Annotated in this window: 51 protein-coding genes and 1 other RNA gene (1 of these 52 running past the window's edge); 25 read left to right on the top strand and 27 right to left on the bottom strand. The window is 65.7% G+C overall.

Features of this window, described 5'->3' with window-relative positions; all coding sequences use genetic code 11:
- The 5 genes from JW897_RS00260 to rfbC all read left to right on the top strand — a co-directional run.
- On the top strand, positions 1-1154 hold the 3' portion of the coding sequence (locus tag JW897_RS00260; RefSeq protein WP_205464808.1) for a capsule biosynthesis protein. It extends 79 nt beyond the left edge of the window; 1154 of the gene's 1233 nt are visible here — the last part of the coding sequence; the start codon falls outside the window, past its left edge; it ends in the stop codon at positions 1152-1154.
- 245 nt (positions 1155-1399) lie between these two features.
- Positions 1400-2461 (top strand): dTDP-glucose 4,6-dehydratase, encoded by a 1062-nt coding sequence (gene rfbB, locus JW897_RS00255; protein ID WP_205464807.1) that lies wholly within the window; start codon positions 1400-1402, stop codon positions 2459-2461.
- Entirely contained in the window at positions 2454-3380 is a 927-nt protein-coding gene (rfbD, locus tag JW897_RS00250; protein ID WP_205464806.1) for a dTDP-4-dehydrorhamnose reductase, read from the top strand. Before rfbB ends, rfbD begins: the two co-directional genes overlap by 8 nt.
- Positions 3377-4264 (top strand): glucose-1-phosphate thymidylyltransferase RfbA, encoded by an 888-nt coding sequence (rfbA, locus tag JW897_RS00245; RefSeq protein WP_205464805.1) that lies wholly within the window; start codon positions 3377-3379, stop codon positions 4262-4264. Before rfbD ends, rfbA begins: the two co-directional genes overlap by 4 nt.
- 16 nt (positions 4265-4280) lie before the next feature.
- Positions 4281-4826 (top strand): dTDP-4-dehydrorhamnose 3,5-epimerase, encoded by a 546-nt coding sequence (gene rfbC / locus JW897_RS00240; protein ID WP_205464804.1) that lies wholly within the window; start codon positions 4281-4283, stop codon positions 4824-4826.
- A 69-nt stretch (positions 4827-4895) separates the two neighbouring features.
- Here the strand turns inward: rfbC and purD are convergent, their stop codons facing one another.
- The 6 genes from purD to rnpB all read right to left on the bottom strand — a co-directional run bounded on the left by purD (position 4896) and on the right by rnpB (position 10404).
- Complete coding sequence (gene purD / locus JW897_RS00235) at positions 4896-6173, bottom strand: phosphoribosylamine--glycine ligase (RefSeq protein WP_205464803.1); 1278 nt, start codon at positions 6171-6173, stop codon at positions 4896-4898.
- 53 nt (positions 6174-6226) lie between these two features.
- Positions 6227-6787 (bottom strand): lipid IV(A) palmitoyltransferase PagP, encoded by a 561-nt coding sequence (pagP, locus tag JW897_RS00230; protein ID WP_039754322.1) that lies wholly within the window; start codon positions 6785-6787, stop codon positions 6227-6229.
- A gap of 64 nt (positions 6788-6851) precedes the next feature.
- A complete protein-coding gene (gene purH / locus JW897_RS00225) occupies positions 6852-8429 on the bottom strand; it encodes a bifunctional phosphoribosylaminoimidazolecarboxamide formyltransferase/IMP cyclohydrolase (protein WP_205464802.1) in 1578 nt (525 codons plus the stop codon).
- Positions 8430-8502: 73 nt separating this feature from the next.
- A complete protein-coding gene (fis, locus tag JW897_RS00220; protein ID WP_019100932.1) occupies positions 8503-8739 on the bottom strand; it encodes a DNA-binding transcriptional regulator Fis in 237 nt (78 codons plus the stop codon).
- Between the two features lie 30 nt (positions 8740-8769).
- Positions 8770-9813 carry a tRNA dihydrouridine synthase DusB gene (dusB, locus tag JW897_RS00215; protein WP_048412934.1) on the bottom strand — a complete coding sequence of 348 codons (1044 nt, stop codon included), beginning with the start codon at positions 9811-9813 and terminating at the stop codon, positions 8770-8772.
- A gap of 127 nt (positions 9814-9940) precedes the next feature.
- Positions 9941-10404, bottom strand: an RNA gene (gene rnpB, locus JW897_RS00210) — RNase P RNA component class A.
- A gap of 106 nt (positions 10405-10510) precedes the next feature.
- On the opposite strand from rnpB, the gene JW897_RS00205 reads away from it, so the two are divergent.
- Positions 10511-13690, top strand: a complete 3180-nt coding sequence (locus JW897_RS00205) for a bifunctional diguanylate cyclase/phosphodiesterase (RefSeq protein ID WP_205464801.1) — start codon at positions 10511-10513, stop codon at positions 13688-13690.
- Positions 13691-13720: 30 nt separating this feature from the next.
- Here JW897_RS00205 and JW897_RS00200 read toward each other — a convergent pair whose 3' ends face one another.
- Entirely contained in the window at positions 13721-15013 is a 1293-nt protein-coding gene (locus JW897_RS00200) for an MFS transporter (protein ID WP_205464800.1), read from the bottom strand.
- Positions 15010-16203, bottom strand: a complete 1194-nt coding sequence (locus tag JW897_RS00195; protein ID WP_048412678.1) for a M20 aminoacylase family protein — start codon at positions 16201-16203, stop codon at positions 15010-15012. Before JW897_RS00195 ends, JW897_RS00200 begins: the two co-directional genes overlap by 4 nt.
- A gap of 155 nt (positions 16204-16358) precedes the next feature.
- Here JW897_RS00195 and JW897_RS00190 point away from each other — a divergent pair, with 155 nt between their 5' ends.
- Complete coding sequence (locus JW897_RS00190; protein WP_205464799.1) at positions 16359-17306, top strand: LysR substrate-binding domain-containing protein; 948 nt, start codon at positions 16359-16361, stop codon at positions 17304-17306.
- Positions 17307-17468: 162 nt separating this feature from the next.
- On the opposite strand, the gene JW897_RS00185 is transcribed toward JW897_RS00190, so the two are convergent.
- From JW897_RS00185 to JW897_RS00140, 10 genes are all read right to left on the bottom strand, one after another.
- The gene (locus tag JW897_RS00185; protein WP_205464798.1) at positions 17469-21281 is read right to left on the bottom strand and encodes a translocation/assembly module TamB domain-containing protein; all 3813 of its coding nucleotides are present in this window, start codon (positions 21279-21281) and stop codon (positions 17469-17471) included.
- 13 nt (positions 21282-21294) lie between these two features.
- Positions 21295-23037, bottom strand: a complete 1743-nt coding sequence (locus JW897_RS00180; protein WP_205464797.1) for an autotransporter assembly complex protein TamA — start codon at positions 23035-23037, stop codon at positions 21295-21297.
- A gap of 315 nt (positions 23038-23352) precedes the next feature.
- A complete protein-coding gene (lpdA, locus tag JW897_RS00175) occupies positions 23353-25149 on the bottom strand; it encodes a dihydrolipoyl dehydrogenase (RefSeq protein WP_205464796.1) in 1797 nt (598 codons plus the stop codon).
- A gap of 114 nt (positions 25150-25263) precedes the next feature.
- Complete coding sequence (gene aceF, locus JW897_RS00170) at positions 25264-26940, bottom strand: dihydrolipoyllysine-residue acetyltransferase (RefSeq protein ID WP_205464795.1); 1677 nt, start codon at positions 26938-26940, stop codon at positions 25264-25266.
- A 120-nt stretch (positions 26941-27060) separates the two neighbouring features.
- Positions 27061-29724, bottom strand: a complete 2664-nt coding sequence (gene aceE, locus JW897_RS00165; protein ID WP_048412684.1) for a pyruvate dehydrogenase (acetyl-transferring), homodimeric type — start codon at positions 29722-29724, stop codon at positions 27061-27063.
- Positions 29725-30036: 312 nt separating this feature from the next.
- Positions 30037-31473, bottom strand: a complete 1437-nt coding sequence (locus tag JW897_RS00160; RefSeq protein WP_205464794.1) for a M48 family metalloprotease — start codon at positions 31471-31473, stop codon at positions 30037-30039.
- Between the two features lie 57 nt (positions 31474-31530).
- The gene (locus JW897_RS00155; protein WP_205464793.1) at positions 31531-33255 is read right to left on the bottom strand and encodes a SulP family inorganic anion transporter; all 1725 of its coding nucleotides are present in this window, start codon (positions 33253-33255) and stop codon (positions 31531-31533) included.
- Entirely contained in the window at positions 33252-33650 is a 399-nt protein-coding gene (locus JW897_RS00150) for a DUF6691 family protein (RefSeq protein ID WP_205464792.1), read from the bottom strand. Before JW897_RS00150 ends, JW897_RS00155 begins: the two co-directional genes overlap by 4 nt.
- A 32-nt stretch (positions 33651-33682) precedes the next feature.
- The gene (locus JW897_RS00145) at positions 33683-34114 is read right to left on the bottom strand and encodes a YeeE/YedE family protein (protein WP_205464791.1); all 432 of its coding nucleotides are present in this window, start codon (positions 34112-34114) and stop codon (positions 33683-33685) included.
- Positions 34114-34428, bottom strand: coding sequence for an ArsR/SmtB family transcription factor (locus JW897_RS00140; RefSeq protein WP_043589439.1), 315 nt, complete (start codon positions 34426-34428; stop codon positions 34114-34116). Before JW897_RS00140 ends, JW897_RS00145 begins: the two co-directional genes overlap by 1 nt.
- A 160-nt stretch (positions 34429-34588) precedes the next feature.
- Between JW897_RS00140 and JW897_RS00135 the strand changes: the two genes are divergently transcribed.
- From JW897_RS00135 to rlmH, 5 genes are all read left to right on the top strand, one after another.
- Entirely contained in the window at positions 34589-35626 is a 1038-nt protein-coding gene (locus JW897_RS00135; RefSeq protein WP_231589196.1) for a DUF2804 domain-containing protein, read from the top strand.
- 262 nt (positions 35627-35888) lie between these two features.
- Positions 35889-36467: a beta-class carbonic anhydrase gene (locus tag JW897_RS00130; RefSeq protein WP_048412687.1), complete on the top strand. Its 579-nt coding sequence runs from the start codon at positions 35889-35891 to the stop codon at positions 36465-36467.
- A 4-nt stretch (positions 36468-36471) separates the two neighbouring features.
- Positions 36472-37110, top strand: coding sequence for a nicotinate-nucleotide adenylyltransferase (nadD, locus tag JW897_RS00125; protein ID WP_048412688.1), 639 nt, complete (start codon positions 36472-36474; stop codon positions 37108-37110).
- Positions 37111-37284: 174 nt separating this feature from the next.
- Positions 37285-37653 (top strand): ribosome silencing factor, encoded by a 369-nt coding sequence (rsfS, locus tag JW897_RS00120; protein WP_019101317.1) that lies wholly within the window; start codon positions 37285-37287, stop codon positions 37651-37653.
- Positions 37654-37870: 217 nt separating this feature from the next.
- Complete coding sequence (rlmH, locus tag JW897_RS00115; protein ID WP_205464790.1) at positions 37871-38341, top strand: 23S rRNA (pseudouridine(1915)-N(3))-methyltransferase RlmH; 471 nt, start codon at positions 37871-37873, stop codon at positions 38339-38341.
- Between the two features lie 15 nt (positions 38342-38356).
- Here the strand turns inward: rlmH and JW897_RS00110 are convergent, their stop codons facing one another.
- The gene (locus tag JW897_RS00110; protein ID WP_161784589.1) at positions 38357-38512 is read right to left on the bottom strand and encodes a hypothetical protein; all 156 of its coding nucleotides are present in this window, start codon (positions 38510-38512) and stop codon (positions 38357-38359) included.
- Positions 38509-38805 (bottom strand): DUF2325 domain-containing protein, encoded by a 297-nt coding sequence (locus JW897_RS00105; RefSeq protein WP_048412689.1) that lies wholly within the window; start codon positions 38803-38805, stop codon positions 38509-38511. Before JW897_RS00105 ends, JW897_RS00110 begins: the two co-directional genes overlap by 4 nt.
- Positions 38806-39140: 335 nt before the next feature.
- Between JW897_RS00105 and JW897_RS00100 the strand changes: the two genes are divergently transcribed.
- A complete protein-coding gene (locus JW897_RS00100; RefSeq protein WP_205464789.1) occupies positions 39141-40454 on the top strand; it encodes a Na+/H+ antiporter family protein in 1314 nt (437 codons plus the stop codon).
- A 10-nt stretch (positions 40455-40464) separates the two neighbouring features.
- Positions 40465-40686 (top strand): SlyX family protein, encoded by a 222-nt coding sequence (locus tag JW897_RS00095; RefSeq protein WP_048412776.1) that lies wholly within the window; start codon positions 40465-40467, stop codon positions 40684-40686.
- Positions 40687-40699: 13 nt separating this feature from the next.
- On the opposite strand, the gene JW897_RS00090 is transcribed toward JW897_RS00095, so the two are convergent.
- Positions 40700-41275, bottom strand: a complete 576-nt coding sequence (locus JW897_RS00090) for a GNAT family N-acetyltransferase (protein WP_048412691.1) — start codon at positions 41273-41275, stop codon at positions 40700-40702.
- Positions 41272-42186, bottom strand: a complete 915-nt coding sequence (locus JW897_RS00085; protein ID WP_205464788.1) for a DMT family transporter — start codon at positions 42184-42186, stop codon at positions 41272-41274. The genes JW897_RS00090 and JW897_RS00085 overlap by 4 nt, the downstream gene beginning before the upstream one ends.
- Positions 42187-42234: 48 nt before the next feature.
- Between JW897_RS00085 and dapC the strand changes: the two genes are divergently transcribed.
- From dapC to JW897_RS00040, 9 genes are all read left to right on the top strand, one after another.
- Complete coding sequence (gene dapC, locus JW897_RS00080; protein WP_048412693.1) at positions 42235-43437, top strand: succinyldiaminopimelate transaminase; 1203 nt, start codon at positions 42235-42237, stop codon at positions 43435-43437.
- Positions 43438-43522: 85 nt separating this feature from the next.
- Complete coding sequence (dapD, locus tag JW897_RS00075) at positions 43523-44344, top strand: 2,3,4,5-tetrahydropyridine-2,6-dicarboxylate N-succinyltransferase (RefSeq protein WP_048412777.1); 822 nt, start codon at positions 43523-43525, stop codon at positions 44342-44344.
- 333 nt (positions 44345-44677) lie between these two features.
- On the top strand, positions 44678-45496 hold the full coding sequence (locus JW897_RS00070; RefSeq protein WP_048412694.1) for an ABC transporter ATP-binding protein: 819 nt from the start codon (positions 44678-44680) through the stop codon (positions 45494-45496).
- Entirely contained in the window at positions 45489-46274 is a 786-nt protein-coding gene (gene mlaE, locus JW897_RS00065; protein WP_048412695.1) for a lipid asymmetry maintenance ABC transporter permease subunit MlaE, read from the top strand. The genes JW897_RS00070 and mlaE overlap by 8 nt, the downstream gene beginning before the upstream one ends.
- Before the next feature lie 11 nt (positions 46275-46285).
- On the top strand, positions 46286-46759 hold the full coding sequence (mlaD, locus tag JW897_RS00060; protein ID WP_048412696.1) for an outer membrane lipid asymmetry maintenance protein MlaD: 474 nt from the start codon (positions 46286-46288) through the stop codon (positions 46757-46759).
- An 89-nt stretch (positions 46760-46848) separates the two neighbouring features.
- On the top strand, positions 46849-47478 hold the full coding sequence (locus JW897_RS00055) for an MlaC/ttg2D family ABC transporter substrate-binding protein (RefSeq protein WP_048412697.1): 630 nt from the start codon (positions 46849-46851) through the stop codon (positions 47476-47478).
- Positions 47478-47771 (top strand): STAS domain-containing protein, encoded by a 294-nt coding sequence (locus JW897_RS00050; RefSeq protein ID WP_048412698.1) that lies wholly within the window; start codon positions 47478-47480, stop codon positions 47769-47771. The genes JW897_RS00055 and JW897_RS00050 overlap by 1 nt, the downstream gene beginning before the upstream one ends.
- 16 nt (positions 47772-47787) lie before the next feature.
- On the top strand, positions 47788-48597 hold the full coding sequence (locus JW897_RS00045; protein WP_048412699.1) for an MlaA family lipoprotein: 810 nt from the start codon (positions 47788-47790) through the stop codon (positions 48595-48597).
- Positions 48598-48669: 72 nt separating this feature from the next.
- The gene (locus JW897_RS00040; protein WP_205464787.1) at positions 48670-49005 is read left to right on the top strand and encodes a zinc ribbon domain-containing protein YjdM; all 336 of its coding nucleotides are present in this window, start codon (positions 48670-48672) and stop codon (positions 49003-49005) included.
- 71 nt (positions 49006-49076) lie between these two features.
- On the opposite strand, the gene murA is transcribed toward JW897_RS00040, so the two are convergent.
- From murA to JW897_RS00015, 5 genes are all read right to left on the bottom strand, one after another.
- Positions 49077-50330, bottom strand: a complete 1254-nt coding sequence (murA, locus tag JW897_RS00035; RefSeq protein ID WP_048412701.1) for a UDP-N-acetylglucosamine 1-carboxyvinyltransferase — start codon at positions 50328-50330, stop codon at positions 49077-49079.
- A 6-nt stretch (positions 50331-50336) separates the two neighbouring features.
- On the bottom strand, positions 50337-50585 hold the full coding sequence (locus tag JW897_RS00030) for a BolA family protein (RefSeq protein ID WP_048407933.1): 249 nt from the start codon (positions 50583-50585) through the stop codon (positions 50337-50339).
- Positions 50586-50605: 20 nt separating this feature from the next.
- Complete coding sequence (locus JW897_RS00025; protein WP_048412702.1) at positions 50606-51361, bottom strand: ABC transporter permease; 756 nt, start codon at positions 51359-51361, stop codon at positions 50606-50608.
- On the bottom strand, positions 51358-52263 hold the full coding sequence (locus JW897_RS00020) for an ABC transporter ATP-binding protein (protein WP_205464786.1): 906 nt from the start codon (positions 52261-52263) through the stop codon (positions 51358-51360). The genes JW897_RS00025 and JW897_RS00020 overlap by 4 nt, the downstream gene beginning before the upstream one ends.
- A gap of 86 nt (positions 52264-52349) precedes the next feature.
- On the bottom strand, positions 52350-52997 hold the full coding sequence (locus JW897_RS00015) for a TetR family transcriptional regulator (protein ID WP_205464785.1): 648 nt from the start codon (positions 52995-52997) through the stop codon (positions 52350-52352).
- Positions 52998-53193: 196 nt separating this feature from the next.
- On the opposite strand from JW897_RS00015, the gene JW897_RS00010 reads away from it, so the two are divergent.
- Positions 53194-54384 (top strand): efflux RND transporter periplasmic adaptor subunit, encoded by a 1191-nt coding sequence (locus JW897_RS00010; protein WP_231589197.1) that lies wholly within the window; start codon positions 53194-53196, stop codon positions 54382-54384.
- A 19-nt stretch (positions 54385-54403) separates the two neighbouring features.
- Positions 54404-57550 carry an efflux RND transporter permease subunit gene (locus JW897_RS00005; protein ID WP_048412704.1) on the top strand — a complete coding sequence of 1049 codons (3147 nt, stop codon included), beginning with the start codon at positions 54404-54406 and terminating at the stop codon, positions 57548-57550.
- Positions 57551-57671 lie beyond the last annotated feature (121 nt).

The following is a 57671-nucleotide window of genomic DNA, read 5'->3' as shown; positions in this document are numbered from 1 at the left end:
TGGCCAGTTGGCTGCGCCGCCATGGCGCGCACGTGACCAAAATCAACTTCAACGGCGGAGACCGGCTTTATCACCGGCGGCTGAACGCCACCGACTACCGCGGACAGCCGGAGGATTTCGCCGCCTGGCTGCAGGCGTTTTTACTGGCCCATCGCATCGACGCCGTCGTCTGTTTCGGCGATTGCCGCCATTACCACCGCGTGGCGGCCCAAGTCTGCAAGGAATGGGCATTGGCCTTCTACGCCTTCGAAGAAGGCTATCTGCGGCCCGACTACATCACCCTGGAGCAGGACGGAGTCAACGCCCACTCCCGTCTGGCCGCCAATCCGACCGCGATGCTGCGCTATGAGGCAGGCAAACTCCCGGCCCCCGAGCCCACCAGGACCTCCTTTCGCCGGATGGCCGGCAGCGCCGCCTCCTATTATGTCGCAGCCAGGCTTTGGCGCTCGCGCTACCCGCATTATCGGCACCATAAGGATTTTTCTCCTTTCCGCGAGGGTTTCTTCTGGCTGCGCGCCGGCTGGCGCAAAGCGCTGTATCACGTGCTGGAACACAAGCTGCGCCGTCATATTCAACAGGAATGGGACCAGCGCTACTTTCTGGTTCCCTTGCAAGTTTTCAACGACAGCCAAGTGCTGTATCACAGCCCTTATCAGGATGTGCGCGACTTCATCGCGGAACTGATCTTTTCATTTGCGCAACACGCTCCCGAACATACCGCCCTGGTGTTGAAACATCATCCGCTGGATCGAGGACACAGAAACTATTCAGCCTATATCGGCGAGTTGGCGCGCAAAAATCATGTCGAATCCCGCGTGTTCTATATGCATGACGGCCATTTGCCCAGCTTGCTGAAACACAGTCTGGGCGTGGTCACTATCAATAGCACCGTCGGCTTGTCCGCCTTGCATCACGACAAGCCTTTGATCACGATGGGGCGCGCGCTCTACGATATCCCGGGTCTGACTTGCCAAACCGAACTCCATCGATTCTGGTGCAAGCCCACGCCGCCCCAAGCCAGGCTGTACCGGAAGCTACGCGCCTATCTGGTCAAACATACCCAATTGAACGGCGCTTACTTTGGTCACTCGCCTTGGTTGGAGCAACGTTTTCCCCTTGGCCCCCGCCCGGCGACGAATAAAATCCTCGGTTAGCGCTGCGCCGTCGCGCTAGGCGACGTATACGCGGCTGATTCCCGGCGCATTCCAGCCGCGGCCTGTTAGGCCTCGGCTGCCGGTTTTGCGTAAACGGGACATCACAGAAAACGTATTGAACTCCAAGGGCTTTAAACTCAGAATTGGCAATTGAGGGGCGATAAGGCCGAAAGTTCTCCATGCATGACAAACAGCCGCCCTCTCCATATCTATTTTTGAGCACGCAGCAACACTGAAAGAACAATATGAGCATTTTGGTCACTGGCGGCGCCGGCTTCATCGGCGGCAATTTCGTGCTGGACTGGCTGGCGCAGAGCGATGAACGCATCGTCAATCTCGACGCGCTCACTTACGCCGGCAATCTCGATACCCTGAAAACTCTGGAGCAGGACCCGCGCCACGTCTTCGTGCGCGGCGACATCGGCGACCGCGCGCTGGTCGACGCCCTGCTGGCCGAACACCAGCCGCGAGCGGTGATCAATTTCGCCGCGGAAAGCCATGTCGACCGCTCCATCCACGGCCCGGGCGATTTCATTCAGACCAATGTGGTGGGCACCTTCAATCTGCTGGAAAGCGTGCGCGACTACTGGAACCGGCTGCCCGCCGAGGAGCGACTCGGCTTCCGCCTGCTGCATGTGTCCACCGACGAGGTCTACGGCACGCTGGGCCTCGACGACGCGCCGTTCTCCGAGAACCACCGCTACGAGCCCAACAGCCCCTACTCCGCGTCCAAGGCCGCGTCCGACCACTTGGTGCGCGCCTGGCACCACACTTACGGCCTGCCGGTGCTGACCACCAATTGCAGCAACAACTACGGCCCCTATCATTTCCCGGAAAAGCTGATCCCGCTGGTCATCCTCAACGCGCTGGCCGGCAAGCCGCTGCCCATCTACGGCGACGGCAGCCAAGTGCGCGACTGGCTCTACGTCAAAGACCATTGCAGCGCCATCCGCCGCGTGCTGGAAGCCGGCGCGCCCGGCGAAACCTATAATGTCGGCGGCTGGAACGAGAAGACCAATCTGGACGTGGTCAAGACCATCTGCGCGCTGCTGGACGAACTGGCGCCGCACGCCGACCCGTCGCGCCGCTACGCCGAGCAGATCGCCTTCGTCGCCGATCGCCCCGGCCACGACCGCCGCTACGCGATAGACGCGCGCAAGCTGGAACGCGAGCTGGGCTGGAAGCCGCAGGAAACCTTCGACAGCGGCATCCGCAAGACCGTGGCCTGGTATCTGCGACATCAGGACTGGGTCGCCAATGTCAGCAGCGGCGCCTATCGCGACTGGGTGAACCAGCACTATGGCTGAGCGCGCGCCCACCATACTGTTGACCGGGATCAACGGCCAGCTCGGCCATCAGTTGCGGGCCGCGCTGGCGCCGCTGGGCGCGCTCGTCGCGCTGGGTCGAAACGAACTGGACCTGAGCCGCGCCGACAGCATCCTTGAGGCGCTGGAACGCCATCAACCCGACATCATCGTCAACCCCGCCGCCTACACCGCGGTGGACCGCGCCGAGAGCGAGCCGGAGCAAGCCCTGGCGGTCAACGCCGCCGCGCCGGCGCTGCTGGCGCAATGGGCGGCGCGACGGCAAGCGCTGCTGCTGCACTATTCCACCGACTACGTGTTCGACGGCGCCGGCGAGAGGCCCTGGCGCGAGGACGATCCGGCCCAGCCGCGCTCGGTCTACGGCCGGAGCAAATGGGAAGGCGAAGAGGCGGTGCGCGCCGCCGCGCCGCGGCATTTGATCCTGCGCACCAGCTGGGTGTTCGGCGCCCACGGCGGCAATTTCCTGAAAACCATCCTGCGTCTGGCGCAAGAGCGCGACAGCCTGAGAGTGGTGGCCGATCAGATCGGCGCGCCCACCTCCACCGCTCTGATCGCCGAAGTCACCGCGGCGCTGCTGCGCGACTATCTGCGCAATCCGGCCGGCTTCGCCTACGGCAGCTACCACCTGGCGGCGCAGGGCGAAACCAGCTGGCACGGCTACGCCCGCTTCCTGGTGACCGAGGCCGGCAGACAGGGCTACGCTCTGCGGCTGTCGCCCGCCGACATCGCGCCGATCGCCACCGCCGACTACCCCTTGCCGGCTCCCCGTCCCGCCAACTCCCGGCTGGACTGCGCCAAGCTGCGGCAAACCTTCGGCCTCGCGCTGCCGCGCTGGGAAAGCGGCGTTGAACAGGTGCTGGCCGAACTCGGCGCCCAGCCGCAACAGAAAGATATCCAATGACTCAGGCACGCAAAGGCATCATCCTGGCCGGTGGCTCCGGCACCCGGCTCTACCCGGCCACCATTTCGGTCAGCAAGCAATTGCTGCCCATCTACGACAAGCCGATGATCTACTATCCGCTGACCACGCTGATGCTGGCCGGCATCCGCGAGATCCTGATCATCTCCACCCCGCAGGACACGCCGCGCTTCGAACAGCTGCTGGGCGACGGCAGCCAATGGGGGCTGCGGCTGCAATACGCGGTGCAGCCCAGTCCGGACGGCCTGGCCCAGGCCTTCATCATCGGCGAGGACTTCCTGGCCGGCGCGCCGTCGGCGCTGGTGCTGGGCGACAACATTTATTACGGCCACGACTTTTCCGCCTTGCTGCAAGACGCCAACGCCAAGCGCAGCGGCGCCAGCGTGTTCGCCTACCGCGTCAACGACCCGGAGCGCTACGGCGTGGTGGCCTTCGACGCCGACGGCAAGGCGCTGTCCATCGAGGAAAAACCAGCGCAGCCCAAGTCCAATTACGCGGTGACCGGCCTGTACTTCTACGACGAGCAGGTGGTGGACATCGCCAAGGCGATCAAGCCCTCGCCGCGCGGCGAACTGGAGATCACCGACGTCAACAACGTCTATTTGCAGCAGGGCCAGCTCTCGGTGCAGACCATGGGCCGCGGCTATGCCTGGCTGGACACCGGCACCCATGAATCCATGCTGGAAGCCAGCCAGTTCATCGCCACCATCGAAAGCCGTCAGGGCCTGAAAGTGGCCTGCCCGGAAGAAGTGGCCTACCGCTCCGGCTGGATAGGCGACGAGCAGGTGCGCCTACTGGCCAAACCGCTGCAGAAGACCGGCTACGGCCGCTATCTGCTGGCGATGCTGGATCAGCCGGTCTATTGATCTTGACGAGCGACACATGAACATCATCGACACCAGCATTCCCGACGTCAAAATCATCGAACCCGCCGTATTCGGCGACGAACGCGGCTTCTTTTTCGAAAGCTTCAATCAACAGCGTTTCGAAGCCGCCGTCGGCTGCGCCGCGCCCTTCGTGCAGGACAATCACAGCCGCTCGGCCAAGGGCGTGCTGCGCGGCCTGCACTATCAACTGGCGCCGCACGCCCAGGGCAAGCTGGTGCGGGTGATCGCCGGCGAAGTCTTCGACGTCGCCGTCGACATCCGCCCCGGCTCCGCCAGTTTCGGCCAATGGGTGGGCGTACACCTGTCCGCCGCCAATAAACGTCAGCTCTGGGTGCCGCCCGGTTTCGCTCACGGCTTCCTCACCCTGTCGGACAGCGCCGAGTTCCTGTACAAAACCACCGACTATTGGTTCAAAGAGCTGGAGCGTTCCATCGCCTGGAACGATCCGGAGCTGGCCATTGCCTGGCCGCTGGACGGCGAGCCGCAACTGTCGGCCAAGGACGGCGCCGCGCCCGGCCTGCGCCAGGCTGAACTGGGCTGAGCCGGATCCAAGCCCGGAAATGAAAACAGCGCCGCTTGCGGCGCTGTTTCTCTATCAAACGGCAAGACGCTAATGTTTGCGGCCGATCGCGCGCGCGCCGATGTCCCGCCGCAGCTGCTTGCCTGCGAACTGGATCTGGTCGGCCAGCGCGTAAGCCTTGCCCTGCGCCATCTTGACGCTGTCGCCAAGGCCCACCGCGCACAACACCCGGCCGCCGTTGCTGCGCAGCTGCTTGTCCGCGTCCAGGCTGACGCCGGCGTGGAACACCATGCCGTCCTCGCCTTCCGGCGGCAGGCCGCTGATCAAATCGCCCTTGCGCGGCGCTTCCGGATAGCCCTCGGCCGCCAGCACCACGCCCAAGGCCACGCGTCGGTCCCATTCCGCTTCCACCTGGTTCAAGCGGCCGTTGACGCCGGCTTCCAGCAGCACGGTGAAATCGGACTTCAGCCGCGCCATGATGGGCTGGGTTTCCGGATCGCCGAAACGGCAGTTGAACTCGATGGTGTAGGGATTGCCCTGCGCGTCTATCATCAGCCCGGCGTAAAGGAAGCCGGTATAGCTGTGGCCGTCCTTTTTCATGCCCAGTACCGTGGGCAGGATGATTTCGCGCATCACCCGGTTGTGCACCGCCGGCGTCACCACCGGCGCCGGGCTGTACGCGCCCATGCCGCCGGTGTTCGGGCCCTGATCGTTGTCCAGCAGCCGTTTGTGGTCCTGGCTGGTGGCCATCGGCAGCACGTGGTCGCCGTCCACCATCACGATGAAGCTGGCCTCCTCGCCCTGCAGGAAATCCTCGATCACCACTCGCGCGCCGGCGCTGCCCATCTTGTTGCCCACCAGCATGTCGTCGATGGCGGCGTGCGCCTCGTCCAGCGTCAGCGCCACCACCACGCCCTTGCCGGCGGCCAGGCCGTCGGCCTTGATCACGATGGGCGCGCCCTTGGCGTCGACATAGGCATGGGCGGCGGCGGCCTCGCTGAAGGTTTCATACGCGGCGGTGGGGATGCCGTGGCGCTTCATGAAGGCCTTGGCGAAATCCTTGGAGCTTTCCAGCTGCGCGCAGTATTGAGTGGGGCCGAAAATCCGCAACCCCTCGGCGCGGAAGGCGTCGACCACGCCGGCCGCCAGCGGCGCTTCCGGGCCCACCACCGTCAGCTCGATCTTCTCCTGCTTGGCGAAAGCCACCCACTCCGCCACGCTGCCGAGCTCGACGTTGGTCAGGTTGGAGTCCAGCGCGGTGCCGGCGTTGCCGGGCGCGACAAAGACCTTGGACACCCGGCGCGACTTGGCGATGCGCCAGGCCAGCGCGTGCTCGCGCCCGCCGGAGCCGATAACCAGTACTTTCATGTGCGATGCTCCACTCGTTTTTGCGGCGCGCCGCAACGCGCCGGATTCTTCACTCAACTCAACTGCCAACGCAGCCAGGCGAACAACACATTGCCGTTGTTGTGCCCGCCCGGGATATAGGTGGCCTGCAAGGCCAGCCGGCGGTATTCCACCGACACCAGCGGCAGCACCGCCGGCAGCGGCGCATAGCTGTAGTCCGAGCGCGCGGTGACGCCGGCGGTGAAGCCCGCGCCCAGCCGCCAGCCGTCCAGCGGACGCCATACTTTCTGGAAGGCGTAGCCGACGAAGGGCTCGACGTCATTGTGCGAATCGAGAAAGGCCATCGCGTACACCGCGTGCCAGTCGCCGTCGGCGTCGTAGCGATAGCGCCCCGCTCCCAGGCCCCACGGCCGTTCGTTGAACTGCTGGATCTTCTCTCTATCGTAGAAGGCGCGGTTATGCCACGTCACCGCCGGCACGTACAGCTCATACTGGTCGGAACGCCAGGCCGCCTCGATATTGGCGCGGCCGCGTTGCCAGAAACCTTGCGACTCGGCGGCGGACTCTTCGGCCCGCGCCGTCAGACTGCCGAACGCCAACAAGCCGGCGCCCAGCCAACAGACAATTGCTCTCATCGAAAAACAACAAACCCATGCAAAGAAGCCGGCATGCCGGCCTCCTCCGGTTAATCGGAACCACTCAGTGGCGGAAGTGACGCACCCCGGTGAGCACCATCGCGATGCCGTGCTCGTCGGCGGCGGCGAACACTTCCTCGTCGCGCATCGAACCGCCTGGCTGGATGATGGCCTTGATTCCCTGCTCGGCGATCACGTCGATGCCGTCGCGGAACGGGAAGAAGGCGTCGGACGACGCCACCGCGCCCTGCAGGCTCAAGCCGGCGTCGGCCGCCTTGCGCGCGGCGATGCGGGTGGAGTCGACGCGGCTCATCTGACCGGCGCCGATACCGGCAGTCTGACCATTTTTACAGAAAACAATTGCATTCGACTTCACATATTTGGCCACGCGCCAGGCGAACAGCAGATCGGACAGCTCCTGCGGCGACGGTTGACGCTGGGTCACCACCCGCAACTCGTCCAGGCCCACATTGCGAATGTCCGGCGTCTGCACCAGCACGCCGCCGCCGACGCGCTTCAGTTCGAAGCGGTTGGCGCCGGCTTCCAGCGGGATTTCCAGCACGCGCACGTTTTTCTTGGCGGCGATGACGGCCTTGGCCTCCTCGGTGAAGGACGGCGCGATCAATACCTCCAGGAATTGGCCGGTCACCGCTTCCACCGTGGCGGCGTCCACCGGGCGGTTGAAGGCGATGATGCCGCCGAAGGCGCTGGTGGTGTCGGTGGCGAAGGCCAGCCGGTAGGCGCTGAGTGTGTCGCCCGCAACCGCCACGCCGCAGGGGTTGGCGTGCTTGACGATGACGCAGGCGGTGTCGTCGAAGGTCTTCACCGCCTCCCAGGCCGCGTCGGCGTCGGCGATATTGTTGTAGGACAGTTCCTTGCCCTGCAGCTGGCGGTAATTGGCGATGGAGCCGGCCGCCGGATCCAGATCGCGGTAGAAGGCGGCCGCCTGGTGCGGGTTCTCGCCGTAACGCATGTCCTGCACTTTGACGAACTGGGCGTTGAGGCGTTTGGGGAAGGCCACGCGTTCCGGCTTGCCCGCCAGCGCGCCGTCGGCCAGGCTGGTCAGGTAGTTGGAAATCGCGCCGTCGTAGGCGGCGGTGTGGGTGAAGGCCTTCTTGGCCAGCTCGAAGCGGGTGGCCTTGGACAAGGCGCCGCCGTTGGCGCGCATTTCCTCGGCCAGCGCCGCGTAGTCTGCGGCGTCGGTGACGATGGCCACGTGCGCCCAGTTCTTGGCGGCGGAGCGCACCATGGTCGGCCCGCCGATGTCGATGTTCTCGATCGCGTCTTCCAGCGCGCAGTCCGGATTGGCGATGGTGGCTTCGAACGGGTAGAGATTGACGCAGACCAGATCGATGTTGCCGATCTCATGCTCGGCCATCTTGGCCACGTGTTCCGGCAGGTCGCGGCGGCCCAGGATGCCGCCGTGCACTTTCGGGTGCAGGGTCTTGACCCGGCCGTCCAGCATTTCCGGGAAGCCGGTGTAGTCGGACACCTCGGTCACCGGCACGCCGGCGTCGGCCAGCAGCTTGGCGGTGCCGCCGGTGGACAGGATGTGCACGCCTTGGGAGGCCAGGGCCTGGGCGAATTCCAGAATGCCGCTCTTGTCGGAGACGCTGATCAGCGCGCGTTCGATTTTGCTCATGGTTCTCTACCGCGTTAACTAAAAAGAAACACAAAAAAAACCGGCCACCCTGTTCGGTATGGCCGGTTTGTCTTCATATCAAATCATAAGACTTCATCTTTTTGCGCAGGGTGTTGCGGTTCAATCCCAGCAACTCCGCCGCCCGGGTCTGATTGCCCTGGGTGTGTATCAGCACCACCTCGAGCAATGGCTTTTCCACGCAAGCCAACACCATGTCGTAGATGGCGGAGGGGTTCTCGCCATCCAGGTCCCTGAAATACTGTTCCATCGCCAGCCTCACCGACTGCGAGATATGGTCATTGTTCTGCATGGTTATTATTCTGTCCAAGTCTGATTGGAATTAGCCATCCACCACCGTCTCCGGGTCGTGGTCCAACGCTTCCCCTGCGCCATCCAAATACACCAGCCGTTCGGAGTCCCCGGCCAAACGGTCGAAATAGGCCGCCACGGCCAAGCGCTGCTCCGCCGTGGACTCGAGTTGGTACATCTGCTGGCGGAACGCGTTGCCGCCCTGCAGTCCCTTGGTGTACCAGGCGATGTGCTTGCGGGCGATGCGGCAGCCCGAGTATTCGCCGTAAAACTGGTATAGCTCATCCAGATGCCCCAGCAAGAGCTGGCGAATCTCGCTCACTTCCGGCGGCGGCAGGCATTCGCCGTTCTCCAGAAAATGCTGGATTTCGCGGAAAATCCACGGCCGGCCCTGAGCCGCCCGTCCTATCATGATGGCATCGGCGCCGGTATGTTCCAGCACCCACTGTGCTTTCTGCGGGGTATCGATGTCGCCGTTGGCGATCAGCGGAATCCGGATCTGCCGCTTCACCTCGCGTATCGTGTCGTACTCGGCCGCGCCGCGGTACATGTCTTCGCGGGTGCGGCCGTGCAAGGCCAGCGCGGCGATGCCGCAATCCTCGGCCAACCTGGCCACCCGCAAGGCGTTGCGGTGCTCCGGACTCCAGCCGGTGCGCGTCTTCAGCGTCACCGGCACGTCCACCGCCTTGACCACCGCCTCCAGAATGCGGCCCACCAACGCCTCGTCGCGCAGCAGCGCCGAGCCGGCGGCCACATTGCACACTTTCTTGGCCGGACAGCCCATATTGATGTCGATGATCTGCGCGCCGCGCTCCACGTTGAGCCGCGCCGCCTCCGCCATCTGCGCCGGATCGGAACCGGCGATCTGCACCGAAATCGGCTCCACCTCGCCGGCGTGGTCGGCGCGGCGCAAGGTCTTGGCCGTGGTCCACAGCGCCTTGTTGGAGGTGATCATTTCCGATACCGCCATGCCGGCGCCCAATTGCTTGCACAGCATGCGGAACGGTCTATCCGTCACCCCGGCCATGGGCGCCACGATCAGCCGGTTTTTCAATGTGTACGAACCAATGCGCATGCTTGCGAAACTCTGGGATAGCTGACTGAAGGGCCGGTATTGTAAAGCTTTTTCCCAGGGACGTGGATTTTTTTTGCTTATTTTTTGAGCAAACCCCATAGCGTCAAGCCATGGGGCGCGGGGATGAGGTGGAAGTTGGCCGATAAGCCGGGTCTTGTCGTTGGACAGTCATTCCTCTAGGCCTGCCGTTACCGACAGGCTCAAGCGACCTACCCGGGGATATACGCGAGCAACGTCAATTCCCCCTATTTGGTCTTGCTCCGGATGGGGTTTTGCCTGCCGTCCGTGTTACCACGTCCGCGGTGCGCTCTTACCGCAGAATAGGGCACCACACCCTATCTGTCCGACCGGACTCTCGCCCGGCCAGTACACCTTTTCACCCTTGCCTGATCCGTCCCGCCGCTTGCGCGGCGAAATCAAGAGTCCGCGTTCTTGCGAACGCTTCCTCCGGCCATCGGCGGTTCAGCTCTCTGCGCCACTTTCCATCGCCTCACGACGTCCGGCCATTAACCGGCATCCTGCTCTGCGGAGCCCGGACTTTCCTCCCCGTCCGTTCTTGCGAACGAACGCAGCGACTGCCTGGCCAACTTCCGGCCGCCATTCTACCCGATTCCGCCCCGGCCGGCCCGACATTTTGCCATGACAAACGCGATAATCCCTTATACTGGCGGGTCCACCGAGCGATAACGACAAAAACATGGAGTTGAATCAGGCCAAGCTGTCCCGTCTGCAATTGTTTGGCACGCTCGCCATTGTGTTCATGCTGGCGCTGACCTTGTCCAGCTACTTCCTGCTGAGCAGCTGGAACGACTTCCAGACCCGCCAGCACACCATACGCCAGGACGCTTACGCGCGCGCGCGCGACTACCTGCGCTCCTACGCCGACCACGCCGCGCAAACCCTGTCCGCGCTGCGCGAACGCACCAACGACACCCTGAAGCAAAGACTGCGCGAACAGGTGGACCAGGCCTGGAACCTGGCCGACGCCATCTGGCGCCAGGAGCGTCTGCGCCGTCCGCCGCATCAGGTGCAGCGGCTGATCGCGGAAGCGCTGCGGCCGCTGCGCTATTTCGACGGCCGCGGCTATTTCTTCATCGACGGCCTGGACGGCCGCTGCGTGCTGCTGCCCACCGCGCCGCAACTGGAAGGCGGCTCGCTGCTGGCCAATCGCGACGATCAGGGCCGCTACATCATGCGCGCGCTGATCGAATCGGTGGACAACCCGCAACAGCGCGGCTTCAGCTCCTACCGCTGGTACCAGCCGGGCCGCGGCGAGATGAGCGAGAAAGTCGCCTACGCCCGCCGCTTCGGCCCCTACGACTGGCTGATAGGCAGCGGCGAGTACCTGAACAACGTCGAAACCGACATGCAGAAGCAGGGCCTGGAGATGCTGGCGCGGATGCGCTTCGGCCACGACAGCGGCGACTTCATGATCATAGACCGCCACGGCGTGATCCTGCTGGACCCGTCCAATCCGGCGATGAACGGCAAACACTACTCCGCGCTGCCCGGCGCCGACCGCGGCCGCATCGCCGAACTGATCCGCCGCGGCAAGCAGGGCGGCTTCATGGAATACCTGATCAGCAGCCTGGACGCGCCGCAGGGCGAGCGCTACTTGTCCTACGCGCGCCAGCTGCCCGGCTGGGACTGGACCCTGGTCACCAGCCTGCGCGTACAATCCATCGAAGACAGCAGCCAGCGCGCGCGCCAGGAACTGGAGCGCAGCCTGCGCGAACGCATCGCCGCCACCTTGCTGCTGACCCTGGCCGCCCTCTTGGTCGCCGCCGCTTTCTGCTGGTGCTTCCTGCGCTGGCTCAACGCGCTGGTGCAGCGCTACCGCCAGGACTTGCAGCAAAGCCACCTGTCGCTGGAACAGCGCTCGCGCGACCTGCGCCTCAGCCACTTCATGGTGGACAACGCCACCGACCTGATCGCGCTGCGCAACGCCGCCGGCGACATCGTCTACTGCAACCAGGCGGCGCGCCAGCGGCTGGACTGCGGCTGCGACGCCGCGGCGCTGACCCGCGCGCTGTTTCGCCCGGCCGCGGACACCCTGCCCCACACCTTCGACACCCGGCTGCAATGCTGCGGCGAGGAACAATGGCTGGAAGTCACCGTCAGCCCGCTCAACTACCAGGGCGAAGACTATCTGTGCGCCACCGGCCGCGACATCACCGCGCGCCGTCAGACCGACCGCCAGCTGCGGCTAGCCGCCAAGGTGTTCGAATCCAGCAACGAAGCCATCCTGGTCACCGACCCGGACAACCGCATCCTGGCGGTCAACCGCGCCTTCTGCGCGATCACCGGTTACGAGGAGGCCGAAGCGCTGGGCCAGACCCCGGCCCTGCTCGCCTCCGGCCGTCACGAACCGGCCTTCTTCGAAAACATGTGGCAGCAGCTGACCCAGCGCGGCCAGTGGTCCGGCGAGATCTGGAACCGCCGCAAGAACGGCGACATCTTCCCGGAATGGCTGAACATCAGCGTGCTGCAGAACGAGCAGGGCGAAATCAGCCACTACGTGGCGCTGTTCACCGACATCTCCGAGCGCAAGGAACAGGAGGCGCGGGTGCAGCACCTGGCCGAGTACGACGCGCTGACCGACCTGCCCAACCGCGTGCTGATCAACGACCGGCTGCAGCAGGCCATCCGCCAGGCCGAGTTGCGCCAGGGCCAGCTGGCGGTGCTGTTCGTCGACCTGGACCACTTCAAGAACATCAACGACACCCTGGGCCACGGCCTGGGCGACGAGCTGCTGAAACAGGCGGCCGGCCGCCTCGGCGCCGCGGTGGGCGCGCTGGACACCGTCGGCCGCACCGGCGGCGACGAGTTCGTGCTGATCCTGCCGTCCATCGACCAGCCCGGCGAAGCGGCGCAGGTGGCCGAGCGCGTGCTGGCGGCGATGCAACGCCCCTTCGACATCGGCGCCCACCAGCTCAACGTCAGTTGCAGCATAGGCATCAGCCTGATGCCGGACGACGGCCGCGATCTACAGAACCTGCTGATGAACGCCGATCTGGCCATGTACCACGCCAAGGCGCACGGCCGCAGCACCTTCCGCTTCTACACCCGGGAAATGAACGTGGAGGTGGCCGAACGGCTGCATCTGGAAACCCGGCTGCGCCGCGCCATCGAGCACGGCGAGCTCTATCTGGTTTATCAGCCGCAATTCAATATGAGCGGCGAGCGCCTGCTCGGCTGCGAAGCGCTGGTGCGCTGGCGCGACCCGGAGCACGGCCTGATCATGCCTTCCCGCTTCATTCCCATCGCCGAGGACACCGGCCTGGTGGTGCCGCTGGGCCGCTGGGTGCTCGGCGAAGCCTGCCGCCAGGCGGCGCAATGGTACGACAGCGGCCTGCGCCCGGTGCGGATGGCGGTCAATGTCTCGGCGCGGCAACTGACGCGGCCGGACTTCGTCGACGACGTGCGCGACGCGCTGCAAAGCAGCGGCCTGCCCGGCTACTGCCTGGAGATCGAAGTCACCGAAAGCACGCTGATGGAGGACGCGGACTTCGCCGCGCGCCAGCTGGCGGTGATCAAGGCGATGGGAGTGCGGCTGTCGATAGACGATTTCGGCACCGGCTACTCCAGCCTGGCCTATCTGAAGCGCTTCGCGCCGGACACCATCAAGATAGACCGCTCCTTCATCATCGACTTGCCGCAGGACGAAGAAAACGCCGCCATCGTCTCCGCCATCGTCCACCTGGCCAACGCGCTGGGCATGGACACCCTGGCCGAGGGCGTCGAACACCCGCAGCAACAGGCCTATCTGGGCAAGCTGGGCTGCTCGGCGATGCAGGGCTATCTGCTGGGCGCGCCGCTGTCCGCCGAGGCGATGGAGCAAAGGATGGATGCCTTGCGGCAGCGCCTGTCCGTCTGAATCCGGCCCGGCGATGCCGGGCCGGCAAGCTCAGTCCAGCGGCCGGTTCGCCGTTTCCGGCACCATCGCCAGCCCTATCAGCGACACCAGGATGCACAGCGCCGCGTACAGCGCCGGCGCGTTGGGGTCGCCGGTCAACCGGACCAGGCCGGCGGCGAAGAACTGGGCGAAGCCGCCGAAGATCATCACGCCGACGCAGTAAACAATGGACATGCCGCTGGCGCGGATGCGGCGCGGAAACAGCTCCGGCAGCAAGGCGATGCCGGGCACCGAGGTATACACCAGCGGCACCGTCAAGGCCGCCACCACCAAGAGCAGCACCGGCCAGCCGGGCACCGCGTTGACCAGCATGAAGCCAGGATAGATCAGCAGCAACAACACCAGCCTCGGCCACAGCAGCGACTTGCGCCGGCCTACGCGGTCGCTCCAGCGTCCGGCCGGCACCGCCAACAGCACTTGCAGCAGGGCCGAGGTCGACGCCGCCCAGATCGCCACCGCCAGCGGCATGCCCAGCACCGTCACTGCGTGATTGGCCAGATAGTGGCCGACAATGAAGACCGGACCTGTGCCGCCTATGGTCAGCAGCACCCCGGCCAATAGCTGCCGTCCGTGCCGGCGCAGCAAGGAAGCGGCCGGCTCCGCCGCCGCCTGCGGCGCCAGCGCCGACGCCGCGGTTTCGTCCAGCTGGCTGCGGATGTACTCGCCCACCGGAATCGCCAGCACCCCGATGGCGAACACCAGCCGCCAGCCCCAGGCCTCCATCGCCGCCGCCGGCAACAAGCCGCTCAGCGCGCTCACCGTCAGCGTGCCGGTCAGCACCCCCAGGCCCTGACTGAACAGCTGCCAGCTGCAGTAGTAACCTCGCGACCTATCGTCGGCGTACTCCATCAACATCGAGGTGGCCGCGCCCACCTGGCCGCCGACGGCGAAGCCCTGCACCAGCCGCCCCAGCAGCACCAGCGCCGGGCCCAGCAAGCCGGCCTGGGCGTAAGTGGGCGCCACCACGAACAGCAGCGAGCCTATCGCCATCAGCCACAGGCTCAACCGCAAGGCCGGCTTGCGGCCGCAACGGTCCGCGTACAGGCCGATGACGATGCCGCCTATCGGCCGGCTGACGAAGCCGGTGCCGAACACCGCGAACGACAGCATCAGCTGCAGCAGCGGCTCGTCGCTGAACGGGAAGAACAAGCGTCCCATCAGAGTGGCCAGCGCGCTGTAGACGATGAAATCGTAGAACTCCAGCGCATTGCCCACGGTGATGGCGGTGATCGCGCGCCGGCTGGGCGCGGCCGGCCGCGCCGCCGACAGCTGGGCGGCCGTCATTGCCCGCCCCCGGCCGCGCCGCCCAGGTAACGCTCCACCAGCTTGACCCAGTAGCTGGCGCCCACCGGCAAGGCCTGGTCGTTGAAGTCGTAACCGGGGTTGTGCACCATGCAGCCGCCCTCGCCGTCGCCGTTGCCTATGATCAGATAACAGCCCGGCACCTGTTCCAGCCAGAAGGCGAAATCCTCGCTGCCGGTCAAGGGCTGCATCTCCGTCACCACCCCGTCCTCGCCCAGCCAGTCCAGCGCCACCTGCCGCGCCAGCGCGGTGGCCGCCGCGTCGTTGACCAGCATCGGGTAGCCGTACTGGTAATCCACCTCGGCGCGCGCGCCGAAACCGGCGGCCTGCGCCTCGGCCAGCGTTTCGATGCGCCGTTGCAGCAGCTCGCGCACCTCGGGCCGCAGCGCGCGTATGCTCAAGCGCATTTCCGCGCTTTCCGGGATCACGTTCGGCGCCTCGCCGGCCAGAATCGCCCCCACCGTCACCACCGCGGTCTCCAGCGGCGGCACATTGCGCGCCACCACGCTTTGCAGCGCCATCACCAGCGAGGCCGCCACCACCACCGGGTCCACCGCCTTGTGCGGCATCGCGCCGTGACCGCCGGTGGCGTGGATGCGGATCACCGCGGTGTCGGTGGACGCCATGAAGGGGCCGGAGAGAAACCCCAGCTTGCCCACCGGGAAGCCCGGCATATTGTGCATCGCGAAGATGGCGTCGCAGGGGAAGAGCCGGAACAGGCCGTCGTCCAGCATGCGCTTGGCGCCGGAACCGCCGTGCCCCTCCTCGGCCGGCTGGAAGAACAGATGCACGGTGCCGCGGAAGCTGTCGCGCCGCGCCAGCTCGCAAGCCGCCGCCAGCAACATCGCGGTATGGCCGTCGTGACCGCAGGCGTGCATTTTCCCGTCGATGCGGCTGGCCCAAGGCAGGCCGGTGTTTTCCTGAATCGGCAGCGCGTCCATGTCGGCGCGCAGGCCTATGCTCGGCCCCGCGCCGCGGCGCAGGGTGCCGACCACCCCGGTCACGCCCAGTCCTTCATGAATCTCGTAGCCCCAGTCGCGCAGACAACGGATCACATGACGGCGGGTCTCCTCCTCTTCGAAGCCCAATTCGGGATGGGCGTGGATCTCGTGGCGCAGCGCAATCATCGCCGAAGCGATGTCGCGGATGCCGGGCAGTATGCGCGTGTTCATGCTCTAGTCTCCTTTGTCTGCGCGCGCCGCTTGGCGCACACTATCGTCGGCCGCGAAGACCGCGGCGGCGATAACAGACTAGCGGCAATAGTTAATAAGTGAATAGCCGCGGAAAAGTGATCGAGAACACTTCTGGTTGTCTACTTGGAGCACAGATGAAACTGCAGCAACTGCAAGCGCTGATCGCGCTGGCCGACGGCGGCGGCATTCGCGCCGCCGCGCGCATGTTGGAGCTGTCGCAGGCCGCGGTCAGCAAGACGCTGCGCGAACTGGAGGAAGAACAGCGGCTGCCGCTGCTGCAGCGGCACGCCAGCGGCGCGCGGCTGACCGAGGCCGGTCAGGCCTTGCTGATCCACGCGCGCCAGGTGACGATGCAGTTGGAGCGCGCCCATGACGAACTGGAGGCGCTGCGCGGCCAGCGCGACGCCAGGCTGTGCATAGGCGTCACGCCCTGGCTGGTGCCCACGCTATTGCCGGAGGTGGTGTTGCGCTTTCGCCAACGGCTGCCGACGATCCGGCTGGAATTGTTCGAAGGCCTGCTGGCGGTGGCCTTGCCGCGCTTGCGCGATGGCCAGATGGATTTCGCCATCGCCCCGCTGTTCGAGCCGTTGGCCCAAGAATTCCATTGCCAGCCTCTGTTCAGCCACGGCGGCCGGGTGTTCGCCCGCAACGGCCATCCGGCGCTGAGCGCGACGTCCTTGTCCGCGCTGCTGGAACAGGACTGGGTGGTCAATTACAGCCCGGCCAGTTACCGCCACGTGCTGGACCGGCTGTTCAACCGCCACGGCCTGGCCATCGCGCCGGAACGGCTGATCTGCGCGCAGTCCATGGCCTTGCTGGCCGGCCTGGTACAGGCTGGCATGCTCAGCTACGGGCCGGAGCCCTTGCTGCTGTGTCCGGAATTCGCCGGCAAGGCCCAGGCCTTGTCGCTGCGGGAAGAGATGGAAGAGATCGTCATCGGCGTCATCAGCCTGCAGGGCCAGGCCCACGGCTACGCCGCGCGCTGCTTCATCGACTGCCTGCGGCAGACGCTGCGCCAGCGCCTGCGCTCGGCCCGACCGGAGGACCGGGCCTTGGCGCGGATGCTGACGCTGCGGTTTTAGACGCTGTTCAAAGTCCGCTGCGCTTGGCGACAGCTATCACGGCGGCTACGCCCTCGAAATGCTCGCGCACCACGCGCGCACTCCGCGTTTTCGGCCGTTTTCGCCTTGCCCCGCCCTAGCTCGCGCGACTTTGAACAAGCGCTGGGAAACGCGGTGTTGCGCTCAGTCGAAACGCAAGGTGTAGCGCGACTCCACCGAGGCGTCGGTGCCGGCCCGCAACACCATGGACCAGCCCTTGCTCAGCTGATAGGCCAGCTTCACCGCCTGATTGGCGCTGGTCACGCCGTACTCGTAGCCCAGATACAGTTCGCGGGTCAGCTGACGGCCCACCGTCACCACCTGCTCCGCCGGGCTCACCGTGCCGTTGGCCAGGGTTTTTTCCTTGCGGCTGGACACCCCCAGGTCGTCGAACAGGCCGATCTGGTCGTTGAGCGAGCCGGCCAGCATCATGCCGGCGGAGGCCGCCAGATCGTTGTCGTCGCGCTCGCCGCTCGCCGCCCGGCCCAACACCAGCCAGGCCAGCTTGTCCTTTTCCGACATCGGCTCGTCGGCGACCAGCCTCACCTTGGGCATGGACACCGAACCGCTGACCTCCACGCCGGCGCCCACCGGCGACAAGCGGCGCTTGGCGCGCACGTTCAGCAGCGGATTGTCCAGCGGGCCGTTGAAGGTGATGGCGCCGTACTCGATGTCCAGATCCTGGCCGTAGGCCTTGTAGCGGCCCTTGACCACGCGCACCTGACCCTTGGCGCCCGGCGCTTCGCCCGGGTTGGCGCTAACGCGCACCGAACCGGTCAGATCCACGTTCAGACCCTGGCCGGAGAAGCGGAAGCGGTCGCCCAGGTCCAGGTCCAGCGCCACCGTCAGCGGCATGCTGGCGAAGGCCGACGGCTCCGGTTCCGGCCGGCCCTTGACCAGCACATCGTCGCTCAGGCTGGGCGCGCCGAACTTGGGCAGGCCGATGCGGCCCTGGTCGGCGCGGATATGGCCGGTCAGCGACAATTTGCCGGCCACCATCGCCAGTTCGGTGCGGCCGGACACCACCAGGCGGCGGTTGGGACGGTCGAACACGCCGAACTTGCGCAATTCCACCGCCACCCTCGCGTCCGGGGTGTCGCCGCTCAGATCCAGCGCGCCGCTGGCCGCCACCTCGCCTTCGCCGCCGGCGAAGCGCAAGCGGTCCAGCACCAGCTTGCGGCCGTCCAGCCGCGCCAGCAGGCTGCCGTCGCCCAGGCGGATGCCGGTGCGGCGGTCGGCCAACAGCAATTTGTCGCCGCGTATCGCCCCTTGCGCCATAGGCTGACTCAAGGCGCCGGTCAGCGCCAGATTGGCGCCGATCTGGCCGCCCAGCTCCAGCGAAGGGCCGGCGAAGCTGGCCAGCGTCGCCAACGAGGGCACGCTGGCGCTGACGGTGGCGTTGAGCGGGGTCTTGGCGTCGATGGCGCCGCCGTTCCACGGCAGCGAGCCCTTGCCTTGCAGCTGGGCGTAACGGCTGTCCAGATTCAGATCGAACAAGACGCGACCGCCGTCCAGGGTCAGCGTGGCGGCGGCGGTCTTCAAGCCCAGCGCCGCGTCCTTGCCCTTGTCGCCCGGCAGCAGCACGTCGCCGCCGGCGCGCCGCAACGCGAATTGGCCCTTGGCGTTGGCTGCCAGGTTCAGATTCCAGTCGGAGTCGAAGCTCAGGTCCTGCTTCACCGGCAGGCTGAGCAAGGGCCCCAGCTCCGCCAGGCGCAGGCCACGCGCGGAGCCGCGGGTGCTGAGCGCGCCGTTGGCGCCGCGATTGAGTTCGGCCAGGGTGATGCTACCGCCCAGCGCCGCCAGCCGGGCGTTGCCCACCTTGATCTGCTCGCCCAGCTCCAGCGCCACCGGCGCCAGCAGGCTGAGGCCGGGACGGCCGCTCAGTTCCAGCTTGTTCAAGGTGCCGGCCCAGGGCCCGGCCTCGCCGCGCAGGCCGCCGTTGGCCGCCAGTTGCAACGCGTAGGGGTGATCGGCCAGGCGGAAGCGGCCGTCCAGCTGCAGGCCGTGGCGCGCGCGGGTGCCGCTGGCGCTGGCGCGCAGCTGCTCGGCGCGGAAGCCGCCGGCCTGCAAAGCGGCCACATCCAGCTTGAGCTGGAACGGGCTGTTCTGATCGGCCTTGACGTTGCCGCTGAACTGCATGCTTTGCACCGCGATATTGCCCGGCAGCTTCAGGCGGTCGGCCTGCAGATTGGCGCTGATCAGCGGCGCCTTGGGCGTGCCGGCCAGTTCGCCCTGCCCTTTGACCACGCCGGAGAAACCGGGGCCGATCAGGCCGAGATTGGGCGCGTCGATCAAGAGCTTGAGCTTGTCGCCGGCGGCGCCGTAAGCGCCGTTGGCCTGTAGCCGGTTCTGCGCCAGCCTCAGATCGGCGCTCAGCGATTTCAGCCGTTCGCCCTGCAGCTGCAGGTCGGCGGCGCCGCTCAGCGGCGCGCCGGACAATTTGCTGGGCGCGAATTGCAGCTTGGCCGCCACGCTCAGCGGGCTGGCCAGCTGGCCCTTGGCCTGCAGACTGGCGTTGAGGTCGCCGCTAGGCAGGCCGGGCTTGAGTCTGGACGGATCGGCGCGATTGAGCTTGCCGCTGAAATCGAACAGCTGCTTGCCGTCCAGGCCCAGCTGGCCGGCCAAGGCCAGGGTGCCGACGCCGGCGGTCAACTCCGCCTGCCGAATCAGCAGCGCCGGACGCGGCGCCGGCGCGAAGCCGACGTCGGCCTTGGCCTGCAGGGTTTTGCCCTTGAGCTGGGCGAGGATGTTGGGCCCGCTCAGCGGGCCGTCCAGCGTCACCCGGCCGTCCAGGCTGTCGTCCGGCGCGTCGGCGTGCAACTGCCGCAGGCCCAGCTTGGAAATGTCCAGCGCCAGCTTGAGCTGGTCCGGCCGCACCTGGCCGGCCAGGCCGATCTCGCCGCCGGCGATCCGGGCGTGGGTGTTGAACAGCTCCAGCGCCTTGTCGTCGGCGCGGAACTCGCCGGCCAGCAAGGACAGCGGCAGCCTTTGCTCGGACAAGGGCCCGGCCTGCTCGTTGAGCAGGGTCAGCCCGCCCTTGACGCGCTGGCCGGCATCCGGCTCGGCGAACACCGCCAGGCTGAGCTTGGCGCGCGGCCATTCCGGCAGGATGGCCTGCGGGTTGATGCCGGCCAGGCGCGCGTCCAGCCGGGTGAAGCTGTTGAACGGATTGCTGGCGAAGGGCAGCAGGCCGCCCTTGACGTCGGCCACCAGGTCCTTGCCGGACAGCTCGCCGTCGAAGCTCAGTTGCAACAGGCTGCCGCCCAGCGCCAGCCGCGCCTGATAGGGGATCTTGTCCAGCTCGCCGTCGGCGCTGAGCTTGCCCTGCAGCGCGAAGGGCTTGGCGTCGGCCAATTGCAGCGCCGCGGCCGCCTCGCCCCAGGGCGAGCCCAAACGCTTGAGCTTGAGATCGTGGCGCCGGCCGTCGTAGACGTAGCCGGCCTCCAGGCCGTAAAGCCGCAGCTTGGCCGGCTCCAGCGTCACGCTGGCCACGCTGAGACGGTCCAGACGAATGCGCAGCGGCAAGGCCAGCGATTCCGGCGCGCCGCTAGAAGGGGTGTCCGGTGTCGGCTTGAGCGCCACCTTGACGTGGCCCACCGCCAATTGGCGCAGCCACAGCTGGCGCTGCCACAGCGCGCTCGGCTGCCAATCCAACTTCACGGATTCAATGTCCACGTCGCTGCCGGCGCTGCGCACGCGCACATCGCTCAGCTTGAAGCCGTCCAACAGCGTGCCTTCGGCCTGCTTGACGCTGACGGCGTTGCCGCTGAGGCCGCCCAGCGACTGCATCAGCCAGGCGAAGCCGGCGCGGCTGCCGGTCAGCCAGGCGCTGACGGCCAACAGCGCGGCGATCAGCAACAGCGGCAGCCACAGCAGCCAGCGCCAGCGACGGCGCTTGGGCTTGGCCGGCGGCGGCGGGGCGGTGTCGGGGACGGGGGAGGTGTCGGTTTCGCTCATGAATGCATTCGGGTCAGAAAGCCAGGCCCAGGCTGAGGTTCCAGCGGATCTTGCCGTCGCGCTCCGCCTTGGCGAAGTCGAAGGCCAGCGGCGCCACCGGACTCATCCAGCGCACGCCCACGCCGTTGGCGCGCTCCACCTGAAAGCCTTTCCAGCTCTGGCTGGCGTTGCCGGCGTCGGTGAACAGCGCCAGATACCAGTCCGGCTTGATCGGGATTTGATACTCCAGGCTGCCGGTGGCCACCACGCGGCCGCCCAGCACCGAGCCGTTGGGGCCCGCCAGGCCCAGGCTCTGGTAATCGTAGCCGCGCACGCTGTTGGCCCCGCCGGCGCGGAACAGGATGGAGGACGGCACCGCGTCCTGATCGTTGGCCCACACCTGGCCCAGCTCCAGCCGGCCGACGAAGGTGCCGTACTTGGGGAACGGCGACCAGTAGCCGACGGTGCGGGCGTAGCCGCGCACATAGGAGGTGGAAGACAAGGCGCTGCCGACGGTGCCGGACAGCTGGAAGTCCAGCAACACGCCGGAGCGCGGCCGCATCAGATCGTCCACCGCGCGCTGGGTCCAGCCGTAGACCAGCTGCAAGGCGCGGGTGTCCTTATTGGACACGCCGCCGGCCTCTTCGCTTTCCATCAGGTATTGCAGGCCGAGGCGCGCCTCGATATTGCCGCGGGTGCGGGTGCGCCAGCCGCCGACGTCGCTGCTGCGGGTCTTCAGGCCCTGCACGTCGTCGGTCTTGAAAGCGCTGGTGATGGAGTGGGAATAGCCGTCGGACTGGCGTGGAAAGCCCAGACCCAGCGACAGCGATTGCTGGTTCTTCTTCCAGTTGGTCACCAGCGAACCGGTGTAGCCGCGGCGGAAGATATTGTAATGGTCGTAGCCGACGCGCACGCCGGGGCCGTCGCTGGAGTCGTAGATCAGGCCCAGCTCCAGCTTCTGGCGCGGCATCTCGGTGACGTCCACCTCCACCGGCACCCGATGGCTGTCCGGGTCGATATGGGCCATGTCGGCGCTGACCACCACATTGGAGAAATGCGGCGCCTGCTCCAGCGCGGACTGGTAATCGAAAATCTTCTGCAAGCGGTAAGCCGTGCCGGGGGAGAAATCGGCCAGGCCGGTAGCGATCTTTTCCGGATAGCGCTTCATGCCCTTGACGGTGATGTCGCCGAACAGGATCACCGGCCCGCTGTCGATGTCCACCACCAGCTGCGCGCGGCGGGTGGCCGGGTCGATTTCCGCCGCGCTCTTGCTGATTTGCGCCTTGGGGAAACGGTCGGCGGTGATCAAACGCATCACCGCGCGCTTGCTGCCGTCCCAGTCTGACTGACGGTAAGGCGCGCCCATGGGCAGCGACCAGGCCTCCAGCACCGCGGCGAAGCGTTGCTGGAAATCGCCTTCCTCGCGTATCGGTCCGGCGAGGCGGATGGTGACGTCGTCGATCAGCGTGGGTTCGCCGGGCTTGACCTCGATCACGTACTGCCGGGCGCCTTCTTCGCGCACATTGACGCGCGCGTCGAAATAGCCCTCGGTCTCCAGCAGCTTGCGCGCGTCCTCCGGGGTGCTGCGCACCAGTTCGGCCAGCAGCGTTTCGTCCATTTCCTCTTCCAGACGGCTGGTGACCAATTCCAGATTGTCTTGCAGCAAGCCGGCCAGACCGGAAGGCGCGTCGACGCGCACGCTGTAATTGAGCTTGGCCCAGACGGGCGTCGCCGACAGCAATAAGATCAATGAAATAAGCAGGCGGGAGCTTGGCATGGTCCGATTCGTTTGGTGTCGAGGCCATGGTAACGAAACTTGCGGCGGCTGGCGAGAAGCGGCTGGGCGGCTTCAAAATCGCGAGAACAGACCGGCGTTTTCTTAAACCAAAAGCTTAATTTATATTCAACTGCAATTCAGGACATGCTGCGGAGGCATCAGTTTTGCTCATCGCAGCCCGGCAATGCGCGTCATGGCGGCGCAAGGCGGTGAGACCGGCCGCGCCGGCAATAGTTTTGCCGCCCCGTCATTTAAGACGATGCGCATAAAAAAAGGCAGGCCCCAAGGCCTGCCCTTTTCCCTGCCGTGCCGCGCTTACTTCTTGCGCTGCGGCGGCAAATCGGTGCAAGTGCCGTGCGCCACTTCCGCCGCCATGCCGATGGACTCGCCCATGGTTGGGTGCGGGTGGATGGTCTTGCCGATGTCGGTGGCGTCGCAGCCCATTTCGATGGCCAGGCAGACTTCGCCTATCATGTCGCCCGCGTGCGGGCCGACGATGCCGCCGCCGATGATCTGGTGGCTTTCGGCGTCGAAGATCAGCTTGGTGAAGCCTTCGTCGCGGCCGTTGGCGATGGCGCGGCCGGAGGCGGCCCACGGGAACACGCCCTTCTCGATCTTCAGGCCCTGCTTCTTGGCCTCGTCCTCGGTGACGCCGACCCAAGCCACTTCCGGATCGGTGTAGGCCACGCCCGGGATCACGCGCGCGTCGAAGTAGGATTTCTGACCAGCGCAGTTTTCCGCCGCCACATGGCCTTCATGCACGCCCTTGTGCGCCAGCATCGGCTGGCCGACGATGTCGCCGATGGCGAAGATGTGCGGCACATTGGTGCGCTGCTGCTTGTCCACCGGGATGAAGCCGCGGTCGGTCACCGCGATGCCGGCGTTCTCGGCGCCCAGCAGCTTGCCGTTGGGCGCGCGGCCGGTGGCGTACAGCACCAGATCGTAGCGTTGCGGTTCTTTCGGCGCTTGCTCGCCCTCGAAAGTCACCCATACGCCGTCGTCCTTGGGCTCAACGGCCACGGTCTTGGTGTTCAGCATGATGTTGTCGAAACGGTGGGCGTTCCACTTCTGCCACACCTTGACCAGGTCGCGGTCCGCGCCCTGCATCAGGCCGTCCATCATTTCCACCACGTCCAGGCGCGCGCCCAGCGTGGAGTAGACGGTGCCCATTTCCAGGCCGATGATGCCGCCGCCGATGATCAGCATGCGGTTGGCCACGCCCTTCAGCTCCAGCGCGCCGGTGGAGTCCACCACGCGCGGATCGTCCGGAATGAACGGCAGCTTCACCACGCGGGAGCCGGCGGCGATGATGGCGTTCTTGAACTTGACGATCTTCTTCTCGCCGCTCTCTTCGCGGCCCTTGCCGGTGGTGGCGGCCACTTCGATGTGATGCGGATCGATGAAATGGCCGTTGCCGCGCACGATCTCCACCTTGCGCGCCTTGGCCATGCCGGCGAGGCCGCCGGTCAGCTTGGCGATGACCTTTTCCTTGTAGCCGCGCAGCATGTCGATATCCACTTCCGGCTTGCCGAACTTGATGCCGTTGGCGGCCAGATGGCTGACTTCGTCGATCACCGCCGCATTGTGCAGCAGCGCCTTGGACGGGATGCAGCCCACGTTCAGGCAGACGCCGCCCAGGGTGGAGTAACGCTCGACGATGACCACTTTCAGGCCCAGATCGGCCGCGCGGAAGGCGGCGGAATAACCGCCGGGACCGCCGCCCAACACCATCACGTCGCACTCGATGTCGGCGCCGCCGCTATGGCTGGCGGCCACCGGAGCGGCTTGCGGCGCGAAGCCGGCCTGGGTGGTGGCGGAGGCGACGCCGGTGGTTTCCACCGGCTTGGGCGCGGCCGGAGCCGCGGCGGCGCCGGCGGCTTCGATGACCACGATCAGATCGCCTTCGGACACTTTGCTGCCGACGGCGACTTTAACTTCCTTGACCACGCCGGCGGCTTCCGCCGGCACTTCCATCGTGGCCTTGTCGGTTTCCAGCGTGATCAGGCTGGCTTCTTTGGCGATCACGTCGCCCGGCTTGACGAAGACTTCGATCACGTCCACGTTGCCGTGGCCGCCGATGTCCGGGACTTTCAATTCAATCAGATTGCTCATGGTTTTCCATCCGCAACGTAGGGCGGAAGCCCGGGGGCCTCCGCCGATATTCAGCTGAATCGTTCGCTTGGGCGGCGCGCTCCGGCCAGGCCGGGGCGGCCGCCCGGCTGGCGATTACAGAATCAGGCGGCGCACATCGGACAGCAGTTTGCCCAGATGCACGGTGAAGCGCGCGGCGGCGGCGCCGTCGATCACGCGGTGATCGAAGGACAGCGACAGCGGGCACATCAGGCGCGGCGCGAATTCCTTGCCGTTCCACACCGGCTTGATCTGCGATTTGCAGACGCCGAGGATGGCTACTTCCGGCGCGTTCACGATGGGCGTGAAGCTGGTGCCGCCAATGCCGCCCAGGCTGGAGATGGTGAAGGTGGCGCCCTGCATGTCGGTGGGCTTGAGCTTGCCTTCGCGGGCCAGCTTGGACAGATCGGTCAGTTCCTGAGCGATCTGGCGCAGGCCTTTCTTGTCGGCGTCCTTGATCACCGGCACCACCAGGCCGTTAGGCGTGTCGGCGGCGAAGCCGATGTGGTAGTACTGCTTCAGCACCAGATTGTCGCCGTCCAGCGAGCTGTTGAAGGCCGGGAAGGCTTTCAGCGCCTCGGCGGCGGCCTTGATGATGAAGGCCAGCGGGCTGATCTTCAGACCGGACTTTTCCCACTCCTTGCCCACGGTCTTGCGGAAGTCTTCCAGCTCGGTGATGTCGCACTCGTCGTTGAACGTCACGTGCGGAATCATCACCCAGTTGCGCGACAGATTGGCGCCGGAGATCTTCTGGATGCGGGACAGCGGCTTGGTTTCGATCGGGCCGAACTTGGCGAAATCGACTTTCGGCCACGGCAGCAGGTCCAGACCGCCGCCGGAGGAAGCCGCGGCGGCCGGAGCCAGCGCCGCCGGGTTCTGCATCACGCCCTTGACGAAGGCTTTGACGTCGGCGTCGGTGATGCGGCCCTTGCGGCCGTTGCCCTTGACCTTGCCCAGGTCCACGCCCAGTTCGCGCGCCAGACGGCGCACCGACGGACCGGCGTGGGCCTTGGAGAAGGAGGTTTCGTCGATGGCTGCGGCCGGCGCCGGAGCGGCGACGGGCGCGGCGGCTACCGGGGCCGGAGCGGCCGGGGCCGGGGCCGGGGCCGGGGCCGGGGCCGGGGCCGGGGCCGCGACCGGAGCCGAGGCGGCTGCTGCGGCCGGAGCGGCGGCGGCGACAGCGCCTTCCACCACCACGATCAGATCGCCTTCGCTGACCTTGTCGCCCACTTTCACTTTGACTTCCACCACGCGGCCGGCGGCGGAGGCCGGCACTTCCATGGTGGCCTTGTCGGTTTCCAGCGTGATCAGGCTGTCGTCGACGGCGATGTCGTCGCCGACCTTGACGGTGACTTCGATCACGTCGACGCCGTTGTGGCCGCCGATGTCAGGCACGCGGATTTCGCTGCGGCCGGAGGCCGCGGGCGCGGCAGGCGCTGCGGCCGGCGCGGCTGCGACCGGAGCCGGAGCAGCGGCCGGGGCGGCTGCGGGAGCCGGCGCGGCGGCCGCCGGGGCCGGAGCGGACGCGGCGGCGCCCACTTCCAGGATGGCGATCACGTCGCCTTCGGAAATCTTGCCGCCGACGACGGCTTTGACTTCCTTGATCACGCCCGCGGTTTCCGCCGGCACTTCCATGGTGGCCTTGTCGGTTTCCAGCGTGATCAGGGAATCGTCCACGGACACGGTCTGGCCCGGGACGATGAATACTTCGATGATGTCTACATTGCTGTGACCGCCGATGTCGGGCACTTTCAATTCGATCAGATTGCTCATGAGCTTTCCATTCGTAAGGCGGAAGCCCCTGTCGGGGCTTGCCGCCGGATATCCGCTACAGATTCGCTTGCCGTGCAAAGGCGGAAGGCCCCGGCCTCGACCGGGGCTTCCGCCCTGCGATTACACCTTCCAGCTCGGCAGCTTGTCGGTCTTGATGCCGTACTTGGCGATCGCCTCGGCCACCTTGGACGCTTCGATCTTGCCGTCGCGCGCCAGCGCGGACAAGGCCGCCAGCGCCACGTGGTAGCGATCCACCTCGAAGAAGGAACGCAGATTGGCGCGGCTGTCGGAGCGGCCGAAGCCGTCGGTGCCCAGCACCACGTAACGGCCCGGAACGTATTCGCGGATCTGGTCGGCGTAGTTGCGGATGTAGTCGGTCGCGGCCACCACCGGACCCTGACGGCCGGCCAGTTGCTGCGCCACGTAGGAGGCGCGCGCTTCGGCGGCGGGGTTCAGCAGGTTGTGGCGCTCGGCTTCCATGCCGTCGCGACGCAGCTGATTGAAGGAGGTCACGCTCCAGATGTCGGCGCCGATGCCGAAGTCCGCCTTCAGCAGGTCGGCCGCGGCCATCACTTCGCGCAGAATGGTGCCGGAGCCCATCAGCTGCACTTTCACCTGAGCGTCGCCGCCGTCCTGCAGCAGATACATGCCCTTCAGGATGCCTTCTTCCGCGCCCGCCGGCATCGCCGGGTGAACGTAGTTTTCGTTCATCAGGGTCAGGTAGTAGAAGACGTCTTCCTGCTCGGCGTACATGCGGCGCAGACCGTCCTGCACGATCACCGCCAGTTCATAGGCGAAGGTCGGGTCGTAGCTGATGCAGTTCGGGATCAGGCCGGCCTGGATGTGGCTGTGGCCGTCTTCGTGCTGCAGGCCTTCGCCGTTCAGCGTGGTGCGGCCGGCGGTGCCGCCCAGCAGGAAACCGCGGGCGCGCATGTCGCCGGCGGCCCAGGCCAGGTCGCCGATGCGCTGGAAGCCGAACATCGAGTAGTAGATGTAGAACGGAATCATCGGCTGGCTGCTGTTGGCGTAGCTGGTCGCCGCGGCGATCCAGTCGGCCATCGCGCCCGGCTCGTTGATGCCTTCCTGCAGGATCTGGCCGTCCTTGGACTCCTTGTAGAACATCAGCTGGTCATGATCCTGCGGCACGTAGTTCTGACCCTGGGTGGACCAGATGCCGTACTGGCGGAACATGCCTTCCATGCCGAAGGTGCGGGACTCGTCCGGCACGATCGGAACCACGCGCTGACCGATGTTCTTGTCCTTCATGATGGTGCCCAGCATGCGGACGAAGGCCATCGTGGTGGAGAACTCGCGGTCGCCGGACGCTTGCAGCTGCGCGTCGAACACGGACAGTTCCGGGGTTTGCAGCGCGGTGGTCACCGGCTTGCGCGCCGGCAGGTAGCCGCCCAGCGCGGCGCGGCGTTCGCGCATGTACTTCATTTCCGGGCTGTCTTCGGCCGGCAGGTAGTACGGCACGTTCGGCAGGTCGGCGTCGGACACCGGAATGCCGAAGCGGTCGCGGAAGTTGCGCAGCGAATCCAGATCCATTTTCTTGGCCTGGTGCGCGATGTTCTTGGCTTCGCCGGACGCGCCCATGCCGTAACCCTTGATGGTCTTGGCCAGGATCACGGTCGGACGGCCGTTGGCGTTGTTGGACGCCTCGTGGTAGGCGGCGTACACCTTGTGCGGGTCATGGCCGCCGCGGTTCAGCGCCCAGATCTCGTCGTCGGACATATTGGCGACCATTTCGCGCAGCTCCGGGTACTTGCCGAAGAAGTGTTCGCGAACGTAAGCGCCGTCCTTGGACTTGAAGGTCTGGTAATCGCCGTCCACGCACTCGTCCATGCGCTTCTTCAGCAGGCCCTTGCTGTCCATCGCCAGCAGCGGGTCCCAACGCGAGCCCCAGATCACTTTCAGCACGTTCCAGCCGGAACCGCGGAAGTCGCCTTCCAGTTCCTGGATGATCTTGCCGTTGCCGCGCACCGGGCCGTCCAGACGCTGCAGGTTGCAGTTGATCACGAAGATCAGGTTGTCCAGGCCTTCGCGGGACGCCATCGAGATCGCGCCCAGGGATTCCGGCTCGTCCATCTCGCCGTCGCCGCAGAAACACCACACTTTGCGGCCCGGAGTCTTGGCCAGACCGCGGCTTTCCAGATACTTGAGGAAGCGAGCCTGATAGATGGCCATCAAGGGGCCCAGGCCCATCGACACGGTCGGGAACTGCCAGAAGTCCTTCATCAGCCACGGGTGCGGGTAGGAGGACAGGCCGTTGCCGTCCACTTCCTGGCGGAAGCTGTCCAGCTGCTCGGCGGACAGGCGGCCTTCCATGAAGGCGCGCGCGTACACGCCCGGGGAAATGTGGCCCTGGAAGTAGATCAGATCGCCGTCCTGCTCATCGTTCTGGGCGCGCCAGAAGTGGTTGAAGCCGACGTCGTACAGAGTGGCGGAGGATTGGAAGGAGGCGATGTGGCCGCCCAGCTCCAGATCCTTCTTGCCGGCGCGCAGCACCAAGGCGGCGGCGTTCCAGCGATTGATCGAGCGGATGCGATGCTCCATCTCGTGGTTGCCCGGCGACTTCACTTCTTTGCCGAGCGGAATGCTGTTCTGGTATGCGGTGGTGGCGTCAAACGGCAGATGGGCGCCGCGGCGGCGGGTGCGCTCGACCAGTTTCTCCAACAGGTAATGCGCGCGTTCCGGGCCTTCGGCGTCCAGCACCGACTCCAGCGCTTCAGTCCATTCCTGGGTTTCCAACGGATCGATATCGTCAGGGAAAGTTGCAGCCATCTCTGGTCCTCACAGCAAGGTGGATCGGGGGCCGTATGTAGCACTGCGCGGCCCCGCGTTATTGCAATCGGCTCGAATTCGAACCTATTTATTAGCTTCAGATTATAAACGAACGCAATCGCAAATAAAAATGTTCATTTACGAAAAGAGCGCCGTATCTTGAGCAAGTGTACGTCTTCCGGCTTTCACAAAGGAATAGGTCAAGCGTACTAACGCTTGTTTCGGGGCGGAAAACAGCGGTTATTGCGCCGCACCATGTTGTTTTTTTGCGATTTGCTGTCGCAAATTGAAACATTCGTTTCAGTTGCGCGCTTACTTCTTCCTCTCCTCGCGAACCAGGCGGTCCAGTTCGCGGATGCGCGCTTCGATTGAGGAGCGCAGGTAGAAGTCGTCGCCCTTGGCCTTGCTGGCCAGCTGGAACTGCTCCATCGCCGGCTGGTAGCGCTGCTCATGATAGAAGGCGTTGCCCAGCGCCGCGTGGTAGCGCAGCGGATCGCGGTCGGCGTACAAGCTGGCCTGGCGCCGATACAGCCCCGGATTGTCCGGATGGCGGTTCAACTGAGTCTTGATCAGGCTCAGCGCGCCCTGGCTGTCGCCGCTGGCGACGGCGACGTCGATATCCAGCAGTTGCAGCGACAGGCTTTGCGGAAAACGGGCCAGCCCGGCGCGCGCCGCGTTGCGGGCGGCGGCCCAGTCCTTGCGTTCGTGTTCTATCGCCACGTCCAAACCCCACAGCATCGGGTGGTCCGGCAGCTTGGCCCGCGCCTTGGCCAGCGCCTGGCGCGCGCCGGCGACGTCGCGCTGACGCAGCTTGATCTGAGCCAGACCATACCATTGCGCGCCCTCGTTCAGGTACAGGCCGCGGTCCAGCGCCGCCTCGTAATAGCGCTGCCCCTCGTCCGGCGTCAGCGTCGAGGCGCGCAGCTTCTCGCGAACCAACAGATAATCGACGCTGTCGGCGCGCATCTTCACCGGATAGTCCAGCGCGCGGTTCTCCGCTTCGCTGATGCGCTCCAGCGTCACCGGGTGGGTGCGCAGAAAGGCCAGCGCCGCGTTGTCGCTGTAGCGCTCGTTCTGCTGCAAGCGCTGGAAGAAGGCCGGCATGCTGCGCACGTCGAAGCCGGCCTGGCTCATATACTGCATGCCGACGCGGTCGGCCTCGCGTTCGAAATCGCGCGAAAACGCCAATTGATTGGAAATCGACAGGCCCATGCCGGCGGAAACCACCCCCATCGCGCCCTGGCCGCTGCCGGCCTTGGCCGCCAGCGCGGCGGCGATGATGGTGCCCAGCAGCAACAAGGGGCTGGTGGCGCTGCTGGCCGCCTTCATCCGCGCGATGTGGCGCTGGGCGACGTGGGCGGTTTCGTGGCCCAGCACCGAGGCGAGCTCGCCCTCGCTCTGGGTCGCCAGCAGCAGGCCGATATTGATGCCGATGTAGCCGCCGGGCATGGCGAAGGCGTTGATGCCGCGATCGTTGACGCAGAAATAGGTGAAGCCGACGCCGGGCAGTTTGACGCCGCTGGACAGGCGGCCGCCGATATCGTTGAGGTAATCGTTGACCTCCTGGTCGTCGACGATGTCGCCGGCCTCCAGCATCGCGCGCCAGGCCTGGCGGCCGATGCGGTTCTCGTCCGCCAGCGTCAGCGAGGCGTCCGACACCTCGCCCAGATCGGGCAAATCGGCGTAACTGACGGACGGGTGCAACAAGCTCAGCGCCAGCACGCCGGCCAGCAGGGTCTGTTTGGTCATCCGGCTATGATAGCCATGATCGGCCACAAGTTGCATGAGGCGGCGCAACATCAACTGTCAAAGAGTATGAGCTTCCCCGCCGTCCGGCGGCGTCGCGGCCAGCGCCTCCCACGCCGCCTGCGCGCTCAGGTGCACGCGCCCGGCGAAACCGGCCAGCAGGCCGCCGCCCTCCATCCGCTGCGCCACCGGCCCCTTGATCTCGGCCAGGTGCAGCGTCACCCCGCGCGCCGTCAGTTCCGCGTCCAGCCGCGCCAGCATCAGCAAGGCGCTGGTATCCACGCGGTTGACCGCGCTCATGATCAACACCAGCCGCGTGGTTCCGTCCTGGGCGGCCAGCCGGCGCAGCGCCTCGCCGCGCACCTGGCGGGCGTTGCCGAAGAACAGGCTTTCGTCGACGCGCAGAAACAAAGCGCCGGGCAGGCGCTCCACCGCGAAGCGCAGCCGGTTGCGGAAATGATGACTGCCCGGCAAGCGGCCCAGTTCCGCGATGTGCGGCCGGCTGCTGCGCCACAGCATCGCGGCCAGCGACATCAGCACGCCGGCGACGATGCCGGAATCCACCCCCAGCCACAGCACCAGCATGAAAGTCAGCGCGAAGGCCGCCGCGTCGGCGCGGTCGACGCGCCAGGCCAGCCTCAGGCTGTCGAAACGTATCATGGCGCTGACCGAGGCGATGATCATCGCCGCCAGCACCGCCAGCGGCAGCAGGGCCAGCGCGCCGGCGGCGAAGCTGGCCAGCAGCATGATGCCCAGGGCGGCGACCACCGAGGCCAGCTGAGTCTGGGCGCCGGCTTCGGCGTTGACCATGGAGCGGGTCAGGCCGCCGGTGACCGGAAAGCCGCCGGACAGGCCGGCGCCGATATTGCACAGGCCCAGCGCCAGCAGCTCCCGGTCCGGATCCACTTCGTCGCCGCGGTCTTGCGCCAGCGCCTGGGCCACCGCCAGGCTTTGCACGTAATTGATCAAGGCGATGAAAAAGGCCGGCAGCGCCAACTGCGACCACTGCTCCAGACTCAGGCCCGGCCAGGTCGGCGTCGGCAGACCCGGCGGAATTTCGCCCACCACCGGCAAGGCGGCGCGCAGACCCTGGCCGGCCACCAGCGCCATGCCCAGCAGCACCGCCAGCAACGGCGCCAGACGCAGCCACAGTTGCCGCGTCGGCGCGCGCAGGCCGCAGCGGCGCAACAGCGGATCGCCCAACCAGCGCGCCAGCAGCAGCAAGACCAGCGCCGTCGCGCCGAACAACAACGCCGCCGGATTGAGCCCGCCGGCCGCCCGCCACAGACCGGCCAGCAGCTGCGGCAAGGACGCGCCGCCGGCCTGCACGCCCAGCAAGGGCCCCAGCTGCGACAGCACGATCAGCAAGGCCGACGCCGAGGTGAAGGCCGCCAGCACCGGTTCGGACAAGAGATCGGCGACGAAACCCAGCCGCAGCAGGCCGAGCGCCGCCAGCATCGCGCCGGACAGCAGCGCCAGGCCGATGGCCAACGCCAGATAATCGCCCGAGCCCGGCTCGGCCAAGCGCGCCAGCGTGGCCGCCACCAATAAGGACGTCATCGCCATCGGCCCCACCGACTGCGCGTGACTGCGCCCGGCCAGCGCGTAAATCAGCAAGGGCGCGATGCTGGCGTACAAGCCCGCCTGCGCCGGCAGGCCGGCCACCAGCGCGTAAGCCAGCCCTTGCGGCGCCAGCAGCAAGGTCACCACCAGGCCCGCGCCCAGATCGCCCGGCAAGTAGGCGCGCCGGTAGCCGCGCAGCCAGGCAGGCAGCCAGAGCCTCATCCGCGCCGCTCCCATCGTCCGGCCAGCCACAGGCCGGCCGCCATCGCCGGCAAAAACCATAGGCTCAGCGGCGACGCCATGCCGCCCAGCAGCAAGGCCGGCCCCGGACAGAGGCCGGCCAGGCCCCAACCTGCGCCGAACAGTAGAGCGCCGCCGATCAGCCGGCGCGTCAGCGGCGTCTTGGCCGGCCACCGCGCCGGCTCGCCCAGGAACGCGCGCGGGCGGCGCTCGGCCAGACGGAAGGCCGGCCAGGCCGCGGCGACGGCTCCGGCCATCACCAGCGCCAGGCTGGGATCCCAGGCGCCGCCCAGGTCAAGAAAGGCCAGCACCTTGGCCGGATTGGCCATGCCGGACAGCAACAAGCCCAGGCCGAACAACAGGCCCGCGCCCGCCATCGACAACAATCGTTTCCACTCCGCCGCCACCTTCACGCCCCCCAATGTCGAACCGCGGCCACGGTGACGAAGCCGGCAAACATGAAGGCCGCCGTCGCCGCCAGCGAGCGCGGCGATAAGCGCGCCAGGCCGCAGACGCCGTGGCCGCTGGTGCAGCCGGAACCCAGACCCGCGCCGACGCCCACCAGCAGGCCGGCGGCCAGCAAGCGCAAGCCGCCGGCCTCGATCTTGACGACGGGCAATTCGCCCGCAGCCAGCCACCACAAAGCCGGCGCCGCCGTCAGGCCCAAGAGAAAGGCCAAGCGCGCGCGCCAGTCCGCCCGCCGCTCCAACAAGCCGCCCAGCATGCCGCTGATGCCGGCGACGCGACCATGCAACAGAGCCAGCCAAGCCGCCGCCGCGCCGATCAACGCCCCGCCCGCCAAGGCGGGCCACGGCGTGAACGCCGCCCAATCCGCGGCCATCACGCCGCTCCCGCCGGCTGGTCGGCGCAGAACAAGGCGTGCAAGGCGTTCAGCAAGGCCAGGGCGTCGGCGCTGGCCACGCTGTAATACACCCATTTGCCTTCGCGCCGCGTCGCCACCAGGCCTTCATTGCGCAACACGCCCAGCTGCTGCGACAAAGAAGGCTGGCGAATGCCGGTCAAACGCTCCAGCTCAGACACCGACTTCTCGCCGTCCACCAACTGGCACAGCAGCAGCAGCCTGTCCTCGTTGGCCAGGCCCTTCAACAACAAGGCGGCGCGACCGGCATTGGCGCGCAGCATGTTCAAATCCATATTCGTTCTCCCGCGCCGGCTTTCCGGCGTCGCAAACATTATGTTTTATAATATAATGTAAATCAACCAACTGTTACCGCCGCGCCACAGTAGTCCGCCCGCCGCCACATGGCCTATCAGTCACCATCGCGCCGGGAAAAACTGTTGTAGACTCAAGGCCATGAACCTATTTTCAGCCGCGGCGCCGACCCGGCCCAGCACCGCCATGGCCTCCACCCTCCTCCCGCCCGCCCCCAGGCAGTTGGTGCACGAACGCGGCATCCCCGCCTTCGGCGTATATCAGGGCATCATCGACCGGCTGGACTGGCGCGCGCTGAAAACCACGCCCTATCAACGGCTGACGCGCCGGCTGCATCACAAGCGCTGGCAGTACGCGGCCATCGCCCACCCGGCCTTTTTCATCGGCGTCGCCATTGTCGACGTCGGCTGGACCGGCACCGCTTTCGCCTATCTGTTCGACCGCAAGAGCGGCGAAGTCATCGCCGCCGCCAGCGCCAACGGCCTGCCCGGCCTGTCCACCCGGATAGAGGACCGCGCCTTCGGCGACGCCTCCTTCCAGGCCGGCCGCTGCCGGCTGAGTTTCCGCCGCGACGGCGAGCGGCTGGAACTGGCGGTGGACTCGCCGCAGTTGAAAGTGGCCGCGCATATCCAGTTGACGGACATGCCGCCGGTGCTGGCGGTGATCGCGCCGGCCAACTGGCTGGCCCACTCCACCCATAAGAGCGGCGGCCTCCGGATCAGCGGCTTCGCCGACTGCCAGGACCGGCGCTATTCGCTGGACGGCGCGGTGGCGGCGCTGGACTACTCCAACGGCCTGCTGGCGAGGGAAACCCGCTGGCGCTGGGCCAGCGCGCATTCGCTGGAACTGGGCTTCAATCTGCAGCAAGGCTATATGGGCGATACCGAAAACGCCGCCTGGCTGCGCGGCAAGCTGATCCGGCTGGGGCCGGTCAGCTTCGACTACCAGCCGGACGATCCGCTGCAGGGCTGGCGCATGCGCAGCGACAACGGCCTGCTGGACCTGAGCTTCGCGCCGGAAGGCGCGCGGCGCGAAGACAAGAATCTGCTGATCGCCGCCAGCCGCTACGTACAGCCCATCGGCCGTTTCAACGGCCGGATTCGCGACCCGGACGGCGGCGCCGACCATGTGGTCAGCGATTTGCTGGGCGTGACCGAGGACCATCTGTCGCGTTGGTGAACGTAGCCCGCTCGATGTCGCAAGCCAACGACCATTCGCCGCCATTGTCTGAAGTTCATCGCAATTCCCTGCTGTAGCCAGGGAAATCCCCGTTTTGCGAAAACACAAGACCGGCGGGAACAACAGTGGTAGGATGCGCCCGCAACCGAGTATTCTCTCTAAACGCCCAAACCTGACAAACCGTCCAGAGCCTGTCCATGATCCTTTTGCCGCCGCCGCGTCAGAACGCTGATGAACAGACTCTCAGTAGGAGATTGCCATCATGGATAGATTAAGCGCTCTGCTCGAACACAATCGCCACTTCGTGGAAAACCGCGAATACGAGCAATTCAAGACCGACAAATTCCCCGGCAAGGGCCTGGCCGTGCTGGCCTGTATGGACGCGCGGCTGGTGGAACTGCTGCCCAAGGCCATGGGCCTGAAGAACGGCGACGCCAAGCTGATCAAGAACGCCGGCGCGCTGATCACCCACCCGTGGGGTTCGGTGATGCGCAGCCTGATCATGGCGGTGTACGAACTGCGCGCCGACGAAATCTGCGTGGTCGCCCACCGCGACTGCGGCATGCGCGCGGTCGATCCGCAGCGCGTGCTGGACCACGCGATGGAACGCGGCGTGTCGGAAGACACCATCGCCACCTTGCGCGCCGCCGGCATCGATCTGGACGGCTGGCTGAAGGGCTTCGACAACGTGTCCGACAGCGTGCGCCACACCGTGCACACCATCCGCAACCACCCGCTGATGCCCAAGGACGTGCCGGTGCACGGCATGGTGATCCATCCGTCCACCGGCCGGCTGGAAGTCATCGTCGACGGCTACCAGAACGACGACGCGCTGGAGTAAGCCCTTGCGCCTGGGCCTGTTCGGCGGCACCTTCGACCCCATCCACAACGCCCACCTGCGCATGGCCGACGCCTTCGCCGCGGAGCTGGCGCTGGACCAGGTCAGGCTGATTCCGGCCGGCCGGCCCTATCACCGCAGCCAGGGCCCGCACGCCGCGCCGGCGCAACGGCTGGCCATGGCGAAGCTGGCGGCGGCGGATCGGCCGCTGCTGACGGTGGACGAACGCGAAGTGCGCCGCCCCGGCGCCGCCTACACCATAGACACCCTGGAAGAGCTGCGCGCAGAACTGGGCGCGGACGCCGAACTGTGGTTTTTGATCGGCGGCGACTCGCTGGCCGGGCTGCATACCTGGAAGCGCTGGGACGAACTGTTGCGTTTCGCCAACCTGGCCGTGGCCTTGCGCCCCGGCTTCGATCCGGCCTCGCTGCCGGCGCCGGTGCAAGCCTTATGGCGCGCCCGGCAAGTCTCTGATTTTTCAAATCGAACCGCATCCGGTACAATCCGCCCCTTGGCCTTGCCGCCGGTGGACATCGCGGCCACCGACATCCGCCAGCGCCTGGCGCGCGGCGACGCGGTGGACGATGTGCTGCCGCCCGCGGTGCTGGCCTATATCCGCCAACACCGGCTATACCAGACAGTGTAGCCGCCGTGTCCGGCCACTTTCCGCCAGGCCGCCCGCAGTCGGCCGGCAGCGATTCACTTTAAAAGCAATACGGCAGGCCTGCCGCCGCGCTGCGCGCGCCGGCTCCGCCCGCCATTTTGCGGCAGCTTTGCGTCGGCCCCGGCCGCCGCGGACCCCGCATAGGAAAAGGACATTATGGAAGTGCAAGACATTGCCAAGCTGGCGATCGAAGCCCTGGAAGACGTCAAGGGCAAAGACATCATCGAACTGGACACCAGCAAGCTGACCTCGCTGTTCCAATGCATGATCGTGGCCACCGGCGACTCCAACCGCCAGGTCAAGGCGCTGGCCAACAGCGTGCACGTCAAGCTGAAGGAAGCCGGCGTGGACATCGTCGGCAGCGAAGGCCACGAAAGCGGCGAATGGGTGCTGGTGGACGCGGGCGACGTGGTGGTGCACGTGATGCTGCCCGCGGTGCGCGACTACTACGACATCGAAGCGCTGTGGGGCGGCCAGAAGCCCAGCTTCCTGCCGGCCGGCGGCCGTCCGTGGTCGGCGACCTGATCCGGCTGCGCTAAGAACGTGTTTACGATCTCGCGAGCAAGAGCGGGACAAGGCGAAAACGGCTGAGAAAGCGGAATGTACAAGTGGTGCATGAGCATTTCGAGGACGGTTTCAACGCCGTATCGCCGACGCGTGGCAGATCGTAAACAGGTTCTAAGCCGCTCATCGAAACGGGGACGCAAGTCCCCGTTTGCGTTTATTCCCTGGCTCATTCACGATGAAAATCACTATTCTCGCCGTCGGCACCAAGATGCCGCGCTGGGTCGACGAGGCCTACGGCGATTACTCTAAGCGCTTCGGCCGCGACATCACGCTGGAACTGAAGGAAATCAAACCGGAGAAACGCGGCGGCGGCGTCACCGCCGAAAAAGGCATTGCCGCCGAGCACGAGCGGCTGCTCGCCGCCATTCCGCCGCGCGCGCGGCTGGTGGTGATGGACGAGCGCGGCAAGAACTGGACTTCGGTGCGACTGGCGGAAGGCCTGAAGGAATGGATGGCCGGCGGCGACGACGTGGCCTTCATCATCGGCGGCGCCGACGGCCTGGCCGCGGAATTGAAGCAACGCGCCGACGTGCTGCTGCAGCTGTCGGCGATGACCCTGCCCCACGGCATGGTGCGGGTGATGCTGGCCGAGCAGATCTACCGCGCCTACTCTATCCTCAACAACCACCCCTACCACCGCGAATAGACGGACGCCGGCGGATCACGCCGGCTGCGACGGCTGCGCCGCCGCCTGCGGCAAGGGCTGCGGCGCCAGCCTGGCCCACTCCACCGCCACCGTGTCGTCGCGCAAGGGCAGCGCCGAATCCTCGGCGCGCGCCAAGCTGCCCAACCAATTCTCATTGCCCGAAAAAATCATGGCAGCTTCCTCCAGCCTTCATGTTGCAAACGCCGCTCCACCGCGGTGGCGGAACGGCGGCAGGCCACCACCGGGATGCCCAGCGCGTGGGCGCGGTCCCGGTAATTGCGCATCACATTGTGTCCCAGAAAATCGGTGAGCAGGATCAGCAGATCCGGCTTGCCCGGCAGCGGCGCCCTGCGCTGATGCGCGACGTTGCGCCCGCAGATGTGGCGGGCGATCCGGATATCGTAGCTTTGCAGAACCGCCGGAATGTTCCCCAAGCTGTCCGCGCCTATCAACAGGGCGTTCATCGGCCACCTCCTCTCTGCGCGGCGCGGGACGCGCCTCGACATTCCCTCACTCTAAGCCGGCGTAATAACACAGTAAAGATATATAAAATTAGTTTTTTATTTCCAACAAGTATATAAATGCCGCAACGGCCCCGGCGCGCCCGCTTCCGCGGCGTCAAGCCGGCAAGTCTTTGAAATCGCAAAGCAAAGCAAGATCCCGCTTCCGCCGCCGCGGTCGGCTCCCTGCCGCGCCGCTTCGTGCCGCGTTCCAAGCAAAACTATCGACAGAAAAACCGAAACCCGCTACGCTGCGCGCCCTCGGCGTCTTCGTCCAACCTATTGATCTGTATATACAAATGAACGCAGTTCTTCTGGCCGTCATCGTCATGCTCGGGCTGGCGCTGTTGCGCACCCACGTCGTCATCAGCCTGCTGCTCGGCGCCTTGATCGGCGGCCTCTGCGGCGGTCTGTCCCTGTCCCGCACGCTGGAAGCCTTCAACAACGGCATCACCGGCGGCGCCTCGGTGGCCCTGTCCTACGCCCTGCTGGGAGCCTTCGCGCTGGCCATCGCCAAATCCGGCCTGCCGCACGCGATGGCGGATCTGGCGGTCAAGCGGCTGGAACGCGACAGCGGCCAGAGCCGGCTGAAATGGGCGTTGATCCTGCTGCTGGCCGCGGTCAGCGTCGCCAGCCAGAACCTGGTGCCCATCCACATCGCCTTCATCCCCTTGCTGGTGCCGCCGCTGCTTTATGTGATGGCGCGGCTGCATCTGGACCGCCGCCTGGTCGCCTGCGTGATCACCTTCGGCCTGGTCACGCCCTATATGGTGTTTCCGGTGGGCTTCGGCGACATCTTTCTGAAACAGATCCTGCTCGGCAACATCGCCAAATCCGGCATGGACGTGCGCGGCCTCAATGTGATGCACGCGATGGCGATCCCGGCGCTGGGCATGGTGGCCGGCCTGTTGTGGGCGGTGCTGGTCAGCTACCGCAAGCCGCGCCAGTACGTCTTGGGCAAGATAGAAAACGCCGAGCGCACCCGCGCCAAGGTCAGCCGCAAATCGCTGGCCACCGCGCTGCTGGCGATCGCGCTGGCCTTCGCGGTGCAGCTGTACACCGATTCGATGATCATGGGCGCGCTAGCGGGCTTTCTGCTGTTCCTCGCCACCGGCGTGGTGAAATGGAAGGACGCGGACGGTCTGTTCAACGAGGGCATGAAGATGATGGCGATGATAGGCTTCACCATGATCACCGCCCAAGGCTTCGCCGAGGTGCTGAAGGCCACCGGCCAGGTGGGCGCTCTGGTGACCGCCAGCGCCGGCCTGTTCGCCGGCAACCAGGGCGTGGCCGCCTTCGCCATGCTGCTGGTGGGCCTGGTGGTGACCCTGGGCATAGGCTCGTCCTTCTCCACCGTGCCCATCCTCACCGCCATCTACGTGCCGCTGTGCATGCACCTGGGCTTTTCGCCGCTGGCCACCGTGGCCATCATCGGCACCGCCGGCGCGCTGGGCGACGCCGGCTCGCCGGCGTCGGACTCCACGCTGGGGCCGACTTCGGGCCTGAACGTGGACGGCCAGCACGACCATATCCGCGACACCGTGCTGCCCACCTTCCTGCACTACAACCTGCCGGTGCTGGCGGCCGGCTGGATTGCGGCGATGGTGTTGTAGAATGGCCGGCATGGATGATCAAATCGATGCCCGCCTGGCCGAAATGGAAGTGAAGCTCGCCTTCCAGGACGAACTCTTGGACGCGCTGAACGCCACCGTGGCGCGCCAGCAAAAAGACATGGAGCTGCTGCAACAGCAAATGCGTCTGCTCTACCAGCAATTCCGTCAAGCCCAGCCGGACGACGCCGCGTCCGGCCTCAGCCCGCGCGACGAGATTCCGCCGCATTATTGATGCCGACGACGGCTTAGCGGTGGCCTCTGCGCCGCGACACCGTCGCCTCGATATTCTTGCGGCCGATCAGCGGCGCCGGCTCCGGCATCTCCGGCGCGGCGTCGCCCAGCCATTTGTACATCACCAGGCAGTCCACCAGGCCCAGCCGCGCGTGGCGGTAAGCGCGCGGCAAACGGCCCACCGGCTCGAACCCCAGCTTGCTCCACAAGGCCACCGCCACCTCGTTGCTGGCCACCACCGAGTTGAACTGCATCGCCAGGAAGCCGCTGTCCCGCGCCAATTGCTGCGAGTGCTCGCACATCAGCCGCGCCACGCCCTTGCCGCGCGCCGCCTCGGCCACCATATAGCCGCAATTGCAGACATGGCCGCCCGGACCGGCGGCGTTGGGCTTGAGAAAATACGAGCCCAGCAGCGCGCCGTCCTCCTCCGCCACCAGGGTGTGCAAGGGCAGCCGCAGCCACAACTCGCGCGCCTGTTCCCGCGTCAGCTCCGGATCGAAGGCATAGGTCTCCCGGGCAGCCACCACCGCCTGGAACACCGGCCAGAAGCGTTCGAAATCGCTGTCGTTCATCGCTCGGATCGTAATCATGCTGCCTCCTGTTTCAATTGCGCCGTCACCGGCTTGCCGCTCATGCGGCCGGACAACAGGCTGGCGCTGGCGATCAGGGCGCCGCCCAGCCATTCGCGCGACGTCATCGCCTCGCCGGCCAATAAATAAGCCGATGCCGCCGCGAACAACAGCTCCATCAACATCAGCGTCATCGTTTGCGTCGCCGGCAGAATGGACACGCCGTGCTGCGAGATCACGCTGGTGCATAACAGGGTGACGCCCAAAATGCCCAGCACCAGCCAGCTTTGCGGCGGAATCTGCAGAATGCCGCCCAATTGCCCGGCCAGCGCCAGCTTGATCGCGCCGATGGACGCCACGCCGAACCAGATCGACGCCGACTTGACCGGCACCGGGATGGACTGGGCGCCGCGGCTAAGCACATTGCCCAGCGCGAAGGCCATGCCGCCGGACAGGGCCAGCCACTCGTAACGATGGCTGAGCGGCAGCTCGCCGGCGAACAGGCCCGGCCGGTAGATGAAGATGAAGCAGCCGAGCAGCGACAAGGCCACCACCAGCCAGCCGCTGCGGGTCAGCCGCTCCTTCAGGATCAAGCGCGACAGGAACACCGTCCACAGCGGCGACAGGTAGAACAGCAGCAAGACCCGCATCACCTGGCCCTCGGACACCGCCCAGGTATAGCTGTAGTTGCACCAGCCGAACACCGCGGTCAGCACCAGCAACACCGGCTGCAGCCGGAACTGGCGGCAGTAGACGTCGAAAAAGGTGATCACGCCCAGAGTGATGGCCACCAGATAGACCACCAGCGAGGTCATCGCCACGCTGACGCCGCTTTGATTGAGGCTGCGAAACGGGTACCACATCAAGCCCCAGACCAGAGCGGTGGTGAGAATGCCGCAGACGGCGAGAAATTTTTGTTTTACAGGTGTCATCGCTTGTTCTTAAGATATTCGTTTGCTTGCGCCCGCTTTGGAGACACCGTGAACCCCCGCCTGGCCCAATTGCAGCCCTATCCCTTCCAGCGCCTGCGCGCGCTGCTTGCCGGCCTGACGCCGCCGGCGGACAAAACGCACATCAATCTGTCGATAGGCGAACCCAAACATCCAACCCCGGAGCTGGTCGAACAGGCTCTGATCGACAACCTAGGCGGGCTGTCGCAATACCCGGCCACGCTGGGCAGCGAGGCGCTGCGCCAAGCCTGCGCCGGCTGGATGCGACGGCGCTATGATCTGGAACTGGATGCGCAAAGCGAGATACTGCCGGTCAACGGCAGCCGTGAAGCCTTGTTTGCTTTTGTGCAGACGGTGATCGACGCCAGCGCCGGGCAGACGCCCATCGTGATATCCCCCAACCCTTTTTACCAGATTTACGAAGGCGCGGCACTGTTGGCCGGCGCCGAACCCTACTATGTCAACTGTCTGGCCGAACAGCGCTTCCAGCCGGACTGGAGCCAGGTGCCGGAAGCGGTGTGGCAACGCACCCAGCTGGTGATCGTGTGCAGCCCCGGCAACCCCACCGGTGCGGTGATGTCGCTGGCGGACTGGGAGACGCTGTTCCAGCTGTCCGAGCGCTACGGCTTCGTCATCGCCAGCGACGAATGCTATTCCGAAATCCACTTCGGCCGGCCGCCGCTGGGCGGGCTGGAGGCGGCGCGCAAGCTGGGCCGCGGCTTCGAGCGGCTGGCGATGTTCACCAGCCTGTCCAAGCGCTCCAATGTGCCCGGCATGCGCTCGGGCTTCGTCGCCGGCGACGCCGCGCTGCTGGCCAAGTTCCTGCTCTACCGCACCTACCACGGCAGCGCGATGAGCCTGGCGATACAGGCGGCCAGCGTGGCGGCCTGGAACGACGAGGACCACGTCGAGTCCAACCGGGCCCAATACATCGCCAAGTTCGACGCGGTCACCCCGCGGCTGGCGATGGGGCTGGAGGTGCGGCGCCCGGACGCCAGCTTCTACCTGTGGGCCAAGGTGCCGGACGGGAATGATGTAGACTTCGCCAAGGCGCTGTTCGCCGAGGAACACGTCACCGTGCTGCCGGGCAGCTACCTGGCGCGCGACGCCCACGGCGTCAATCCCGGCGCCGGCTATGTCCGCGTCGCGCTGGTGGCCACGCTGGAAGAATGCGTGGCCGGCGTCGAGCGCATCGTCGCCTTCGCCGAACGCCGGCAACGCCAGACCCCATGAATCCCCGCGGCCCCGCCTCCGGCGCGGCCGCCTGAAAGCGAATTGAATGACCACTTCCATCCACATTGCCAAAGGACTGAACACCATGCATCCGATCCAGACCCTGATCGAAGAAGCCTTCGAACAACGCGCCGACATCACCCCGGCCACCGTTTCCGCCGAGCTCAAGGCCGCCATCGGCCAGGTGATCGCCGAGCTGGACGCCGGCCGCCTGCGCGTGGCGGAAAAACAGGGCGCGGACTGGGTGGTGAACCAATGGGTGAAGAAAGCGGTGCTGCTGTCCTTCCGCATCCGCGACAATGAGCTTTCCGACGACGGCGTCAACCGCTACTTCGACAAAGTGGACACCAAGTTCGCCGACTGGAACCCGGCCCGCTTCCAGGAAGCCGGTTTCCGCGTGGTGCCGGGCGCGGTGGCGCGCAAGGGCAGCTTCATTGCCAAGAACACCGTGCTGATGCCGTCCTACGTCAATATCGGCGCCTACGTCGACGAAGGCGCGATGGTGGACACCTGGGCCACCGTCGGCTCCTGCGCCCAGATCGGCAAGAACGTGCACTTGTCCGGCGGCGTCGGCATCGGCGGCGTGCTGGAGCCGCTGCAGGCCAACCCCACCATCATCGAGGACAACTGCTTCATCGGCGCGCGTTCGGAAATCGTCGAAGGCGTGATCGTCGGCGAAGGCTCGGTGATCTCCATGGGCGTCTACATCGGCCAGTCCACCAAGATCTACGACCGCGAAACCGGCGAGATCAGCTACGGCCGCGTGCCGCCCGGCTCGGTGGTGGTGTCCGGCAACCTGCCGAGCAAGGACGGCAGCCACAGCCTGTACTGCGCGGTGATCGTTAAGAAAGTGGACGCTCAGACTCGCAGCAAGACCAGCATCAACGAACTGCTGCGCGGCGTGTAAGCCCCTTTCGTCCGCCGGCTCGGGCGGACAGTCGGCACGCCCGCTGTCCGCCTCTCCCCGCCTCCTCCGCGCCGCCGGCCGCATTGCAATGCAGCATATTTGCATCGCGAACACCGTTGAAATTTGGCTAGTTCACGACAAGTCTATAAAATCTCCAGTTCGAAAAGAATCGGCAAAAAAGCGGCCGCTCTCCAAGAACCGCTCATCCAAGGCAAAGCTTGGGTGACAGGCTTCAAGAGCCGCTTTGCCTGAACGGCCCGCCATCGCACCGCTCCGGGTCCGCCGTTTCAACCGAGGCCGTCCGCGGCTTCACGCATGCTATCTGGAAACTTTGTGTCTTCTGACAATTTCATCGAGTTCAGGAACGTCAGCTTCGCCTATGGCGAGCGGCCCATTCTGAAAAACCTCAACCTCGCCATTCCGCGCGGCAAGCTGGTGGCCGTCATGGGCGGCAGCGGCAGCGGCAAAACCACGCTGCTGCGGCTGATCTCCGGCCAGAACCGCCCGCAGGCCGGCGAAGTGCTGGTTGACGGCAAGAGCGTCGCCAAGATGAGCGCCGCCGAACTTTATCAACACCGCCGCCGCATGGGCATGCTGTTCCAGTTCGGCGCGCTGTTCACCGACCTGTCGGTGTTCGACAACGTCGCCTTCCCCATTCGCGAGCACACCAAGCTGCCGGACAGCATGATCCGCGACCTGGTGACCATGAAGCTGGAGTCCGTCGGCCTGCGCGGCACCCAGCAGCTGATGCCGGCGGAACTGTCCGGCGGCATGGCGCGCCGGGTGGCGCTGGCGCGCGCCATCGCGTTGGACCCGCAACTGATGCTCTACGACGAGCCCTTCACCGGCCTGGACCCGATCTCGCTGGGCGTGATCGCCCACCTGATCAAGAAGCTCAACCACGCGCTGGGCACCACCGCGGTGATGGTCACCCACGACGTGCACAAATCGCTGGAGATCGTCGACCACGTGCTCTTCGTCGCCGGCGGCGAGATCGTCGCCCAGGGCACGCCGGACCAGGTGCGCAATTCGGATTCGCCATGGGTGCACCAGTTCATCTGGGGCGAGGCCGACGGCCCGGTGCACTACGCCTACCCGGCGGAGCGCTCGCTCGCCGACGACCTGGGACTCAACGGAGGCCGCCATGCTTGATTTGATCGCCGCGCCCTTGCGCAAGCTCGGCCACCTCACCATCAACGCCGTCTGGCGACTGGGCTTCGCCTGCCGCTTCCTGGTGGCCATCCTGCGCGGCAGCGGCCAGAGCCTGTTGCGGCCGCAGCTGACCATACGCGAGGTCTATTTCGCCGGCGTGATGTCCTTGATCATCATCCTGGTGTCCGGCCTCTTCGTCGGCATGGTGCTGGGCCTGCAAGGCTACAGCACCCTCGCCAAATTCGGCTCCGCCGACGCGCTGGGCGCGGTGGTGGCGCTGGCGCTGTTGCGCGAGCTGGGTCCGGTGCTGGCCGCGCTCTTGTTCGCCAGCCGCGCCGGCAGCGCGATGACCGCCGAAATCGGCCTGATGAAAACCACCGAGCAGCTGGACGCGATGAGCGTGATGGCGGTCGACCCGATCGCCCGCGTGGTGGCGCCCCGCTTCTGGGCCGGCGTGATCTCCATGCCCATCCTGGCCGCGCTGTTCAACGTGGTCGGCATCTTCGGCGGCTACCTGGTGGGCGTGGTGATGATAGGCCTGGACGTCGGCACCTTCTGGTCGCAGATGCAGGCCAACGTCGACCTGCATTTCGACGTGGTCAACGGCCTGATCAAGAGCCTGTGCTTCGGCGTCGCCGTCACCCTGATCGCCGTGTTCGAAGGTTATGACGCCACTCCGACGGCCAGCGGCATTTCCGCCGCCACCACCCGGACCGTAGTCACCTCCGCATTGGTCATTCTGGCGCTGGATTTCATCCTGACCGCCTTCATGTTCTAGGAAAAACCCGAATGAAACGCTCTACTATTGATTTGTGGGTAGGCATCTTTGTGGCGCTGGGCATCGCCGCCGTCGCCTTCCTGTCGCTGAAAGTGGCCAATCTGGTCCCGCAAAGCGCCAACCAGACCTATGTGCTGTACGCCGACTTCGACAACGTCGGCGGACTGAAGGTCAAAGCGCCGGTCAAGGAGGCCGGCGTGGTGATCGGGCGCGTGGCCGACATCCAGCTCAACCCGAAAACTTATCGCGCCCGCGTGACTCTGAATATTGACAAGACCTATCAGATCAGCGACGACGCCAGCGCGTCCATCCTGACCGCCGGCCTGCTGGGCGAACAATATATCGGCATGCTGCAGGGAGGCTCGGAAACCAATCTGACCCCGGGCGGCACCATCACCATCACCTCCTCGGCCATGGTGCTGGAACAATTGATCGGCAAGTTCATGACGGGCTTTACCGATAGCAACAAGAGCGCTGACAAATAGCGCGGCACAAAGACGGGGCACCCCGCAACAAACTGCCGGCCGGCGCGCTGCCCGCGCCGCCGGCTCACTCGCAATCGATTGGAAAAACGATGAAAAAACTGCTCGCATTCTGCTGTCTGCTGTTCGGCTTGTCCGCCGCGGCCCAAGCCGCCGGCGACACCCCCACCGACGTGATCAAGGACGCCTCCCGCCAGGTGCTGGAAGTGCTGAAACAAGACAACGGCAAGAACACCAAGCAAATCCGCCTGCAGGCGGAAGCCGTGGCGGTGCCGATGTTCGACTTCCCGCGCATGACCGCCCTGGCCGTGGGCCTGGGCTGGCGCCAGGCCAGCGCCGAGCAGCGCGCCCAGCTGACCCAGCAGTTCCAGACCCTGCTGGTGCGCACCTATTCCGCGACCATGACTCGCTTCAAAACCGCCCAGGTCGACGTCAAGCCCAACCCGCTGATGAGCAACGGCGACCGCGACGCCACGGTGAAAACCACGGTCAGCCTGCCGGGCAACGCCAACCCGGTGGCGGTGGACTACTCGCTGAACAAGGGCGCGCAAGGCTGGAAGATCTACAACGTCAGCGTGGAAGGCGCCAGCCTGGTCACCGTCTACCGCAACTCCTTCAATGAAGAAGTGCGCAAGAGCGGCGTGGACGGCCTGATCAAGCTGCTGCAGAACAAGAACGCCGCGCCGGTGGCCGCGGCGCCCGCCGCCAAGGGCAACGGCTGATGCTGGAGCACACCGCCCCCGGCCAGGCGCGGCTCAGCGGCCAGCTGAACATGGACAGCTGCGGCGCCTTGGCCGCGCCGCTGGCCAAGCTCGCCGGCGAAGGGCCCTTGCGTCTGGATCTGTCCGGCATCGCCGGCGCCGATTCCGCCGCGCTGGCCCTGCTGCTCGGCGCGCGCCGCGCCGCCGACGCCGGCGGTCACGCCCTGTCCCTGGAAAACTGGCCAAGCGGGCTCGGCGCCCTGCTGGACCTTTACTCGCTGGCGGAACTGTTGTCCGCCCCGGCGGCGGACTGATATGCGGAGAGGATTTATGTCGCCCCTGAAACCCGCGCTGACCGGCCTGGCGCTATCGCTGACCCTGGCCGGCTGCGCCAGCAATCCGACGGTGCCTTACGACCGCTTCGAGCCTTACAACCGCGCCATGTACCAGGTCAACGACACTGCCGACCGCTACCTGATCAAACCGGTGGCCGAGGGCTACAAGGCCATCACGCCGTCGCCGGTGCGCACCGGCGTCGGCAATTTCTTCGACAACCTCAAGGATGTCTACAGCGCGCTGTCCAACGCCTTGCGCGCCGAGCCGGAGAAAGCGCTGAACGACGTGATGCGGGTGGCGATGAACACCGGCTTCGGCCTGTTCGGCCTGATCGACATCGCCAGCCAGGCCGGTTTGAAGAACAACAAGAACACCCTGGGCGACACTTTCGCCGCCTGGGGCTGGCACGACAGCAACTATCTGGTGCTGCCCTTCTTCGGCCCGTCCACCGTGCGCGACGGCGCCGGCCTGACCGCCTCGCTGGGCGGTCCCGGCCCAGAGAAGATGTTCTACGACACCACCTGGCAAGCGGTGGGCTTCTACGGCCTGTACGGCGTGAACACCCGCGCCCGCTACCTGGGCATGGAAACCATGCTCAGCGCCGCGGCGCTGGACCCGTACAGCTACACCCGCGACGCCTATATGCAATTGCGCGCGCAGCAGCTGGGCCTGCCCAACCCGACCCAGATTAGCGACAATTTCAATCTCGACGAGCTGGTCGACTCTCCGGCCGGCAAGCCGGACAGTTCGGCGCCGGCCGCCGCCGTCCCCGGCGCCAAGGTCGCGGCTTCCGCCGCGCAGTAAACCCGCACCCTCCGCTGCCGGCCGTCCCGACGCGCCGGCAGCGTTCTTTTCCACTTCTCAACAGGAAACGCCATGAGCAATCTGCCAGCCTGTCCGCAATGCAAATCCGAATACACCTATCAGGATGGCGCGATGTATGTCTGCCCGGAGTGCGCGCACGAATGGAACGAGCAGGCCGCCCCCGCCGAAGAGGCCCGCGTGATCAAGGACGCCAACGGCAATGTGCTGCAGGACGGCGACAGCGTCACCGTGATCAAGGACCTGAAAGTCAAAGGCTCCTCGCTGGTGGTGAAAGTGGGCACCAAGGTGAAGAACATCCGCCTGGTCGACGGCGACCACGACATCGATTGCAAGATCGACGGCATCGGCGCGATGAGCTTGAAGTCCGAGTTCGTCAAAAAAGCGTAAGACCCGCGCCGCAAAGCAAAACGCCACGGCCTGAGCCGTGGCGTTTTTCATTGCCGGAGCAAAGCTTGCGCTTAGCTGACGCGTTCGATCAGCGCGCCTACCGCGCCCAGCTTCTTCTCGATGTACTCGTAGCCGCGATCCAGATGGTAGATGCGGTCGACGATGGTTTCGCCCTCGGCCACCAGGCCGGCGATTACCAGGCTGGCCGACGCGCGCAGATCGGTGGCCATCACCGTGGCGCCGGACAGCTTCTCCACGCCCTTGACGATGGCGGTATTGCCTTCCACCTCGATGTTGGCGCCCATGCGGTTCAGCTCGGGCACGTGCATGAAGCGGTTTTCGAAAATGGTTTCGGTCACCACGCCGGCGCCCTCCGCCACGCAGTTCAGCGTCATCAGCTGGGCCTGCATGTCGGTGGGGAAGGCCGGGTAGGGCAAGGTGCGGAAGTTCACCGCCTGCGGGCGGCGCTTCATGTCCAGCGAGATCCAGTCGTCGCCGCACTCCACCACCGCGCCGGTTTCCGCCAGCTTGTCCAGCACCGCCTCCATGCTCTTGGGCGCGGCGTTGCGCAGCACGATATGGCCGCGCGTCATCGCGCCGGCCACCAGGAAGGTGCCGGCCTCGATGCGGTCCGGCATCACCGCGTAATCGGCGCCGTGCAGGCGCTCCACGCCCTCGATCACCAGACGGTCGGTGCCGATGCCGCTGATCTTGGCGCCCATCGCCACCAGACAGTTGGCCAGATCGGTCACTTCCGGTTCGCGCGCGGCGTTTTCCAGCACCGTGGTGCCTTCGGCCAGCGTCGCCGCCATCAGCAGGTTCTCGGTGCCGCCCACGGTCACCATGTCCATGATGATGCGCGCGCCGCGCAGGCGGCGGGCCTTGGCCTTGACGTAGCCGTGCTCAATGCTGACCTCGGCCCCCATCGCCACCAGGCCCTTGATGTGCTGGTCCACCGGCCGGCTGCCGATGGCGCAACCGCCCGGCAGCGACACCGTGGCCTCGCCGAAGCGCGCCAGCGTCGGGCCCAGCACCAGGATGGACGCGCGCATGGTCTTCACCAGATCGTACGGCGCCACCAGGCTGTCCAGATGACCGGCGGTGATTTCCATCTCGTGCACATTGTCGGTCATCACCCGCACCCCCATGCCTTGCAGCAGCTTCTGGGTGGTGGCGATGTCGCGCAACATCGGCACATTGGTGAAGCGCATGGTGTCGCCGGTCAACAGACTGGCGCACAGAATGGGCAGGGCGGCGTTCTTGGCGCCGGAAACGCGGATCTCGCCGTTGATCGGACCGTTGCCGATGATTTTCAGTTTATCCATGACGGATCAGCCTTGCAGTTTTTGCCATTCGTCCGGCGTAGCGGCCTTGACGATGGACAGAGCGTGAATTTCATTGCTGGCCAGGCGGGTGGCGATCACCTCCTTGACCAGGCGGTGGCGGTCGATCAGGCGCTTGCCCTCGAAAGCCGCCGACACGATGGTGGCGTAGAAGTGGTGGCCGTCGCCCTCCACTTCCAGATGAGTACAGGCCAGGCCGGCCTCGATGTATTGTTTGACTTGTTGCGGAGTAATCATGAGAAATCCCGTGGGTGCGCTCAATGGCGCAGTTTATAGCCAGATTTGATCAGCCAGAGCGTCAGCCCCGCCAAGACGGCGAAGCTGCCGCCCACCACCCCGGCCGACAGCCAGGGGCTGACGTCGGCCTGGCCGAAGAAGCCGTAGCGGAAGCCGTCTATCATGTAGAACACCGGGTTGAGGTGGGACGCGGCGTACCAGAACGGCGGCAGGCTGTTGATCGAATAGAACACGCCTGACAGGAAAGTCAGCGGCATGATCAGAAAGTTCTGGAAAGCGGCCAGCTGGTCGAACTTTTCCGCCCAGATGCCGGCCAGGATGCCCAGCGCGCCTAGCACGCCGCAGCCGAGCACGGCGAAGACCAGCGCCCACAGCGGCTGAGCCGGCAGCGGCAGGCCGAACCAGCCGGTGACCAGCAAGACCCCGGCGCCGACGGCCAGGCCGCGCACCACGGAGGCCAGCAGATAGGCGCCGAAGAATTCCAGCGCGGTCAGCGGCGGCAGCAGCAGGAACACGATGTTGCCGGTGATCTTGGACTGGATCAGGCTGCTGGAGCTGTTGGCGAAGGCGTTCTGCGCCATCGACATCATCGCCAGGCCCGGAATCAGGAAGGCGGTGTAGCTGATGCCGGGATAGGCCTCGACATGGCGCGACAGCACATGGGCGAAGATCAGCTGATACATCAGCGCGGTCAACACCGGCGCGGCCACGGTCTGGAACGCCACTTTCCAGAAGCGCACCAGTTCTTTCTTGAACAGGGTCATGAAGCCGGTCATGGCTGCGGCCCTCCATTCATCATCTTGACGAACACGCTTTCCAGATCCGTCTCCACCACGTTCAGTTCGCGCACCTCCACCGCCGCCTCGCGCAGCGCGGCCAGCACCGACTCCAGCTGGCCCAGCTGTTCCAGCTGCAACACCACGCGGCGGTCTTCGTCGCGCAGCTTCATCGGCAGCAGGCCCGCCGGCAAATCGCCCGACAGCAACAGCGCCACTTCACGGCGCGCGCTGTGCGCCAGCAGCTTGTCCTTGTTCTCCAGCGCCAGCAAACGCCCCTTCTTCAGCATGGCGATGCGCGAGCACAAGGCCTCGGCCTCTTCCAGATAATGCGTGGTCAGCACGATGGTGTGGCCAGCTCGGTTCAGCTCCTGCACGAACACCCACAGGCTCTGGCGCAGCTCCACGTCCACGCCTGCGGTGGGCTCGTCCAGCACGATGACCGGTGGGCGGTGCACCAGCGCCTGGGCCACCATCACCCGGCGCTTCATGCCGCCGGACAGCGCGCGCATATTGCTGTGCGCCTTGTCGGCCAGACCCAGCTTGAACAGCAACTCGTCGATCCAGTCGTCGTTGCGGCCCAGGCCGAAGTAGCCGGACTGAAAGCGCAGCGTTTCGCGCACCGACAGGAAGGGATCGAACACCAGTTCCTGCGGCACCACGCCCAGCGCCTTGCGCGCGGCGCGGAAATCGCCGACCACGTCGTGGCCCATGATGCGGATGGAGCCGCTGTCCGGCCGCGACAAGCCGGCCATGGCGGAAATCAGCGTGGTCTTGCCGGCCCCGTTGGGACCGAGCAGGGCGAAGAATTCGCCGGGGGCGACGGAGAAGCCGACCTGGTCCAGCGCCTGCAGCTGGCCGTAGCGCTTGCTCACCGCCTGAATTTCAATAGCCTGGGGCATGAGAGAGGTAACACCGACAACGCCGCGCGGCCGGGGCCGCCGACGGCGCTAATGGTTTGACAAAAAAGGTCAATTATAGCGCTGGGCTACGCTTGAGGGGAGAGTTCTTCCATCACTGCCGGCAGGAATATTCCACGGTAGACATATTGCAACAGTTGCGTGGCATTCTGGCCCAGATTGGTCTGGCTGCCGTCCGCCAGCCAACGATTGATCAGGCCGTGGTGCATCGATTGCAACACCTCGGCCACCGTTTCCGGATTCACGTAGGGCAGGGTCTGGCCGGCATCCACCGCCATCTGCACCACCAGGGTCAATTGCTCGCGAGTTTCTTGCATATGCGCAACACACTCGTCGTGAATGGGGGCCAGTTCACCGACATGCTCGCTCCGCATAAACAGAATGAGTAAAATACGACGAACCTGTGGGTTATCCCCTATCATGGTCAGCAGCCGGTGGCTATGGTTCCACAAGGCCAGTGCCGGACTCGAGTGTGCCGTTCTCAACAATTGCTCACAGATGTCATCAAACTGCCCGCTCATCCTGTCCAGCATCGCCCGGTACAAGTCCAGCTTGTTCTGGAAGTGCCAATACACCGCGCCGCGCGTCAAGCCCGCGGCGCTGGCGATGTCCGCCAGTGTCGTTTTGGAGACACCCTTCTCGCTAAAAAGCTGCTCCGCCGTATCCAGCAGCAAATGCCGCGTTTGTTCGGCTTCTTCCCGGGTTTTGCGTGCCATGTTGAACGTATCGCTGATCAAAGGGTCTGTCGGAAGCCCGCACCATAACACAATGCGTCGCTGGAAGCATTTTACATACGTACACGCATGTATGTAAAATGTCGCGGCTAGAGATCGATCAATTTCCACTATCAAAGAAAAACTGCAGTACCTTTTACTTATAACACTCATATCCCCATATTCCTGAGGACATCCCATGAAGATGCAAGGAAACACCTTCGCCCAGAAAGGCGGGCAATGGCTGTTGCTCACCGCCCTGGCCGCCAGCCTGATGGCCTGCGGTCAAAAAAACGACCAGCACGCCGGCGCCATGCCGCCGGTGCCGGTAGGCGTGATTGAGATCGCCCCCACCGATGTGCCGGTCTCCTTCGAATTCGTCGGCCAGGCCGCCGGTTCGCGCGAAGTGGAAGTACGCGCCCGTGTGGGCGGCATTCTGCTCAAGCGCGCCTATACCGAAGGCAAGCCGGTGAAACAGGGCGACCTGCTGTTCCAGATCGATCCGGAGCCGTTGAAGGCGACGCTGGACCAGGCGCAGGGCAATCTGCAGGTGCAGCAGGCTCAATTGGTGCGCACCAAGCAAGACTACGACCGCATCACCCCGCTGTTCAAAGAGAACGCGGTCAGCCAGAAAGACCGCGACGACGCGGTCAGCGCTTATGAAGCCGCCAAGGCCTCGGTCGCCGCCGCCCAGGCTCAGGTGCAGCAGGCCAAGATCAATCTGGGCTACGCCCGCGTCACCGCGCCGATCTCCGGCATGACCAGCCAGGAAACCCGCTCCGAAGGCAGCCTGGTGTCCACCACCGCAGACGGCAGCCTGCTGACCAAGGTGTCCCAGCTGGACCCGGTCTACGTCAACTTCAGCATGTCCGACAGCGACATGATGAGTTTGCGCAAGATGCAGGACTCCGGCCAACTGAAGCTGGCCGCCAACGGCCACTTCAATGTGCAGCTGAAGCTGACCGACGGCTCCACCTACGGCAAGAGCGGCCGGCTGAACTTCACCGACAGCCTGGTCGACGCCAGCACCGGCACCATCCGCTCGCGGGCCACCTTCGCCAACCCGGACGGCAGCATCCTGCCCGGCCAGTTCGTGCGCGTGATCCTGCAAGGCGCTCAGCGCAGCAACGCCATCGCCGTGCCGCAGCGCGCGGTGCTGACCTCACAGCAGGGCAAGATGGTGTGGGTCGTCGGCGCCGACAACAAGGTGCAGCCGCGTCCGATCACCGTGTCTCAGGACGTGGGCCTGAACGTGCTGGTGGAAAGCGGCCTGAAAGCCGGCGACAAAGTGGTGGTGGACAACATCATCAAGCTGCGCCCGGGCGCCGACGTGAAACCGCATCCGTTCAAGGCCGACGCCAGCGCGCCCGCCGCCGCGCCCAAACAATAAGGCAAAGGGGTAACCATTCATGTTTTCCGCCTTTTTCATCAGGCGGCCCATCTTCGCCAGCGTGATCTCCATCGTGATCACACTGGCGGGCCTGGCCGCCCTCAAGGCATTGCCCATTGAGCAGTACCCGGAAATCGTGCCGCCGATGATCTCGGTGAGCGCGAGCTACCCGGGCGCCTCCGCCGAGGTGATCGCCAACACCGTCGCCTCGCCGCTGGAACAGGCGATCAACGGCGTGGACGACATGCTCTACGTGCAGTCCACCAGTTCCTCCAGCGGCAAGCTGTCGCTGAGCGTGACCTTCAAGATCGGCACCGACGCCGACCAGGCCACCATCAACGTCAACAACCGCGTGCAGTCGGTGCTGTCGCAGCTGCCGGAAGAAGTGCGCCGGCAGGGCGTCAACGTGACCAAGAAGTCCTCGGCCTTCCTGCAGGTGATTTCGCTGTTCTCGCCGGACAAGACCTACGACACCCTGTTCATCAGCAACTACGCGCTGCTGAACGTGGTGGACGAGCTGAAGCGGGTGCCGGGCGTGGGCGACGTGATCAACTTCGCCGGCCAGGACTACTCGATGCGCGTCTGGCTGAAACCCGACCGCCTGGCCCAGCTCAAGCTGACGCCCAGCGACGTGGCCGCCGCCATCCGCGAGCAGAACGCGCAGTTCGCCGCCGGCAAGGTGGGCGCGGAGCCGGTCAAGGGCAAGCAGGACTTCACCTACACCGTGACCACCCAGGGCCGCCTGTCCGAACCGGAAGAGTTCGAGAACATCATCGTGCGCTCCAATCCGGACGGTTCCGCCGTGCGGCTGAAGGACGTGGCGCGCGTGGAGCTGGGCGCCCTGTCCTATGACTTCACCGGCACGCACAACGGCCGGCCCACCATCCCGATCGGCATCTTCCTGGCGCCGGGCGCCAACCAGCTGGCCACCGCGCAAGCCGTGGAACAGACGATGCAGAAGCTGGCGGTGGGCTTCCCCAAAGGCCTGAACTACGCCATCCCCTACGACACCACCAAGTTCGTGGAAGTGTCGATCAAGGAGGTGTACTCCACGCTGGGCGAAGCCATGGTGCTGGTATTCCTGGTGGTGTTCCTGTTCCTGCAGAACTGGCGCGCAACCCTGATTCCATGCCTGGCGGTGCCCGTCTCCATCATCGGCACCTTCGCCGGCATGTACGCCTTCGGCTTCACCATCAACACCCTGACGCTGTTCGGCCTGGTGCTGGCCATCGGCATCGTGGTGGACGACGCCATCGTGGTGCTGGAAAACGTCGAACGTCTGATGACGCAGGAAAAGCTGTCGCCGCTGCAAGCCAGCTTCAAGGCGATGGACGAAGTGTCCGGCGCGCTGGTGGCCATCGTGCTGGTGCTGTGCTCGGTGTTCATCCCGGTGGCCTTCCTCGGCGGCATCGCCGGCCAGATGTACAAGCAGTTCGCCATCACCATCGCGGTGTCGGTGTCGATTTCCGGCCTGGTGGCCCTGACCCTGACTCCGGCGCTGTGCGCGCTGCTGTTGAAGGAAGGCCATCAGCATCCGGCCCGCTTCTTCGTCTGGTTCAACAACTGGTTCGACCGCCTGACCCAGGGCTATTCCCGCGGCGTGGTGTTCCTGATCAAGCGCAGCGCGGTGGGCATCCTGCTGTTCGCCGGTCTGATCGCCATCTGCGTCGGCCTGTTCCGCATCATCCCGTCCAGCCTGGCGCCGGACGAGGACCAGGGCTACATCATCGCCGCCGCCTTCCTGCCGGACGGCGCGTCGATGCAGCGCACCTCGGCCACCATGACCAAGCTGGACGCGATGACCAGCAAGAACCCGGCGGTTCAGGACGTGATGAGCTTCGCCGGCTTCGACATCCTGACCGGCGGCAACAAGACCAACGCCGGCGTGTCCTTCATCACCCTGAAGCCGTGGGATGAGCGCAAGGCGCCCAATCTGTCGTCGCAGGCGGTGGTGGGCGACACCTTCGCCAAGGGCATGATGGGCATCACCGACGGCATCGTGCTGGCCTTCAACCCGCCGCCGATCTCCGGCATGTCCAACACCGGCGGTTTCGAGGCCTATGTGCAAAGCCGCGGCGGCGCCAGCTCGGTGGAGCTGGGCGAAGTCACCAAGAAACTGGTGGCCGCAGCCGCCAAACGCCCGGAACTGAAGGGGGTGCAAACCACCTTCTCCGCCAGCGTGCCGCAGATCTACGTCAAGCTGGACCGGGCCAAGGCCAAGTCCCTGGGCGTGCCGGTGAACACCGTGTTCGACACCATGCAGAGCACCTTCGGCGCACTGTACGTCAACGACTTCAACAAGTTCGGCCGCACCTTCCGCGTGCAGCTGCAATCGGAAGCGGATTTCCGCACCCGGGTTGAAGACCTGCGCAACATCTACGTGCGTTCGCAGGACGGCAATATGATCCCGCTGACGGCGCTGGTCACCATCAAGCAAACCACCGGTCCGGAAAGCCTGGAGCGCTTCAATATCTTCCCGGCGGCCAAGCTGGTGGGCGGTCCCGCCCCCGGCTTCAGCTCCGGCGAGGCGTTGAACGTGCTGGAAGCCGTGGCCAAGGAAACCTTGCCTGACGGCTACACCCTGGCATGGACCGGCTCCGCCTTCCAGGAGAAATCCACCAGCGGCTCGTCCGCCGTGGTGTTCGGCTTCGGCATGATCATGGTGTTCCTGATCCTGGCGGCGCAGTACGAACGCTGGAGCCTGCCGATCAGCGTGCTGATGGCGGTGCCCTTCGCCATGTTCGGCGCGCTGATGGCCAACTGGATGCGCGGCCTCGCCAACGACGTCTACTTCCAGGTGGCGCTGGTGACGCTGATCGGCCTGTCGGCCAAGAACGCGATCCTGATCGTGGAGTTCGCCGTCCAGCAGATGGAAGAAGAAGGCCTGAGCGTGGTCGAAGCGGCCATCGCCGCCGCCAAGCTGCGCTTCCGCCCCATCGTGATGACTTCGCTGGCCTTCGTGCTGGGTTGCATGCCGCTGGCCATCTCCAGCGGCGCCGGCTCCGCCAGCCGCCACTCGATCGGCACCGGCGTAGTAGGCGGCATGTTGGCCGCCACCTTCATCGCCACCTTCTTCATCCCGATGTTCTTCATGCTCATCATGAAGTTCAGCAAACCGAAACAGCCTCAGCCCGCGGCCGAGGCAGGAGACAAGGCCGATGCTTAAACGCGCCCTGATTCCCTCATTGGTGGCGCTGGCGCTGACCGCTTGCGCGGTCGGCCCCGACTACAGCCGCCCCAAACTGGAGCTGCCCGCCAGCGCCCAGGCTCAAAGCCCGGCCATCGCC

It is taken from the genome of Chromobacterium alkanivorans (genome assembly GCF_016937655.1).
GTDB lineage: Bacteria > Pseudomonadota > Gammaproteobacteria > Burkholderiales > Chromobacteriaceae > Chromobacterium > Chromobacterium alkanivorans.
This window is presented reverse-complemented; position numbering and strand designations above follow the sequence as displayed.

Coding starts and splice junctions, on each gene's coding strand:
- rfbB (WP_205464807.1), top strand. CDS start 1,400: ATGAGCATTTTGGTCACTGGCGGCGCCGGCTTCATCGGCGGCAATTTC.
- rfbD (WP_205464806.1), top strand. CDS start 2,454: ATGGCTGAGCGCGCGCCCACCATACTGTTGACCGGGATCAACGGCCAG.
- rfbA (WP_205464805.1), top strand. CDS start 3,377: ATGACTCAGGCACGCAAAGGCATCATCCTGGCCGGTGGCTCCGGCACC.
- rfbC (WP_205464804.1), top strand. CDS start 4,281: ATGAACATCATCGACACCAGCATTCCCGACGTCAAAATCATCGAACCC.
- purD (WP_205464803.1), bottom strand. CDS start 6,173: ATGAAAGTACTGGTTATCGGCTCCGGCGGGCGCGAGCACGCGCTGGCC.
- pagP (WP_039754322.1), bottom strand. CDS start 6,787: ATGAGAGCAATTGTCTGTTGGCTGGGCGCCGGCTTGTTGGCGTTCGGC.
- purH (WP_205464802.1), bottom strand. CDS start 8,429: ATGAGCAAAATCGAACGCGCGCTGATCAGCGTCTCCGACAAGAGCGGC.
- fis (WP_019100932.1), bottom strand. CDS start 8,739: ATGCAGAACAATGACCATATCTCGCAGTCGGTGAGGCTGGCGATGGAA.
- dusB (WP_048412934.1), bottom strand. CDS start 9,813: ATGCGCATTGGTTCGTACACATTGAAAAACCGGCTGATCGTGGCGCCC.
- JW897_RS00205 (WP_205464801.1), top strand. CDS start 10,511: ATGGAGTTGAATCAGGCCAAGCTGTCCCGTCTGCAATTGTTTGGCACG.
- JW897_RS00200 (WP_205464800.1), bottom strand. CDS start 15,013: ATGACGGCCGCCCAGCTGTCGGCGGCGCGGCCGGCCGCGCCCAGCCGG.
- JW897_RS00195 (WP_048412678.1), bottom strand. CDS start 16,203: ATGAACACGCGCATACTGCCCGGCATCCGCGACATCGCTTCGGCGATG.
- JW897_RS00190 (WP_205464799.1), top strand. CDS start 16,359: ATGAAACTGCAGCAACTGCAAGCGCTGATCGCGCTGGCCGACGGCGGC.
- JW897_RS00185 (WP_205464798.1), bottom strand. CDS start 21,281: ATGAGCGAAACCGACACCTCCCCCGTCCCCGACACCGCCCCGCCGCCG.
- JW897_RS00180 (WP_205464797.1), bottom strand. CDS start 23,037: ATGCCAAGCTCCCGCCTGCTTATTTCATTGATCTTATTGCTGTCGGCG.
- lpdA (WP_205464796.1), bottom strand. CDS start 25,149: ATGAGCAATCTGATTGAATTGAAAGTCCCGGACATCGGCGGCCACGGC.
- aceF (WP_205464795.1), bottom strand. CDS start 26,940: ATGAGCAATCTGATCGAATTGAAAGTGCCCGACATCGGCGGTCACAGC.
- aceE (WP_048412684.1), bottom strand. CDS start 29,724: ATGGCTGCAACTTTCCCTGACGATATCGATCCGTTGGAAACCCAGGAA.
- JW897_RS00160 (WP_205464794.1), bottom strand. CDS start 31,473: ATGACCAAACAGACCCTGCTGGCCGGCGTGCTGGCGCTGAGCTTGTTG.
- JW897_RS00155 (WP_205464793.1), bottom strand. CDS start 33,255: ATGAGGCTCTGGCTGCCTGCCTGGCTGCGCGGCTACCGGCGCGCCTAC.
- JW897_RS00150 (WP_205464792.1), bottom strand. CDS start 33,650: ATGGCGGGCGCGGGCCTGTTGTTCGGCCTGGGCTTGTTGCTGTCCGGC.
- JW897_RS00145 (WP_205464791.1), bottom strand. CDS start 34,114: ATGGCCGCGGATTGGGCGGCGTTCACGCCGTGGCCCGCCTTGGCGGGC.
- JW897_RS00140 (WP_043589439.1), bottom strand. CDS start 34,428: ATGGATTTGAACATGCTGCGCGCCAATGCCGGTCGCGCCGCCTTGTTG.
- JW897_RS00135 (WP_231589196.1), top strand. CDS start 34,589: ATGAACCTATTTTCAGCCGCGGCGCCGACCCGGCCCAGCACCGCCATG.
- JW897_RS00130 (WP_048412687.1), top strand. CDS start 35,889: ATGGATAGATTAAGCGCTCTGCTCGAACACAATCGCCACTTCGTGGAA.
- rsfS (WP_019101317.1), top strand. CDS start 37,285: ATGGAAGTGCAAGACATTGCCAAGCTGGCGATCGAAGCCCTGGAAGAC.
- rlmH (WP_205464790.1), top strand. CDS start 37,871: ATGAAAATCACTATTCTCGCCGTCGGCACCAAGATGCCGCGCTGGGTC.
- JW897_RS00110 (WP_161784589.1), bottom strand. CDS start 38,512: ATGATTTTTTCGGGCAATGAGAATTGGTTGGGCAGCTTGGCGCGCGCC.
- JW897_RS00105 (WP_048412689.1), bottom strand. CDS start 38,805: ATGAACGCCCTGTTGATAGGCGCGGACAGCTTGGGGAACATTCCGGCG.
- JW897_RS00100 (WP_205464789.1), top strand. CDS start 39,141: ATGAACGCAGTTCTTCTGGCCGTCATCGTCATGCTCGGGCTGGCGCTG.
- JW897_RS00095 (WP_048412776.1), top strand. CDS start 40,465: ATGGATGATCAAATCGATGCCCGCCTGGCCGAAATGGAAGTGAAGCTC.
- JW897_RS00090 (WP_048412691.1), bottom strand. CDS start 41,275: ATGATTACGATCCGAGCGATGAACGACAGCGATTTCGAACGCTTCTGG.
- JW897_RS00085 (WP_205464788.1), bottom strand. CDS start 42,186: ATGACACCTGTAAAACAAAAATTTCTCGCCGTCTGCGGCATTCTCACC.
- dapD (WP_048412777.1), top strand. CDS start 43,523: ATGCATCCGATCCAGACCCTGATCGAAGAAGCCTTCGAACAACGCGCC.
- mlaE (WP_048412695.1), top strand. CDS start 45,489: ATGCTTGATTTGATCGCCGCGCCCTTGCGCAAGCTCGGCCACCTCACC.
- mlaD (WP_048412696.1), top strand. CDS start 46,286: ATGAAACGCTCTACTATTGATTTGTGGGTAGGCATCTTTGTGGCGCTG.
- JW897_RS00055 (WP_048412697.1), top strand. CDS start 46,849: ATGAAAAAACTGCTCGCATTCTGCTGTCTGCTGTTCGGCTTGTCCGCC.
- JW897_RS00050 (WP_048412698.1), top strand. CDS start 47,478: ATGCTGGAGCACACCGCCCCCGGCCAGGCGCGGCTCAGCGGCCAGCTG.
- JW897_RS00045 (WP_048412699.1), top strand. CDS start 47,788: ATGTCGCCCCTGAAACCCGCGCTGACCGGCCTGGCGCTATCGCTGACC.
- JW897_RS00040 (WP_205464787.1), top strand. CDS start 48,670: ATGAGCAATCTGCCAGCCTGTCCGCAATGCAAATCCGAATACACCTAT.
- murA (WP_048412701.1), bottom strand. CDS start 50,330: ATGGATAAACTGAAAATCATCGGCAACGGTCCGATCAACGGCGAGATC.
- JW897_RS00030 (WP_048407933.1), bottom strand. CDS start 50,585: ATGATTACTCCGCAACAAGTCAAACAATACATCGAGGCCGGCCTGGCC.
- JW897_RS00025 (WP_048412702.1), bottom strand. CDS start 51,361: ATGACCGGCTTCATGACCCTGTTCAAGAAAGAACTGGTGCGCTTCTGG.
- JW897_RS00020 (WP_205464786.1), bottom strand. CDS start 52,263: ATGCCCCAGGCTATTGAAATTCAGGCGGTGAGCAAGCGCTACGGCCAG.
- JW897_RS00015 (WP_205464785.1), bottom strand. CDS start 52,997: ATGGCACGCAAAACCCGGGAAGAAGCCGAACAAACGCGGCATTTGCTG.
- JW897_RS00010 (WP_231589197.1), top strand. CDS start 53,194: ATGAAGATGCAAGGAAACACCTTCGCCCAGAAAGGCGGGCAATGGCTG.
- JW897_RS00005 (WP_048412704.1), top strand. CDS start 54,404: ATGTTTTCCGCCTTTTTCATCAGGCGGCCCATCTTCGCCAGCGTGATC.